General features: G+C 44.6%; 58 protein-coding genes and 10 tRNA genes (1 of these 68 running past the window's edge). 42 read left to right on the top strand and 26 right to left on the bottom strand.

What is annotated here, in order from left to right; translation table 11 throughout:
• From ACE1OE_RS22250 to ACE1OE_RS22225, 6 genes are all read left to right on the top strand, one after another.
• A protein-coding gene (locus ACE1OE_RS22250) for a methyl-accepting chemotaxis protein (protein ID WP_449212305.1) crosses the window boundary here: on the top strand, positions 1–1,618 show its 3' portion. 11 nt of this gene lie to the left of the window's left edge; the window shows 1,618 of its 1,629 coding nt (coding positions 12–1,629); its start codon lies beyond the left edge, outside the window; it ends in the stop codon at positions 1,616–1,618.
• A 224-nt stretch (positions 1,619–1,842) separates the two neighbouring features.
• Positions 1,843–1,918, top strand: a tRNA-Phe gene (locus tag ACE1OE_RS22245).
• Positions 1,919–1,970: 52 nt separating this feature from the next.
• Positions 1,971–2,046, top strand: a tRNA-Thr gene (locus ACE1OE_RS22240).
• Positions 2,047–2,070: 24 nt separating this feature from the next.
• Positions 2,071–2,146, top strand: a tRNA-Asn gene (locus ACE1OE_RS22235).
• Between the two features lie 33 nt (positions 2,147–2,179).
• Positions 2,180–2,255 (top strand) — tRNA-Thr (locus ACE1OE_RS22230).
• Positions 2,256–2,281: 26 nt separating this feature from the next.
• Positions 2,282–2,357 (top strand) — tRNA-Asn (locus tag ACE1OE_RS22225).
• Between the two features lie 67 nt (positions 2,358–2,424).
• Here ACE1OE_RS22225 and ACE1OE_RS22220 read toward each other — a convergent pair.
• On the bottom strand, positions 2,425–3,534 hold the full coding sequence (locus ACE1OE_RS22220; RefSeq protein WP_449212304.1) for a PilT/PilU family type 4a pilus ATPase: 1,110 nt from the start codon (positions 3,532–3,534) through the stop codon (positions 2,425–2,427).
• Positions 3,535–3,547: 13 nt separating this feature from the next.
• Complete coding sequence (locus ACE1OE_RS22215; protein ID WP_372062877.1) at positions 3,548–4,588, bottom strand: type IV pilus twitching motility protein PilT; 1,041 nt, start codon at positions 4,586–4,588, stop codon at positions 3,548–3,550.
• Between the two features lie 25 nt (positions 4,589–4,613).
• Here ACE1OE_RS22215 and ACE1OE_RS22210 point away from each other — a divergent pair, with 25 nt between their 5' ends.
• Genes ACE1OE_RS22210 through hemW form a run of 7 tightly spaced genes read left to right on the top strand, consistent with a single transcriptional unit; the run spans position 4,614 to position 9,311 of the window.
• Positions 4,614–5,321: a YggS family pyridoxal phosphate-dependent enzyme gene (locus ACE1OE_RS22210; RefSeq protein ID WP_449212303.1), complete on the top strand. Its 708-nt coding sequence runs from the start codon at positions 4,614–4,616 to the stop codon at positions 5,319–5,321.
• Positions 5,322–5,368: 47 nt separating this feature from the next.
• The gene (gene proC, locus ACE1OE_RS22205) at positions 5,369–6,187 is read left to right on the top strand and encodes a pyrroline-5-carboxylate reductase (RefSeq protein WP_449212302.1); all 819 of its coding nucleotides are present in this window, start codon (positions 5,369–5,371) and stop codon (positions 6,185–6,187) included.
• A 28-nt stretch (positions 6,188–6,215) separates the two neighbouring features.
• Positions 6,216–6,773, top strand: a complete 558-nt coding sequence (locus ACE1OE_RS22200) for a YggT family protein (protein ID WP_372062880.1) — start codon at positions 6,216–6,218, stop codon at positions 6,771–6,773.
• Positions 6,773–7,060: a DUF167 family protein YggU gene (gene yggU, locus ACE1OE_RS22195; protein WP_449212301.1), complete on the top strand. Its 288-nt coding sequence runs from the start codon at positions 6,773–6,775 to the stop codon at positions 7,058–7,060. Before ACE1OE_RS22200 ends, yggU begins: the two co-directional genes overlap by 1 nt.
• Before the next feature lie 24 nt (positions 7,061–7,084).
• Complete coding sequence (locus ACE1OE_RS22190) at positions 7,085–7,516, top strand: DUF4426 domain-containing protein (protein WP_372062882.1); 432 nt, start codon at positions 7,085–7,087, stop codon at positions 7,514–7,516.
• Between the two features lie 38 nt (positions 7,517–7,554).
• Positions 7,555–8,157, top strand: coding sequence for an XTP/dITP diphosphatase (locus tag ACE1OE_RS22185; RefSeq protein ID WP_372062883.1), 603 nt, complete (start codon positions 7,555–7,557; stop codon positions 8,155–8,157).
• 2 nt (positions 8,158–8,159) lie between these two features.
• Positions 8,160–9,311, top strand: coding sequence for a radical SAM family heme chaperone HemW (gene hemW / locus ACE1OE_RS22180; protein WP_372062884.1), 1,152 nt, complete (start codon positions 8,160–8,162; stop codon positions 9,309–9,311).
• Between the two features lie 102 nt (positions 9,312–9,413).
• On the opposite strand, the gene glsB is transcribed toward hemW, so the two are convergent.
• Together glsB and trmB are read right to left on the bottom strand one after the other, a co-directional pair.
• Complete coding sequence (glsB, locus tag ACE1OE_RS22175; RefSeq protein ID WP_102468170.1) at positions 9,414–10,334, bottom strand: glutaminase B; 921 nt, start codon at positions 10,332–10,334, stop codon at positions 9,414–9,416.
• A 70-nt stretch (positions 10,335–10,404) separates the two neighbouring features.
• Positions 10,405–11,124 (bottom strand): tRNA (guanosine(46)-N7)-methyltransferase TrmB, encoded by a 720-nt coding sequence (trmB, locus tag ACE1OE_RS22170; RefSeq protein ID WP_449212300.1) that lies wholly within the window; start codon positions 11,122–11,124, stop codon positions 10,405–10,407.
• 152 nt (positions 11,125–11,276) lie between these two features.
• Between trmB and mutY the strand changes: the two genes are divergently transcribed.
• The 7 genes from mutY (at position 11,277) to ACE1OE_RS22135 (ending at position 14,354) form a co-directional block, all read left to right on the top strand.
• Complete coding sequence (mutY, locus tag ACE1OE_RS22165; RefSeq protein WP_372062885.1) at positions 11,277–12,323, top strand: A/G-specific adenine glycosylase; 1,047 nt, start codon at positions 11,277–11,279, stop codon at positions 12,321–12,323.
• 13 nt (positions 12,324–12,336) lie between these two features.
• Positions 12,337–12,609, top strand: a complete 273-nt coding sequence (locus ACE1OE_RS22160; protein WP_102468173.1) for an oxidative damage protection protein — start codon at positions 12,337–12,339, stop codon at positions 12,607–12,609.
• A gap of 53 nt (positions 12,610–12,662) precedes the next feature.
• On the top strand, positions 12,663–13,796 hold the full coding sequence (mltC, locus tag ACE1OE_RS22155; protein WP_372062886.1) for a membrane-bound lytic murein transglycosylase MltC: 1,134 nt from the start codon (positions 12,663–12,665) through the stop codon (positions 13,794–13,796).
• Between the two features lie 103 nt (positions 13,797–13,899).
• Positions 13,900–13,975: transfer RNA gene (locus ACE1OE_RS22150), tRNA-Phe, on the top strand.
• 90 nt (positions 13,976–14,065) lie between these two features.
• A tRNA-Thr gene (locus ACE1OE_RS22145) sits at positions 14,066–14,141 on the top strand.
• 7 nt (positions 14,142–14,148) lie between these two features.
• Positions 14,149–14,224: transfer RNA gene (locus ACE1OE_RS22140), tRNA-Phe, on the top strand.
• A 54-nt stretch (positions 14,225–14,278) separates the two neighbouring features.
• Positions 14,279–14,354: transfer RNA gene (locus ACE1OE_RS22135), tRNA-Asn, on the top strand.
• A gap of 314 nt (positions 14,355–14,668) precedes the next feature.
• Here ACE1OE_RS22135 and ACE1OE_RS22130 read toward each other — a convergent pair.
• Positions 14,669–16,000, bottom strand: a complete 1,332-nt coding sequence (locus ACE1OE_RS22130) for a cation:proton antiporter (protein WP_449212299.1) — start codon at positions 15,998–16,000, stop codon at positions 14,669–14,671.
• A gap of 287 nt (positions 16,001–16,287) precedes the next feature.
• On the opposite strand from ACE1OE_RS22130, the gene metH reads away from it, so the two are divergent.
• On the top strand, positions 16,288–19,965 hold the full coding sequence (gene metH / locus ACE1OE_RS22125; protein WP_449212298.1) for a methionine synthase: 3,678 nt from the start codon (positions 16,288–16,290) through the stop codon (positions 19,963–19,965).
• Positions 19,966–20,084: 119 nt separating this feature from the next.
• On the opposite strand, the gene ACE1OE_RS22120 is transcribed toward metH, so the two are convergent.
• On the bottom strand, positions 20,085–21,353 hold the full coding sequence (locus ACE1OE_RS22120; RefSeq protein WP_449212297.1) for an HlyC/CorC family transporter: 1,269 nt from the start codon (positions 21,351–21,353) through the stop codon (positions 20,085–20,087).
• A gap of 103 nt (positions 21,354–21,456) precedes the next feature.
• A complete protein-coding gene (locus ACE1OE_RS22115; protein ID WP_102468210.1) occupies positions 21,457–22,251 on the bottom strand; it encodes a cytochrome C assembly family protein in 795 nt (264 codons plus the stop codon).
• A gap of 172 nt (positions 22,252–22,423) precedes the next feature.
• Between ACE1OE_RS22115 and ffh the strand changes: the two genes are divergently transcribed.
• The 5 genes from ffh to rplS all read left to right on the top strand — a co-directional run bounded on the left by ffh (position 22,424) and on the right by rplS (position 26,256).
• Positions 22,424–23,803, top strand: coding sequence for a signal recognition particle protein (ffh, locus tag ACE1OE_RS22110; protein WP_449212296.1), 1,380 nt, complete (start codon positions 22,424–22,426; stop codon positions 23,801–23,803).
• Positions 23,804–24,237: 434 nt separating this feature from the next.
• The gene (gene rpsP / locus ACE1OE_RS22105) at positions 24,238–24,486 is read left to right on the top strand and encodes a 30S ribosomal protein S16 (protein WP_102468178.1); all 249 of its coding nucleotides are present in this window, start codon (positions 24,238–24,240) and stop codon (positions 24,484–24,486) included.
• A 27-nt stretch (positions 24,487–24,513) separates the two neighbouring features.
• Positions 24,514–25,068, top strand: coding sequence for a ribosome maturation factor RimM (gene rimM / locus ACE1OE_RS22100; protein WP_102468179.1), 555 nt, complete (start codon positions 24,514–24,516; stop codon positions 25,066–25,068).
• 35 nt (positions 25,069–25,103) lie between these two features.
• Positions 25,104–25,853 (top strand): tRNA (guanosine(37)-N1)-methyltransferase TrmD, encoded by a 750-nt coding sequence (gene trmD, locus ACE1OE_RS22095; RefSeq protein WP_102468180.1) that lies wholly within the window; start codon positions 25,104–25,106, stop codon positions 25,851–25,853.
• 49 nt (positions 25,854–25,902) lie between these two features.
• Entirely contained in the window at positions 25,903–26,256 is a 354-nt protein-coding gene (gene rplS / locus ACE1OE_RS22090; protein ID WP_006074418.1) for a 50S ribosomal protein L19, read from the top strand.
• A gap of 142 nt (positions 26,257–26,398) precedes the next feature.
• Here rplS and mgtE read toward each other — a convergent pair whose 3' ends face one another.
• The 12 genes from mgtE to ACE1OE_RS22030 form a co-directional block, all read right to left on the bottom strand.
• Entirely contained in the window at positions 26,399–27,757 is a 1,359-nt protein-coding gene (gene mgtE, locus ACE1OE_RS22085; RefSeq protein ID WP_102468181.1) for a magnesium transporter, read from the bottom strand.
• 115 nt (positions 27,758–27,872) lie between these two features.
• Positions 27,873–28,148, bottom strand: a complete 276-nt coding sequence (locus ACE1OE_RS22080) for an HPr family phosphocarrier protein (RefSeq protein ID WP_102468182.1) — start codon at positions 28,146–28,148, stop codon at positions 27,873–27,875.
• Between the two features lie 7 nt (positions 28,149–28,155).
• On the bottom strand, positions 28,156–29,013 hold the full coding sequence (rapZ, locus tag ACE1OE_RS22075; RefSeq protein WP_449212295.1) for an RNase adapter RapZ: 858 nt from the start codon (positions 29,011–29,013) through the stop codon (positions 28,156–28,158).
• Between the two features lie 56 nt (positions 29,014–29,069).
• Complete coding sequence (gene ptsN / locus ACE1OE_RS22070) at positions 29,070–29,516, bottom strand: PTS IIA-like nitrogen regulatory protein PtsN (protein WP_102468184.1); 447 nt, start codon at positions 29,514–29,516, stop codon at positions 29,070–29,072.
• 1 nt (position 29,517) lies between these two features.
• Positions 29,518–29,805: a ribosome hibernation promoting factor gene (gene hpf, locus ACE1OE_RS22065; protein WP_102468185.1), complete on the bottom strand. Its 288-nt coding sequence runs from the start codon at positions 29,803–29,805 to the stop codon at positions 29,518–29,520.
• 25 nt (positions 29,806–29,830) lie between these two features.
• Positions 29,831–31,297, bottom strand: coding sequence for an RNA polymerase factor sigma-54 (locus tag ACE1OE_RS22060; protein ID WP_372062892.1), 1,467 nt, complete (start codon positions 31,295–31,297; stop codon positions 29,831–29,833).
• A 45-nt stretch (positions 31,298–31,342) separates the two neighbouring features.
• The gene (gene lptB, locus ACE1OE_RS22055) at positions 31,343–32,068 is read right to left on the bottom strand and encodes an LPS export ABC transporter ATP-binding protein (protein ID WP_102468187.1); all 726 of its coding nucleotides are present in this window, start codon (positions 32,066–32,068) and stop codon (positions 31,343–31,345) included.
• An 11-nt stretch (positions 32,069–32,079) separates the two neighbouring features.
• Positions 32,080–32,574: a lipopolysaccharide transport periplasmic protein LptA gene (gene lptA, locus ACE1OE_RS22050; protein WP_102468188.1), complete on the bottom strand. Its 495-nt coding sequence runs from the start codon at positions 32,572–32,574 to the stop codon at positions 32,080–32,082.
• Positions 32,555–33,118, bottom strand: coding sequence for an LPS export ABC transporter periplasmic protein LptC (gene lptC, locus ACE1OE_RS22045; protein ID WP_372062894.1), 564 nt, complete (start codon positions 33,116–33,118; stop codon positions 32,555–32,557). Before lptC ends, lptA begins: the two co-directional genes overlap by 20 nt.
• Entirely contained in the window at positions 33,115–33,672 is a 558-nt protein-coding gene (gene kdsC / locus ACE1OE_RS22040; RefSeq protein ID WP_102468190.1) for a 3-deoxy-manno-octulosonate-8-phosphatase KdsC, read from the bottom strand. The genes lptC and kdsC overlap by 4 nt, the downstream gene beginning before the upstream one ends.
• Positions 33,672–34,643 (bottom strand): KpsF/GutQ family sugar-phosphate isomerase, encoded by a 972-nt coding sequence (locus ACE1OE_RS22035; protein WP_449212306.1) that lies wholly within the window; start codon positions 34,641–34,643, stop codon positions 33,672–33,674. The genes kdsC and ACE1OE_RS22035 overlap by 1 nt, the downstream gene beginning before the upstream one ends.
• Before the next feature lie 7 nt (positions 34,644–34,650).
• Positions 34,651–35,619 (bottom strand): calcium/sodium antiporter, encoded by a 969-nt coding sequence (locus ACE1OE_RS22030; protein ID WP_102468192.1) that lies wholly within the window; start codon positions 35,617–35,619, stop codon positions 34,651–34,653.
• 299 nt (positions 35,620–35,918) lie between these two features.
• On the opposite strand from ACE1OE_RS22030, the gene mlaF reads away from it, so the two are divergent.
• The 8 genes from mlaF to ACE1OE_RS21990 all read left to right on the top strand — a co-directional run bounded on the left by mlaF (position 35,919) and on the right by ACE1OE_RS21990 (position 41,281).
• Positions 35,919–36,713: a phospholipid ABC transporter ATP-binding protein MlaF gene (mlaF, locus tag ACE1OE_RS22025; protein WP_102468193.1), complete on the top strand. Its 795-nt coding sequence runs from the start codon at positions 35,919–35,921 to the stop codon at positions 36,711–36,713.
• Between the two features lies 1 nt (position 36,714).
• Positions 36,715–37,494, top strand: coding sequence for a lipid asymmetry maintenance ABC transporter permease subunit MlaE (mlaE, locus tag ACE1OE_RS22020; protein WP_102468194.1), 780 nt, complete (start codon positions 36,715–36,717; stop codon positions 37,492–37,494).
• A gap of 17 nt (positions 37,495–37,511) precedes the next feature.
• Positions 37,512–38,000 (top strand): outer membrane lipid asymmetry maintenance protein MlaD, encoded by a 489-nt coding sequence (mlaD, locus tag ACE1OE_RS22015; protein WP_449212294.1) that lies wholly within the window; start codon positions 37,512–37,514, stop codon positions 37,998–38,000.
• A gap of 4 nt (positions 38,001–38,004) precedes the next feature.
• Positions 38,005–38,646 (top strand): phospholipid-binding protein MlaC, encoded by a 642-nt coding sequence (mlaC, locus tag ACE1OE_RS22010; protein ID WP_372062897.1) that lies wholly within the window; start codon positions 38,005–38,007, stop codon positions 38,644–38,646.
• A complete protein-coding gene (locus ACE1OE_RS22005; protein ID WP_449212293.1) occupies positions 38,643–38,942 on the top strand; it encodes an STAS domain-containing protein in 300 nt (99 codons plus the stop codon). Before mlaC ends, ACE1OE_RS22005 begins: the two co-directional genes overlap by 4 nt.
• Positions 38,943–38,951: 9 nt before the next feature.
• Entirely contained in the window at positions 38,952–39,206 is a 255-nt protein-coding gene (gene ibaG, locus ACE1OE_RS22000; RefSeq protein WP_102468198.1) for a BolA family iron metabolism protein IbaG, read from the top strand.
• A 9-nt stretch (positions 39,207–39,215) separates the two neighbouring features.
• Complete coding sequence (gene murA / locus ACE1OE_RS21995) at positions 39,216–40,481, top strand: UDP-N-acetylglucosamine 1-carboxyvinyltransferase (protein ID WP_102468199.1); 1,266 nt, start codon at positions 39,216–39,218, stop codon at positions 40,479–40,481.
• Positions 40,482–40,552: 71 nt separating this feature from the next.
• Positions 40,553–41,281 carry a 1-acylglycerol-3-phosphate O-acyltransferase gene (locus ACE1OE_RS21990; protein ID WP_372062899.1) on the top strand — a complete coding sequence of 243 codons (729 nt, stop codon included), beginning with the start codon at positions 40,553–40,555 and terminating at the stop codon, positions 41,279–41,281.
• An 83-nt stretch (positions 41,282–41,364) separates the two neighbouring features.
• Here ACE1OE_RS21990 and ACE1OE_RS21985 read toward each other — a convergent pair whose 3' ends face one another.
• The 6 genes from ACE1OE_RS21985 to arcA form a co-directional block, all read right to left on the bottom strand.
• On the bottom strand, positions 41,365–41,754 hold the full coding sequence (locus tag ACE1OE_RS21985) for a RidA family protein (RefSeq protein ID WP_372062900.1): 390 nt from the start codon (positions 41,752–41,754) through the stop codon (positions 41,365–41,367).
• 106 nt (positions 41,755–41,860) lie between these two features.
• A complete protein-coding gene (gene pyrI, locus ACE1OE_RS21980; protein WP_102468202.1) occupies positions 41,861–42,322 on the bottom strand; it encodes an aspartate carbamoyltransferase regulatory subunit in 462 nt (153 codons plus the stop codon).
• Between the two features lie 12 nt (positions 42,323–42,334).
• The gene (gene pyrB, locus ACE1OE_RS21975) at positions 42,335–43,264 is read right to left on the bottom strand and encodes an aspartate carbamoyltransferase (protein WP_102468203.1); all 930 of its coding nucleotides are present in this window, start codon (positions 43,262–43,264) and stop codon (positions 42,335–42,337) included.
• 71 nt (positions 43,265–43,335) lie between these two features.
• A complete protein-coding gene (locus ACE1OE_RS21970; protein ID WP_277869442.1) occupies positions 43,336–43,458 on the bottom strand; it encodes a hypothetical protein in 123 nt (40 codons plus the stop codon).
• Positions 43,459–43,556: 98 nt separating this feature from the next.
• Positions 43,557–44,561, bottom strand: a complete 1,005-nt coding sequence (gene argF / locus ACE1OE_RS21965) for an ornithine carbamoyltransferase (protein ID WP_102468204.1) — start codon at positions 44,559–44,561, stop codon at positions 43,557–43,559.
• A gap of 120 nt (positions 44,562–44,681) precedes the next feature.
• Positions 44,682–45,902 (bottom strand): arginine deiminase, encoded by a 1,221-nt coding sequence (gene arcA / locus ACE1OE_RS21960; RefSeq protein ID WP_372062901.1) that lies wholly within the window; start codon positions 45,900–45,902, stop codon positions 44,682–44,684.
• A gap of 561 nt (positions 45,903–46,463) precedes the next feature.
• Here arcA and rraB point away from each other — a divergent pair.
• Positions 46,464–46,877, top strand: coding sequence for a ribonuclease E inhibitor RraB (rraB, locus tag ACE1OE_RS21955; protein ID WP_449212292.1), 414 nt, complete (start codon positions 46,464–46,466; stop codon positions 46,875–46,877).
• Positions 46,878–47,006: 129 nt separating this feature from the next.
• Complete coding sequence (locus tag ACE1OE_RS21950) at positions 47,007–47,810, top strand: glycosyl hydrolase 2 galactose-binding domain-containing protein (protein WP_449212291.1); 804 nt, start codon at positions 47,007–47,009, stop codon at positions 47,808–47,810.
• A 113-nt stretch (positions 47,811–47,923) separates the two neighbouring features.
• Here the strand turns inward: ACE1OE_RS21950 and mutS are convergent, their stop codons facing one another.
• Positions 47,924–50,482: a DNA mismatch repair protein MutS gene (mutS, locus tag ACE1OE_RS21945; protein WP_449212290.1), complete on the bottom strand. Its 2,559-nt coding sequence runs from the start codon at positions 50,480–50,482 to the stop codon at positions 47,924–47,926.
• A gap of 151 nt (positions 50,483–50,633) precedes the next feature.
• On the opposite strand from mutS, the gene pncC reads away from it, so the two are divergent.
• The 6 genes from pncC to ACE1OE_RS21915 all read left to right on the top strand — a co-directional run bounded on the left by pncC (position 50,634) and on the right by ACE1OE_RS21915 (position 57,240).
• Positions 50,634–51,134, top strand: a complete 501-nt coding sequence (gene pncC / locus ACE1OE_RS21940) for a nicotinamide-nucleotide amidase (RefSeq protein WP_372059144.1) — start codon at positions 50,634–50,636, stop codon at positions 51,132–51,134.
• Positions 51,135–51,283: 149 nt separating this feature from the next.
• Complete coding sequence (recA, locus tag ACE1OE_RS21935; protein WP_102471350.1) at positions 51,284–52,324, top strand: recombinase RecA; 1,041 nt, start codon at positions 51,284–51,286, stop codon at positions 52,322–52,324.
• 312 nt (positions 52,325–52,636) lie between these two features.
• Positions 52,637–55,222: an alanine--tRNA ligase gene (gene alaS / locus ACE1OE_RS21930; RefSeq protein ID WP_372059145.1), complete on the top strand. Its 2,586-nt coding sequence runs from the start codon at positions 52,637–52,639 to the stop codon at positions 55,220–55,222.
• A 237-nt stretch (positions 55,223–55,459) separates the two neighbouring features.
• On the top strand, positions 55,460–56,647 hold the full coding sequence (locus ACE1OE_RS21925; protein WP_449212289.1) for an aspartate kinase: 1,188 nt from the start codon (positions 55,460–55,462) through the stop codon (positions 56,645–56,647).
• Between the two features lie 92 nt (positions 56,648–56,739).
• The gene (csrA, locus tag ACE1OE_RS21920) at positions 56,740–56,937 is read left to right on the top strand and encodes a carbon storage regulator CsrA (protein ID WP_009847619.1); all 198 of its coding nucleotides are present in this window, start codon (positions 56,740–56,742) and stop codon (positions 56,935–56,937) included.
• A gap of 210 nt (positions 56,938–57,147) precedes the next feature.
• Positions 57,148–57,240 (top strand) — tRNA-Ser (locus ACE1OE_RS21915).
• Positions 57,241–57,272: the final 32 nt, after the last annotated feature.

The raw sequence follows: 57,272 nt of genomic DNA, 5'->3' as shown, positions 1-57,272 counted from the left end.
AACGCAGACTTATTTATTGTCGGCAATTATCTTAAGTGCGATGATCGTAGTGACGGTAACAGGCTTGTGGGCGCTACGATTAGCGAGTGACAGTGATAATAAAGCTCGTGTAACCGAGTTATTTACTAGCGCTTATTCAACGGTTGTTCAGCTTGAAATTCTGGCTGATGAGGGGGTTATAAGCGTTGATGACGCCAAGATGATTGCGACAAGAGTACTGAGAAACAATATCTATAAAGATAATGAATATGTTTATGTAGCGGATGAACACATGAAATTTATTGCGGCTCCTCTTGACCCACAATTACATGGAACTAGTTTCCACGATTTTACTGACAGTAGTGGGAATAGTGTCGGCAATATCATCATGACTGCCTTAGGGGGGCGTCAGGGCCATCTGGTTGAATATGAATGGTCTCAGAAGCTTCCTGATGGCAGTGTTGAAAGTAAACTCTCTATTGCTGAGCGGACACCTAAGTGGCAATGGGTTGTCGGTACTGGAATTGGTTTCAATGAGGTCAATCAGCGCTTCTGGTCAACGGCACAGTGGCAATTAGGGTTATGTGCTTTCATATTGCTGGGGATATTTTCAATTCTTTGGGTCTCTTTGCGAAGAATTATGTCGATTCTCGGCGGAGAGCCATCAGACGTATTACGTTCTGTGCAAAGTGTGGCGTCTGGAAACATAGAAACGACGTTCTCCCAACAAGCAGTAAACGGCAGTATTTATCACTCGATTCAGCAAATGAATTTCTCTTTGGCTGCGCTGTTATCGAGTATTGAAAAAGTGACGTATTCGATACGAAACCAACTGACTGAAACTGATAAGCGTGCGTCTTCTATTGCAAACCTTACTCAGACTCAGCAGCAAAGCACTGAAATGATCGCAACAGCAATGACGGAGATGGCTTCATCAGCGAGTCATGTAGCTTTATCAGCCACTGATACAGCGTTGAGTACGGATGAAGCAGACAGGCAAAGCCAGCACGTAAACCAACTTATATCTTCAGCAGTATCTAATATTGAGGGATTGGCTTATCAACTCGAAGGGGCGAATACTGCGGTCTCAGATCTTGATCGTGACGTTCACAATATTGCACGCGTATTGGATGTAATCGGTGATATTGCAGAACAAACAAATCTGCTGGCTCTCAATGCGGCTATTGAGGCCGCTCGAGCAGGTGAGCAAGGGCGAGGGTTTGCTGTTGTGGCTGATGAGGTGAGAAACTTAGCTGGACGCACTCAGACCAGTACGAAAGAGATTCAAGACATGATTGCTAACTTACAATCGGGTTCAATAAATGCAATCCAAAGTATTCGAAGTTGTACTGAAGCCAGTAAAGCAACGGTAGTTGAGTCCCAAGCGGCATCGTTAGCACTTAAAGAGGTCGTTGTGAGTTTAGAGAAGATTACCGAAATGAGTCATCAAATTGCTACGGCAGCCGCTGAGCAGACGGAAGTGAGTGATGATATTTCTCATCGTATTAATTTTATTGAGCAAAGTGGAGGTGAACTCGGTGCCGTAGTCGAGCAGACTTGTCGTGCGACGCGCTCATTAGGGGAGCTTTCTGAAGAGCTTAATGAAAAAATGAAGCAATTTAATGTCAAACGTGCCTAATAATATTTCATCAATTACCAAAATAAGTGACTAATCGTCACTAAAAAACGGAAGTTTTATCGAACCTAACCATATAATGCTAAGGCCCTGTGCGCCCACAGGGCTTAATTTTAGACGCTAAATGAGCAAAAACAGAACGCTAAGTATAGAAAATCAACAAACGATATTTTTTTTGCAATTTAGTGTTGACGTAAAGACCGAAAAGCCGTTTAATACACCTCGTTGCCCGGATAGCTCAGTCGGTAGAGCAGAGGATTGAAAATCCTCGTGTCGGTGGTTCGATTCCGCCTCCGGGCACCACGATTTAAATGTTGGTGCTTTATTTAAAGCGGCAACAAGTAAAGAAAAGTGCGCCGACTTAGCTCAGTAGGTAGAGCAACTGACTTGTAATCAGTAGGTCACCAGTTCGACTCCGGTAGTCGGCACCATTCTTTACAAAGTAATATAGTAATTCCCCTTTAGTTCAGTTGGTAGAACGGCGGACTGTTAATCCGTATGTCGCAAGTTCAAGTCTTGCAAGGGGAGCCACTTTTAAAAAATAAGCATTGCTTGTTTTTATGTGCCGACTTAGCTCAGTAGGTAGAGCAACTGACTTGTAATCAGTAGGTCACCAGTTCGACTCCGGTAGTCGGCACCACTCTTTACTCGAGTATAACTAGTAATTCCCCTTTAGTTCAGTTGGTAGAACGGCGGACTGTTAATCCGTATGTCGCAAGTTCAAGTCTTGCAAGGGGAGCCACTTCTAAAAAGGCCTCATCGAAAGATGAGGCCTTTTTGCATTTCAAATAGACTGTTTTATGCTTGCTTTAACTCATGTCGATTTTTATGTCGGATAATGCGTTTGTCGATTCATAATTTTGATTGTTTAGTTTTAGCATTAAACGAAGGTTATTTGCGGAATCAGCATTGTGGATGGCATCTTCATAGTTGATCTTGTCATTCGAAACGAGTTCAAATAGTGCCTGGTCGAAGGTTTGCATCCCTATCTCCCTTGATTTGGACATGGCGGCTTTTATTTCACCGAGCTCCCCCTTCCGTATCAGTTCCGAGATTCTGGGGCTATTGAGTAAAACCTCAAAAACGCCATGCCTGCCTCGACCGTTTTTATCTCGAATTAATTGCTGGCCAAGGATACCTTTTAAATTTGAAGAAAGATCGAATAGGAGTTGCTCCCTTTGGTCTTTTGGTACTAGATGAATAATACGTTCAATGGCTTGGCTAGCATTATTCGCGTGCAGTGTTGCCATACAAAGGTGGCCTGTTTCAGCGAAGGACACTGCATACTCCATGGCTTCTCTGGTACGAATCTCACCAATGAGTATCATGTCTGGGGCTTGTCGAAGTGAATTCTTTAGTGCAGCGCCATAACTTTCGGTATCGAGACCAACTTCGCGTTGAGTGATAATACATTTTTGATGTTCATGAACGAATTCAATAGGGTCTTCAACGGTGAGGATATGACCCGTTCTGTGCTGGTTTCGGTATCCCGTCATAGCAGCCATTGTTGTTGACTTGCCTGAGCCTGTGGCACCAACAATGAGTACGAGCCCGCGTTTTGCGATAGAAAGCGTCTGCAACGCATCAGGAAGCGCCAAGTCTTCAAAGCTAGGTATCTTGGTTTCGATTCTTCTTATTACAGCACCAGGGAGCTCTCTTTGGAAGAATGCACTGACTCGAAAACGTCCACTTGGCAAAATAATGGCGAAGTTTGCTTCTTTGGTTCGAGAGTAATCATTGTATTTGTCATTACTCATCATTGAATTAATCAACAATGACACGTCTTGTTCACTCAAGGGGTCACTCGTTGCTTTTAATTCGCCATCGACTCGATAGAGAACAGGCGCTCCGACCGTGATATAGAGGTCGGATGCTTTAAATGCCCACATCTCATCGAGGATAATATTGATACTTTTCATGCTAATAGCTTTCCTATTGAAACATGGAGCCGTGCTGAGGTACTTTTTTATTCACTTCTTCCAACTGAACCACGCCTTGGGATAGTAATTGCTTGGAATGTTGTTCCATTGTTTGCATGCCATGTGCCGCACCTGTTTGTATCATGGAATACATTTGCGCGACTTTATCCTCTCTGATCAGGTTTCTAATCGCGGGTGTCATAATCATCATTTCATGACAAGCTACACGTCCCCCCTCTGTTCGCTTTAATAGTTGCTGGGCGATAACCGCCCGCAGTGACTCTGATAACATAGAGCGCACCATGTCTTTATCGCCAGCAGGAAAGACGTCAATGATTCGGTCTATACTTTTTGCTGCAGAGCTTGTGTGTAACGTACCAAAGACTAGATGCCCAGTTTCAGCCGCTGTGAGTGCAAGGCTAATCGTTTCTTGATCACGAAGTTCTCCAACTAAAATAATGTCAGGATCCTCACGAAGTGCTGAGCGAAGTGCATTCTGGAAACTATGCGTATCCCTATGAACTTCTCGTTGGCTAACTAAACATTTTTTATTGTTATGAACAAACTCTATGGGGTCTTCTATCGTCAAGATATGTTTGTTTTGATGTTGGTTTATATAATTAACGATTGCAGCAAGTGTTGTCGATTTGCCTGAGCCTGTCGGGCCGGTAATAAGAACGAGTCCTCGATCTAAATTGGCAATATCTGTAAATATATCTGGCGCTTCGAGTTGATCCAAAGAAGGCACCTTCATTGGTATGGAGCGAAATACGGCGGAACACCCGCGTGACTGTTTGAAAGCGTTGATTCGGAAGCGACCGAGATTAGGGAGCTCAAATGAGAAATCGATCTCGAGTCGAGATTCATACTCATTTCTTTGCTTGTCATTCATGATATCAAAGATTAACTTGTGTACTTCTGAGTGGCTGAGAGCAGGAATCCCCAGCTTTCTTACTTCGCCATCAATGCGTACCATAGGTGACACGCCAGCAGAAAGGTGTAGATCTGACGCGTTATGCTTTACACTGAAGTCTAGTAACTCGGTGATATCCATTCAATTTCCTTATGATTTGTAAGCTATGACAAGTATTCAACAAAATATAAAACGAATAACCTCTGAAATTACCCAAGTAGAGCAAGAATGCGGGAGACTGCAAGGAGACGTGCAATTGCTTGCGGTAAGCAAAACAAAACCTGTGAGTGCTATTCTCGATGCTGCATCTTTTGGACAAAAACAGTTCGGCGAAAACTATGTACAGGAAGGTGTATCTAAGGTGACCTTTTTTAAGGAGTCTCACCCAGAATTAGATCTTGAATGGCATTTTATTGGTCCGATTCAGTCCAATAAGACGCGTCTTGTCGCCGAACACTTTGATTGGGTCCACACCATTGATCGAGCTAAAACTGCACAGCGCTTAAACGATCAAAGGCCACAAGAGAAGTGTCCACTTCAAGTATTGATTCAGGTTAATATTAGTGAGGAAGACACGAAATCTGGCATTCAAAGTGAACAAGTGTTTGAGTTGGCTAAATTAATCGCATCGTTACCTAATCTGACTTTGCGAGGTGTCATGTCCATTCCTGCCAATGTTGCGGGCTATGATGCTCAACTTCGTGCTTTTACTGCTTTGCGAGACATCAATAAACAGCTCGCGATTCAATATCCAGGCATTGATACACTTTCAATGGGGATGAGTGGTGATATGAAAGCAGCGATAGAGGCTGGAAGTACCATGGTTCGTATCGGAACTGCCATTTTTGGTGCACGAGATTACGGAAATCAGTAACTAATTTTAGAGGTTGCGTATAGCGCCCTCGGTTTGGGAAGTGTTTAATGGAACAAAGAAAAATTGCTTTTATTGGCGCAGGGAATATGACTCGGTCAATTATTGCTGGACTTGTCGCCAGTGGCTACGAGCCTAATGATATTGTTGCGACAAACCCTAGCGAAGGGAAGCGTGTAGCGTTAACCAATGATTACGGTGTTAACACAACGGATAATAACATTGAAGCGGTAGTTTGGGCTGATGTTGTGGTTCTTGCGGTAAAACCTCAATTGATGACAACCGTTGCGAGTGGTTTAGCGGGCGTTGACCTGAGTGATAAGTTACTTGTATCGATTGCAGCGGGTATCTCAGTTCAGAGACTCGATGAGATGTTCAATACTGAGCTTAATCTTGTTCGTGTTATGCCGAACACCCCTTCGCTAATTGGTGAGGGAATGAGTGGCCTTTATGCTGAAGATAAAGTATTGGTTAAAGATAAGCAGTTTGCTACCGAGTTGATGGAAGCGGTTGGCAAGGTGTGTTGGGTATCGAGTGAGTCGGGCATTAATGATGTCATCGCGGCGGCAGGCAGCGCTCCAGCGTATTTCTTTTTATTTATGGAAGCAATGCAACAAGAAGCCGTGCGAAATGGAATGGATGAGGCCACAGCAAGGTTATTGGTTCAGCAAACGGCGTATGGTGCTGCAAAAATGGTATGTTGTAATCCAGAGGTTGACCTTGCTACATTAAGGCAGCAAGTGACGTCGAAGGGTGGAACTACTGCTGAAGCAATACGTACGTTTGAAGAGCAAGGTCTTCGCGATACGGTTTCTCAAGCCATGCAAGCCGCTATTTCTAGAGCGGAAGCAATGGAAAAACAGTTTTAATTTACCTATAAAATCGTAAAGGTTATTTATGAACGCAATGAGTTTTTTGGTGTCGACATTGTTCGATCTCTACATCATGGTTGTACTGCTGCGCATTTGGCTTCAGGCTTCGCGTGCGGATTTCTATAATCCATTCTCCCAGTTTATTATTAAAGCGACACAACCGGTGGTTGCACCTCTTCGCCGTGTGATTCCATCGATTGGTAGCCTAGATATGGCCACCTTACTATTTGCTTATGTACTGTGTGTTGGTAAATACGTGGCGTTAGTATTGATTGCAGCAGGCGCTAATTTTAGTTTTAGCCCTGACTTTTTCTTCTTAGGGTTACTGTCCTTATTGAAAGCCGCGGGAGGTTTACTTTTCTGGGTGCTATTGATCCGTGCAATTCTTAGCTGGGTCAGCCAAGGAAGAAGCCCGATTGAATTTGTATTCCACCAACTAACAGAGCCAATGCTTGCTCCAATCCGTCGTATTTTACCTGCTATGGGTGGTTTCGACTTGAGCGTATTAGTGCTGTTTATTGTTTTACAATTTGCCAATTTCTTGATGGGCGATTTTGTAGGACCACTTTGGTATAAACTGTAGTGACTGCAGTTGCTTGGGATGGTGAAGACCTGTTATTACATGTCTATATTCAACCCAAAGCCAGCCGTGATAAGCTCATCGGCCCACATGGTGATGAGTTCAAGATTGCGATTACTGCACCACCGATTGATGGCAAAGCCAACGCGCATCTTATTAAGTTCCTAGCAAAGCAGTGTAAGGTTGCTAAAGGGCTGGTGCAGATTGAAAAGGGTGAATTAGGGCGGCATAAGCAGATCAGAATTATCTCACCGACGCTAATGCCAAATGAATTTCAAGCCCTCTTATGAGGGCTTTTTTATAGGGAAATTGTGATGAAAAATACGATATGGTTACTGTTTTTAATGATGGTTACAGGCGTCAGCCACGCAGGACAATTCAAGACTATCAAAGATGCAGAAGTGCATTATGTGGTGTTTAACTCAACGTTTATGACACCTCAAATTGCCCGTAGTTATGGTTTAAAGCGTAATGAATCCATTGCGACGGTTAATATCAGTGTATTAGACCGTTCGAGTGTCGGAAAACCAGCCATGCCAGCGGGCATTAAGGGCAATGCAAAGAATTTAATTGGGCAAATAAAAACACTCGACTTTAAAGAAATAAAAGAGGGAGATGCTATATACTACCTCGCCCAATTTTCAATCACGAATGAAGAGCGTTATCAGTTCACTATCGATGTAGATGCAGGAATGAAAGGTCGCGGCCCGATCTCATTCACTCAACAGCTTTACACTGAAAAGTAGTGATGTACACAGCGGATGAGCAATATGAGAGCAACGATATGAGTAAAAAAATAGTATTGGCGACAGGCAATCAAGGCAAAGTAAAAGAAATGGCAGATCTGCTGTCTGACTTTGGTTTTGATGTGCATGCGCAAAGCGAATTTAATGTGTCAGAGGTCGCCGAAACTGGTACGACATTTATTGAAAACGCCATCATTAAAGCTCGACATGCCGCGAAAGAAACAGGCTTAGCTGCCATTGCGGATGATTCAGGGCTAGAAGTGGATTACCTTAATGGCGCTCCCGGTATTTATTCGGCTCGCTATTCAGGGGAAGGCGCAACAGACGCAACTAATATTGATAAGGTACTTGCCTTACTTGCTGATGTGCCGGAAGCTCAGCGCACGGCTCGATTCCACTGTGTGCTTGTCTTAATGCGTCATGCTGATGATCCCACCCCCATTGTTTGCCATGGTCAGTGGGAAGGACGAATTTTACCGGAACGAGCGGGAAGTCAAGGTTTTGGTTATGACCCTATCTTTTTTGTACCGGAAGATAACTGTGCATCAGCGGAGCTTGCCCCAGCGCGTAAGAAGCAGCTGTCACATCGTGGAAAAGCACTGAAAGAATTGTTCTCCATGATTCAGTCTAAAGGCCTATAAGTATGTTAATCCCACCACCACTTAGTCTTTATATTCATATTCCTTGGTGCGTACAAAAATGCCCGTATTGTGATTTCAACTCTCATGCTTTAAAGGGAGGAATACCGCAACACGAGTATATTACGGCGCTGATTGAAGACTTAGATGCTGATATAGCCAAATATCAGCTAGAAACGGATACACGTCCGTTGCACTCTATTTTTATTGGTGGTGGTACGCCAAGCTTGATCGAACCTCAATATATAGCCACGTTGTTACAGCAGATTCAGCATCGTGTGCGATTCAGTGATGATATCGAAATTACGATGGAGGCAAACCCAGGTACGATTGAAGCGGCGCGTTTTGCTGAATATCGTCTTGCTGGTGTTACCCGGATATCGGTGGGCGTTCAGAGTTTTCAGCAAGAAAAATTAACACGCCTAGGGCGTATTCATGGTGCGAAAGAAGCGATCACTGCGGCCAAGCTTGCCCATGAGATTGGGCTTAATAGCTTTAACCTTGATCTTATGCATGGGTTACCGGATCAAACCGTCGATGATGCACTGCAAGATTTACAACAAGCGATTGATCTAGCGCCGCCGCATTTGTCTTGGTATCAGCTGACCATCGAACCTAATACCTTGTTTTATTCCAAGCCTCCGGTCTTACCTGATGATGATGCACTATGGGATATCTTTGAAAAAGGGCACCAGATGTTGGCCGCTGAAGGGTATGAGCAGTATGAGATTTCTGGATACAGTAAGCGAGGCTTCCAATGCCAACATAACCTAAACTATTGGCGTTTTGGTGACTATCTAGGGATTGGGTGTGGTGCGCACGGCAAACTCAGTTTTTCAGATGGTAAGATTATTCGGACAACTAAAGTAAAACACCCTAAAGGTTATTTAAACTTGTTGAAGCCTTACCTCGATTTGGAATCGAGTGTCGAAGAAAGTGACAGGCCATTTGAGTTCTTTATGAATCGCTTTCGATTATTAGAGTCCTGTCCCAAGCATGAGTTTACGGAAAGGACGGGGCTTGATCTGAGTGCGATTCAAAAACCAATTAAAGAAGCACTTGAGCGTAAGTTTATTCTTGATGAAGGGGATAGCTGGCGACTGACGGAAAAAGGGAAGTTGTTTTTAAATGATTTACTGGAAATTTTTGAAATCTAGCGGTCGTATCGTCTAATGCATCAATCTAAGTCAGCGGTATCGCTGACTTAATTGTATTCGTATTGACTGGTGCATTTATACCGCAGCGCATGGAGTCATCAATTAGAAAATTGAGCGCCCAATCCGTGTTGATAGCATTTCTAACACTCGAGTGCCCACCAATGAGTTACCCGATGAATCCAACTCAGGTGACCAAACGGCTATGGTCATTTCCCCAGGTACGACAGCCACTATACCGCCACCAACCCCCGACTTACCGGGCATTCCTACCCTGTAAGCAAACTCACCAGCACCGTCATACAAACCACACGTTGCCAGTAATGCATTGAGTTGTTTTGTTTGCGTTGGAGTCACAATGTGCTTTTTAGTGTGTACGGATTGACCCTTGTTGGCTAGGTAGCTAAAGGTTTTCGCTAAATCGACGCAGCTCATTTTCAAGGCGCACGCATGAAAATAGTTGTTCAGAACAGGAATCACTTCGTTTTCAAAGTTACCAAATGAGCGCATTAGGTAGGCAATCGCAGCATTGCGGTCGCTGTGCATCATCTCAGACGCCGCTACGACCTTGTCGTAGACGATGTGATTATCTCCCGATAGCAACCTTACAAACTCCAGCATACGTTGCTTAGGCGCAGACAGGCGGCTTTGTAGCAAATCTGCTACAACAATTGCGCCAGCATTGATAAACGGATTGCGGGGAATACCATGTTCCATCTCAAGTTGAATCAGCGAGTTAAAAGCTTGTCCTGACGGTTCTTTCCCCACTCGCTGCCAAATTTCTTCAGGCTTATACAGCATCATCGCAAGCGTCAGGCTCAAGGCTTTCGAAATCGATTGTACTGAGAAGGCTTCTTCGGCATCGCCAGCCTTGATGATTTCGCCGTCATTCGTGCAGATGGCAATACCAATCTTGTCATTTGGTACTCGAGCGAGGGCTGGGATGTAATCGGCAACCTTGCCCTGGCCAATCAATGGTCGGACTTCGCTAACGATCTGAGACAATATTTGCAAGGTTGGTTTCATACGCACCTATGGGATAAACACTAGAGCCAAAAAAGCCAACATAATGTTGGCTTTCGAAATCGTTGAGAACTTACTTGGTACGGCGGTACTTGATGTCCCAAACTCCGTGACCTAAACGGTGCCCACGAGCCTCAAATTTGGTGAGGGGTCTGTCTTCTGGTCTCGGTATGAAATCACCATCTGTCGCTATATTGGCATAACCAGGTGCTTGATTCATGATTTCAATCATGTGTTCACCGTAGTTTTCCCAATCAGTTGCCATATGGAAGATACCCTCTTCGAGCTTCAACTTCTGACGCACCATTTCCGCAAAATCGAGTTGTACGATACGACGCTTATGATGACGTTTTTTATGCCAAGGGTCAGGGAAGAACAGCTGCAGCGTAGTCAAACTGCTGTCTGGAATCATGTTTGCAAATACTTCAACGGCATCGTGACACATCACGCGTAAGTTTGTGACTTCTGCATCTCTTGCAGACGAAAGGCACGCGCCCACACCCGGACTGTGTACTTCGATACCAAAAAAGTTTTTCTCTGGGGCATTTTTTGCCATCTCAACGAGTGAGGCACCCATACCAAATCCAATCTCTAATACTACGGGATTGTTATTGCCAAAAACTTGATTCCAATCGAGAAAAGTGTCTTGGTAATCAATACCCATCGTTGGCCAGCATGCTTCCATCGCGGCTTCTTGCCCTTTAGTTAGGCGTCCTTCGCGACGAACAAAACTACGTATCTTGCGTACTAGCTTGCCATCTTCGGTGTATTCATTTGTTGTCACTTCACTCATTGGTCTGCCTGTTCAATCAATAATCAGAGCGGGAATTATCCAAAGAATTTGCCAAGGTGCAAGCGTTATTATTCATGAAATTCCCAGTGTTTTACTTCTTTCGATAAGTGTGGTGCAATTTCGCCCAAATTATAAGTAAAAAGAGAAGAAATGTGACGCCTTTTGCAAGCTCAATTCTAACCTGGTATGAAAAGTACGGGCGTAAAACATTACCATGGCAACAAAACAAAACCGCTTATAAAGTTTGGTTGTCGGAGATTATGTTGCAACAAACCCAAGTAACGACGGTTATTCCATACTTTGAACGCTTCTTAGATCACTTCCCGACAGTGGGTGATCTTGCCCAGGCCTCACAAGATGAGGTTCTCCATCTTTGGACTGGCCTTGGGTATTACGCGAGAGCACGCAATTTACACAAAGCGGCTCAAATCGTGATGAGTGAACATGGTGGGGAGTTTCCTCAAACATTAGAGGCGATGAATGCCCTGCCTGGTGTTGGTCGGTCGACGGCTGCAGCGATATTGTCATCGGTATATAAAATGCCTCATGCAATTTTGGATGGTAACGTAAAGCGAACGTTGGCACGAAGTTTTGCGATAGAAGGTTGGCCTGGTCAAAAGAAAGTGGAAAACAAGCTTTGGGAGATTGCAGACACACATACGCCAACAACCGATACGGATAAATACAATCAAGCCATGATGGATATGGGGGCGCTCGTGTGCACACGTAGCCGCCCAAAATGTACGTTGTGCCCAATCTCAACATTATGCGTGGCGAATAAACAAGACAAGCAACTGGACTACCCCGGAAAAAAACCTAAAAAAATTAAACCCGAAAAAGAAACATGGTTTGTTATTCTGAAGCACAACGATGAAGTGTGGTTGGCTCAACGCCCACAAACAGGGATTTGGGGTGGGCTCTTTTGCTTCCCAGAAAGTCCTGTGGCGAATATTACAGAGACATTGGATCATTTAAAGATCAACGAAGAATGGATTCAGTCTTTAGAAACGGATATTGCATTTCGACATACATTTAGCCATTACCACCTAGATATTACCCCGATCATCGTGACGCTTAATCAGCTTCCAACAATGATAATGGAACAGTCTCAAGGTCTTTGGTATAACATGTCTAATCCAGAGAAGGTTGGCTTGGCTGCACCTGTAAAACAGCTAATTCTTGCCTTACAACGAATTTAATAAGGATAACAATATGAGCCGTATGGTTTTTTGTGCCCGACTACAAAAAGAAGCCGAAGGGTTAGACTTTCAACTTTACCCTGGCGAACTCGGAAAGCGTATCTTTGACAATGTGTCGAAAGAAGCGTGGGCGCAGTGGCAATCAAAGCAGACTATGTTGATCAATGAAAAAAAACTCAACATGATGGATCCGGAACATCGTAAGCTACTTGAAACAGAGATGGTCAACTTCCTGTTCGAAGGAAAAGACGTTGTTATTGATGGGTATACGCCCCCGTCAGAGTAAGAAACCAAGGACGCTCAAAAACACCACCTAATGTGGTGTTTTTATTACCTAATATGAAAAAATTGATTTACTTTTTTATTCCTATCTTGCTGGTGGGTTGCAGTCGTGAATTTATTGAAAAAATTTACGATGTGAATTACGAGCCAACCAACCGTTTTGCGAAAAATCTTGCCGAGCTTCCTGGACAGTATTTGAAAGATACCAAAGCGATGGATGCGCTGATTGGCAGCTTTAATGGCAATATTGAAAAGCGCTGGGGCAGCAGTGAAATCAAAGTGGCGGGTAAAAGCAACTACGTTAAATATATTGATAATTACTTGAGCCGAGCTGAGGTAGATTTTAGTAAAGGTATTATCACGATTGAGACTGTCTCTCCGACGGAGCCAGAAAAGCACCTTAAAAACGCAATAGTGACAACACTGCTCACCCCTGATGACCCTGCAAGTGTCGACTTATTTTCTTCTCGTAGCATCAAGCTAGAGGGGCAACCTTTTCTCTACAATCAAGTCGTAGATCAAGAACAAAAACCAATGCAGTGGTCGTGGCGTGCGAGTCGTTTTGCTGATTACCTTATTGCTAATAAGGTCAAAACAAAGAATGTCGATTACAAGAAGGCGTATTACGTTGAGATCCCAATGGTCAAAGATCATGCCGCTAAGCGGAGCTATCAATATGCCGATATTGTTCGGCGAGCCTCGCGTAAGTACGACATTCCAGAGGATTTAATCTATGCCATTATTAAAACAGAAAGTAGTTTTAACCCCTACGCAGTGAGCTGGGCCAATGCGTATGGCTTGATGCAGGTTGTTCCAAAGACCGCTGGGCGAGATGTATTTAACCTCGTTAAAAATAAATCAGGAGAACCGTCGCCAGAATATCTTTTTAACCCAGAACAGAACATTGATACAGGGACCGCGTACTTCTATATTCTAAAAAATCGTTATTTGAAAGCCGTTCGTCATCCTACTTCATTAGAGTACAGCATGATTTCGGCGTATAACGGAGGCACTGGTGGCGTATTAAACACATTCAGTAAAGATAGAAAAAGAGCCATGAATGATCTGAACTCACTACAACCTAACCAGGTTTATTGGGCATTAACAAAAAAACACCCAAATTCAGAATCACGACGTTACCTAGAAAAAGTAACGAAATATAAGAAAGATTTTAACGCGGGTAAAAAGTAATGATTACTTTTGCTGAAAAAAGCAGCGGTCGAGCGGTTTTTTAAAGTTTTTTTAAAAAACCTGTTGACGGGAGAACGGAAAATACGTTTAATAGCGCCCCGTTGCCCGGATAGCTCAGTCGGTAGAGCAGAGGATTGAAAATCCTCGTGTCGGTGGTTCGATTCCGCCTCCGGGCACCACAATTTGATTTGTTGGTGTCGATAGTTTTTTAGAAAGATATTTTTTAAAAAAGATTAGAAACACGAACAGAAGCATAGAGAATTTAGTGTGCCGACTTAGCTCAGTAGGTAGAGCAACTGACTTGTAATCAGTAGGTCACCAGTTCGACTCCGGTAGTCGGCACCATTCTTTTGCCTCGATAGCTCAGTCGGTAGAGCAGAGGATTGAAAATCCTCGTGTCGGTGGTTCGATTCCGCCTCGAGGCACCATTATTTGGTGCTTAACAAATAATGGTCTTAGGACCTGATGTTGACACAGATAATTCCCCTTTAGTTCAGTTGGTAGAACGGCGGACTGTTAATCCGTATGTCGCAAGTTCAAGTCTTGCAAGGGGAGCCACATTAGAAAAAGGCCTCATCGAAAGATGAGGCCTTTTTTGCATTTCAGCTTTGCACATATCATCTCCATTAGGCTATCACCCTTTGTTCCTCTCTCATTTGTATTCCTTTATCGTTTGCAGCGCATGCTGCGTGCTTAATTGGCTATTGCCTTTGTACAACTCACCGATTGTGCGGAACAGCCTTGTCATTCGCTACAGGTAGTTATTACTGAAAATACAAAGGCGCCATCCTCACTCAGTGTGGATGACGCCTTTAAGCATAAAAAGCGAATTATCAGCTTTTGGATTACTCTATTTTTTGACTGACAATACGTTACTTCGTTGAGTCTGAAGAGGTCGCGGCTTCAGTTTCAGCTAGGTCCTCATTACGCATTTCTCTTTCCGCTCGCTTAGCTTTCTCAATCATTGGGGTAATGCTTGAGCCTTGGATAAGGATTGAGAAAACCACAACGGAATAGGTCATCACGAGGATGATTTCTTTGACGTCGATAAGTTTGTCTTCAATAACCCACACACCAGCAGGGATAGACAGTGCCATAGCAAGCGCTAAGCCGCCTCGTAAGCCTCCCCAAGTTAATATCCTCACCGACCATGGATTATAACGACGAAAGCGCTTAAAGCCGACGTAGGAGAGCGCCACGCTGAGGTAGCGAGAGCCTAAGACGAGTGGTATGGAAAATGCCATCAATATCCAATCTTCTTGATGGAATTGGAACAACAGCATCGACATCCCGATTAATAGGAATAGTACACCGTTTAGAAACTCATCAACCAGCTCCCAGAAGTGGTCGAGGTGCTTTTCTGATTCTTTGGAAAAGCCAATATATCGTGTCCAGTTCCCGATCATGATGCCCGATACCACCATTGAAAGCGGTCCAGAAACGTGTAAAACGTCAGCAAAGGCATAGCCTGCCGTTGGAATACCGATCGTGAGGAGTAGCTCCATTGAGTGGTCATCAGTGGCGCTAATTAAGTAATGGAATATTAAACCCAACACAAAACCGTAGAGGATCCCTCCAATAGCCTCTTGAAGAAACAACATGGTGACGCTGGATACGCTGGGCGCTTCTGACCCAAAAGCAATGGTGTATAGCGTGACAAAAATAACAAGGCCAAAACCGTCATTAAAGAGTGATTCGCCTTCTACTTGAGTTGAAATTCGCTCTGGTGCGTCCAGCTTTTTTACAATGGCCAAAACAGCGATGGGATCGGTCGGTGAAATCAGTGCACCAAACAGTAAGCAATAGATTAAATCAAACTGTATACCGATAAGATTGCAAAAACCGTACAGTACGGCGCCGATAAAAAATGTCGAAAATAATGTGGCCCCAAGCGCCAGTACGGTAATTTCCCATTTTTGATCTTTAAGGTGAGGCAGTTTGATACCGAGTCCGCCTGCGAACAGCAAGAATCCTAAGATCCCCTTCAACAAAAAGTCCTCAAAGTCGATGCTACTGACCATATCTGACGCTGCCTCTGACAAATCAAACCAGCCGTTTTGACCGCCGATGAGAATGAGCAAAGAAAGGATCATGGATCCTGCGGTTATCGCAATGGTGGTTTGCATCTTGCCTATTTTACTATTGATGAACGCAATCAACATGGCAGCGGCAGACAAAAAACAAAGAGTCTGATAAACGGACATTGAGGTTCCTTAATTGTAATAAATTGTGAATGGGATTCTGTTCTTGTCGTGAGTGAAGATCAATCACTAATTATAAAAACATGTTCTTTAGTTATAGAACGACTTTCTATTGTCCGTCTTTTGTTTTTGTTCAGCTGCGTATAAATGAAGTAACGAAATAGTTGCTACCGCGATCGGACTTGGTTAGTTTGGTGGTAAATAAAGCAGTCAAAAAGTAGTTTTAGACGTCTAGATTTCTAAAACTACTATGATAGGATGGCAGCATCAGCAAGGAACGAGGCAGTATTGTGGTAAGCAGCATTAGACAACTGATTGAGAATCAATTGAAAAAACGAATCCTACTTATTGATGGTGGGATGGGGACGATGATTCAAGGCTATAAATTGGAAGAGGCCGATTATCGAGGTGAGCGCTTTGCTGATTGGGCATCAGATCTGAAGGGCAACAATGATCTGTTAGTTTTATCCCAGCCCTCTCTTATCAAAGAGATCCATAGCGCTTACCTAGAAGCCGGTGCGGATATCCTCGAGACCAATACGTTTAATGCCACCACAATTGCGATGGCCGACTACGACATGGAATCGTTGAGCGATGAAATCAATTTTGAAGCGGCGAAGCTTGCGCGTGAAGTCGCCGATGAATGGACAGCAAAAACGCCAGATAAACCTCGGTTTGTAGCAGGTGTACTGGGGCCAACCAACCGTACTTGTTCCTTATCTCCCGATGTGAATGATCCCGGTTACCGTAATGTTTCTTTTGATGAGCTTGTGATTGCTTACTCTGAGTCAACAAGAGCATTGATTAAGGGTGGATCCGATCTTATTTTGATCGAGACCATTTTTGATACTCTCAATGCGAAAGCATGTTCGTTTGCCGTTGAATCTGTTTTTGAAGAGATGGGCGTGGACTTGCCCGTTATGATCTCGGGCACCATTACCGATGCCTCTGGCCGTACCTTATCAGGCCAAACAACCGAAGCTTTTTATAACGCAATGCGTCACGTGAAGCCGATTGCGTTTGGTCTTAACTGTGCGTTAGGGCCAGATGAATTAAGGCAATACGTTGGAGAGCTGTCGCGTATATCAGAGACCTACGTTTCAGCCCACCCGAATGCAGGCTTGCCGAATGCATTTGGCGAATACGACTTGTCGCCAGAAGATATGGCTGAACATATTGGTGAATGGGCACAAAGTGGTTTCCTAAACCTTGTTGGCGGTTGTTGTGGTACGACACCAGAGCACATTCGTCAAATGGCACAGGCTGTTGAAGGTGTGTCCCCTCGTCCATTGCCTGAACTTCCTGTGGCCTGTCGACTTTCAGGGCTTGAGCCTCTTACTATTGATAAAGAGAGCTTGTTTATCAACGTCGGTGAGCGCACCAACGTGACAGGCTCAGCGCGCTTTAAACGTCTCATTAAAGAAGAGCTTTATGATGAAGCACTAGAAGTGGCTCGTCAGCAGGTTGAGAATGGTGCGCAAATCATCGACATCAACATGGACGAAGGCATGCTCGATGCTGAAGCTTGTATGGTGCGATTCCTGAATCTTTGTGCTTCTGAGCCTGAAATATCAAAAGTGCCCATTATGGTCGATTCCTCCAAATGGGAGGTGATCGAAGCAGGCTTGAAGTGCATTCAAGGTAAAGGCATCGTCAACTCGATCTCGTTAAAAGAAGGCAAAGAAAAGTTTGTCGCACAAGCCAAATTAATCCGCCGCTATGGTGCTGCGGTTATCGTTATGGCGTTTGATGAGGTTGGGCAAGCTGACACGCGTGAACGAAAAATTGAAATCTGTACGCAGGCTTACCGCGTGCTGGTGGATGAAGTAGGCTTCCCACCAGAAGATATTATTTTTGACCCGAATATCTTTGCCGTCGCCACCGGTATTGATGAGCATAATAACTACGCGGTAGACTTTATTGAAGCCGTCGCTGATATAAAACGTGACTTACCATATGCCATGATCTCTGGTGGTGTTTCTAACGTGTCATTCTCGTTCCGTGGTAATAACTACGTACGTGAAGCCATTCATGCTGTGTTCTTGTATCACTGTTTTAAAAACGGTATGGACATGGGCATTGTTAATGCTGGGCAACTGGAGATTTATGACAACGTACCAGATAAGCTGCGTGAAGCGGTTGAAGATGTAGTCTTAAACCGCCGAGATGATGGTACAGAGCGTCTGTTAGACATTGCGACAGAGTATGCCAACAAAGGTGTGGGTAAAGAAGAAGACGCCAGCGCATTAGAATGGCGAACATGGCCGGTTGAAAAACGCTTGGAGCACGCGCTCGTTAAGGGTATTACTGAATTTATTGTTGCTGATACCGAAGAAGCTCGATTGAACGCTGAAAAACCACTCCACGTCATTGAAGGTCCTTTGATGGATGGCATGAACGTGGTGGGCGATCTATTTGGTGAAGGTAAGATGTTCTTGCCGCAGGTAGTGAAATCTGCGCGAGTCATGAAACAAGCGGTGGCCCATTTAGAGCCGTTTATCGATGCATTGAAAGAGGTAGGCTCCAACAACGGTAAGATCTTGCTTGCCACTGTTAAGGGTGATGTACACGATATCGGTAAAAACATTGTAGGCGTTGTGCTGCAATGTAATAACTACGAGATTATAGACCTTGGCGTCATGGTGTCCTGTGAACAAATCCTCAAGGTCGCGAAAGAAGAGAATGTGGATATTATCGGTCTGTCAGGCCTGATCACCCCTTCACTGGATGAAATGGTGCATGTTGCCAAAGAAATGGAGCGACAAGGCTTTGATTTGCCATTGCTGATTGGTGGAGCGACGACATCAAAGGCTCATACTGCCGTAAAAATTGAGCAGAACTACAGCCAACCGGTTGTTTATGTAAACAACGCCTCAAGAGCCGTGGGCGTTTGTACGTCACTGTTGTCTGATGAGCTCAAGTCTGATTTTGTAAACAAGCTTGATATTGATTATGAGCGTGTGCGAGATCAGCACGGCCGTAAAAAACCACGTACTCAGCCAGTGACTCTTGAACAAGCAAGAGAAAACAAAGTAGCGATTGACTGGGATGCCTATACACCGCCGGCACCGCTGAAGCCTGGTATTCATATCTTCGATGACTTCGATGTCGCAACGTTGCGTGAATATATCGACTGGACGCCATTCTTTATGACTTGGACATTGATGGGTAAGTACCCGAAAATATTTGAGCACGAAGAAGTCGGCGAGGAGGCGAAACGGTTATTTAAAGATGCCAATGACCTGCTCGATCGCGTTGAAAAAGAAGGGTTACTCAAAGCGAAAGGGATCTGTGGTTTGTTTCCTGCGGCTAGTGTGGACGATGATATTGAAGTGTATACCGATGAGTCTCGTACTGAGGTGAAGCAGTTGCTATGTAACCTTAGACAGCAAACCAAAAAGCCTAAGGGTTACAACTACTGCATTTCGGACTATATTGCCCCGAAAAGCAGCGGCAAACAGGACTGGATCGGGGCATTTGCGGTTACGGGTGGAATTGGTGAACGCGAACTCGCGGATGAATACAAAGCGAACGGTGATGATTACAACGCCATTATGATTCAAGCGGTGGCCGATCGATTAGCGGAAGCCTTTGCTGAATATCTACATGTTCGTGTTCGAAAAGATATTTGGGGTTATTCGCCAGATGAGGCCTTAGACAATGAAGACCTTATTCGTGAAAAGTATCAAGGTATTCGACCAGCACCGGGCTACCCTGCTTGTCCTGAACATACAGAGAAAGGACCGCTTTGGGATTTACTGAATGTCGAAGAAGCGATAAATATGTCTCTAACCACGAGTTATGCTATGTGGCCTGGGGCATCAGTATCAGGATGGTATTTCTCTCACCCTGACTCCCGTTATTTTGCGGTTGCTCAAATTCAAGAAGATCAGCTACTCAGTTATGCTGACCGAAAAGGTTGGGATCGACTCGAAGCCGAGAAGTGGTTAGGGCCAAATATTAACTAGTTGAAGCTTATCATTTTGGTAAGTTAAGAAATGACAACAATAAAAAACGGCACCGATGATAGGTGCCGTTTTTTATTGCTGCTTTTTGCAGGCGTTATCCGTAGTGAAGGGGGCTTTCCTTAGGGAACTTTTTTCGGAAAGACTTTGACCATCTTGATACGATTTTCTTCAAGTTCCACAATCTCCATCAGATGCTCTGCGACTTCGACGCTGAGGTGACTCTCTGGGATATCTTCAAGATACTCCAGCATCAGGCCGTTGAGAGTACGAGGACCATCAGTAGGAAGTGTCCATTTTAACCCCTTGTTGATATCTCTAATGTTGGCACTGCCTTCAATTAAAAAGCTTCCATCACCTTGTGGTGAGATTTCTTCTGCCAGTGTTGGTGCGATGGAGGTTGTAAACTCACCAACAATCTCTTCTAGAATATCCTCTAACGTTACCAAGCCATTGATGTCACCATACTCATCAACGATAAGACCGATCCGTTGCTTATTACGTTGAAACTTGAGCATTTGCACATTGAGTGGGGTTCCCTCGGGAATGAAGTAGACTTCATCAGCACTGCGCAGCAGTGTTTCTTTGGTAAACTCGTTCTTTTCTAACATCAAACGGTAGGATTCGCGCAGCCTGATCATGCCTACGACCTCATCGATTTGATCGCGATAAAGTACAATTCGGCCATGGGGTGAGTGGGTTAACTGGCGCACGATTGACTTCCAATCATCATTAATGTTGATGCCAGTAATTTCATTGCGTGGAATCATAATGTCGTTAACGGTGACATGCTCAAGATCCAAGATCGATATCAACATATCTTGGTGACGTCGAGGAATCAGTGACCCAGCTTCGTTCACCACTGTACGTAATTCTTCAGAGCTTAAGTGGTCTTCATCGTTGTGGCTAGCATTGACACCGAGCAACCGAATAAAGCCATTGGTAATGAAATTGACCAAGATGACGAGTGGTGAAAGAACCTTCATCAAAATCGTCAACAAGATACTGCTCATGAATGACACTCGCTCAGGGTACAAAGAAGCGAGTGTTTTCGGTGTCACCTCGGCGAATACCAAAATAACCAGGGTTAACGCACCCGTTGCAATGGCAACACCGACATCGCCATACAAACGCAGGCCGATGACCGTAGCAATAGCGGAGGCGAGAATATTAACGAGGTTGTTACCGATAAGAATCAAGCCAATGAGGCGATCGGGACGGTTGAGAAGTTTCTCGACGCGTTTCGCGCCTTTATGCCCAGTTTTAGAAAGATGTTTGAGTCGATAGCGATTCAAAGACATCATCCCTGTCTCTGAACCCGAGAAGTAGCCGGAAATTACAATGAGACCCGCGAGAATGGCAAATAAAATACCGGTCGAGATGTCGTCCAAAACGTATCAGTTCCTTTAATAAATAATTGGTCAATTAATGGTCGAACTAGCGCTCGATGTCAATGCTCGTTTAAGATAACAGTGAGCCGAGTGCTAGATTGGGCTAGTTTAGAATGATTTCTTTAACGAAACGGCTACCAAAGTACGCGAGTGTTAGCAACATGGCACCAGCAATCGCGAACCACGTCACTTTTTTTCCTCGCCATCCTTTTTGGTAATGCCCCCACAAAAGAACGGTATAGATACACCAAGCCATGAGAGATAGTATGGCTTTGTGCGCTTTTCCTTGGGCGAACATGTCTTGAACAAAGATAAACCCTGTAAGTAATGTCACAGTGAGTAGCCCTGTTCCAATCAAAATGATCTTGAAAAGTTGCCTTTCCACCATCATTAATGGGGGAAGGTTAGGGTTGATGCCCAATGCCTTTTTATTTTTTAGCTTATGATCGAGCCACGCAAGCTGGATAGCATACAGTGCCCCAATGGAGAGGGTTGAGTATGAAAATAACGCTAAAGAAATATGGATTAATAGCTTAGGGTTATGCTCTAAATGAGTAATGAAAGCGGTGGGTACGAAGGCTGCAATACTTAAATTGATAGCCGCAAAACTATAGACAACGGGTAACAAAAACCAGATGCGAGTCTTCATCATGGCAACGCTCATAAACAGCGAAATAATAAAGCCAATCAGTGACGCGACATTGAGGATACTTAAGTTTTGCCCTGAACCACTGAAGATGAGATCACTGAGTAGCCACGCATGACAAAGCAAGGCGAGTGAGGCACTGGTAAGAACAGTTTTCGTCCGGATCCCGACCTGATGAACAAGGCCTGGGATGATGGTAGCGATGGCGAGCACATAAAAAATGGCCGCGGAAGTTGCGATTAAACTGTCCATTTTGCCTAAATATCTATGGTTTAGAGCTTGAATTATACCTTGCATCGACTCAATGAGCTACGTCATATGTAAAAAGTATTGATTAGTATTTGATCTTGTTAAGTATGACTCTGATCGCTGGCTAAGGTATACTCACCATAATTGATCGCAATTTTTAAGCGAAGAGAAAAAAATGTTTGAGAATTTAACGGATCGTCTATCCAAAACGCTGAAGAACATCAGCGGTAAAGGTCGTTTGACCGAAGAGAATATTAAGGACACGCTACGCGAAGTCCGCATGGCACTTCTGGAAGCCGATGTTGCTTTACCAGTTATTCGCGAATTTGTGAAAGGTGTTAAAGAGCGTGCTGTTGGTGTTGAAGTTTCTAAATCACTGACGCCAGGTCAAGAATTCATCAAGATAGTTCAAGCAGAGCTTGAATCTGTTATGGGTGAATCTAACGAAGCGTTAGATCTCGCTGCACAGCCACCTGCCGTTATCTTGATGGCAGGCTTACAAGGTGCCGGTAAAACGACCAGTGTCGGTAAGCTTTCTAAAATGCTCCACGAGCGCGAAAAGAAGAAAGTTTTAGTCGTCTCTGCCGATGTCTACCGTCCAGCTGCGATTAAACAGCTAGAAACACTCGCGAGCGATGTTGGTGTGGACTTCTTCCCATCTTCCGCTGACCAAAAGCCTATTGATATTGCTAACAATGCAATTGAGCACGCGAAGAAGAAATTTTACGACGTATTGATTGTCGATACCGCGGGTCGTTTAGCCGTCGACCACGAGATGATGGAAGAGATTCGTGATCTTCACTCTGCCATCAATCCTGTAGAGACTTTATTCGTTGTTGATGCCATGACGGGTCAAGATGCGGCGAACACCGCGAAGGCATTTGGTGACATGCTGCCGTTAACCGGTGTCGTTCTGACTAAAGTCGACGGTGATGCGCGTGGTGGTGCTGCATTATCTGTGCGTCACATTACGGGAAAACCGATAAAATTCTTGGGTGTTGGTGAGAAAACCGACGCGTTAGAACCGTTTCACCCTGACCGTGTTGCGTCTCGTATTTTGGGCATGGGCGATGTGCTGTCTCTTATTGAAGATTTACAGCGCAATGTTGATACCGATAAAGCCGAAAAAATGGCGAAGAAATTCAAGGAAAAGAAAGGGTTTGACCTTGAAGATTTCCGTGAACAGCTTGGTCAGATGCAAAACATGGGTGGCATGATGGGAATGATGGACAAGCTGCCAGGCATGTCTAATGTTCCCGATAATGTGAAAGACAAAGTTGATGACAAGATGTTTAAGCAAATGGAAGCTATCATCAACTCTATGACCATGAAAGAGCGTCAGCGTCCAGAGCTTATCAAAGGCTCACGTAAAAAACGTATAGCAGCGGGTTCTGGTACTCAAGTCCAAGATGTGAATCGTTTACTGAAGCAGTTTACCCAAATGCAAAAAATGATGAAGAAAATGCAAAAAGGTGGCATGCGCGGCATGATGCGTAACATGCAAGGCATGATGGGTGGCGGCGGTGGCGGCGGTTTTAATCCGTTCGGCCGTTAATTGGCATTTGGCTACCGCGTTTATGAAATGTTTGCTTGTTCGAGCAAGAAAATAACATAAGCATACCGAGTACAAATATAGGGTTACACGCCGTTTGGTGTTGTAACCCGTTTTTTATGCAAGGCAACGCGTTATTGCTTGAGTGTCGTTGAGCAAATCTGATGGCAGTAACGGCGTCTAATATTGTTCTTTTGTTTGTTTTTTAATCAGTACTGCTATGAGGTTTCACTACGTAGTGATGTTAGTTTTCAAACTGTTAACTCAATCACACCTCTCGCCGTCACTTTATGCTGGTGAAAAAATAGCTAAATATCTTGCATTGAATCCGAATAAGAGTAAAATTCCGGGGCTTTATTTGGCACGAGACCTCAGGTTTTTCATAAGAGAAACACTTCTGAGGTCATTTTTATTATTGAGAAAGCAAAGAGGACGATATGGTAACCATTCGTTTGGCACGTCACGGCGCGAAGAAGCGTCCATTCTATCAAATCGTAGTTGCGGATAGCCGCAATGCTGCAACTGGTCGTTTCATTGAGAAAGTAGGTTTCTTTAACCCAACTGCTCAAGGTCAAGAAGAAGGCCTACGTCTAGATCTAGAGCGCGTTAACCACTGGGTTAGCGAAGGCGCTACAGTTTCTGACCGCGTAGCTAAGCTAGTTAAAGACGCTCAAAAAGCGGCTTAATTATTAGCTCAGTAAGCAGTAAGCAGTATGTCGATGAAAGGTAAAGACACGATGAGTAACCAAAGCGAAAGAATTGTTGTAGGTAAATTCGGTTCTACTTATGGCATTCGTGGATGGCTTAAAGTTTTTTCCTATACAGACGATCCTGAAAACCTTTTTGATTACAGCCCTTGGTATATTAACCAAAAGGGCAAATGGGTTGAGGTTAAGGTTGAAAGTTGGAAGCGTCATAACAAAGCTATGGTGTGTAAACTAGAAGGTTTAGAGGTTCGAGAAGAAGCTCACCTACTGACTAACTTTGAAATTGCAATCGACCCAGCGGTGCTGCCTGAGCTGTCAGAAGATGAATTCTACTGGCGTGAATTGTTTGGAATGAAAATGTTTACCACAAAAGGTTACGACTTAGGTGAAGTAATCGATATGTTGGAAACTGGTTCAAACGATGTTTTGGTAGTGAAAGCAAATCTTAAAGATGCTTTCGGGCAAAAGGAACGGTTGGTACCGTACCTTGAAGAGCAAGTGATCAAAAATGTTGATCGCGAAGCTCGACGGATCGAAGTTGACTGGGATCCTGGATTCTAATCCAGTAGCTGGTAACCAATAGAGCGAGAGAACAGATGTGGGTTGGCATAATTAGCCTGTTTCCAGACATGTTCCGCAGCGTTACTGACTACGGAGTAACAGGTCAAGCGGTTAAAAAAGGTCTGCTGTCTATTGAGACATGGAATCCTCGTGATTTCACTCAAGACAAACATCGCACTGTCGATGACAGACCTTACGGTGGTGGTCCTGGTATGTTAATGATGGTTCAGCCTTTGCGCGATGCCATTCAAACAGCCAAAGCTGCGTCACCGGGTAAGACGAAAGTGATCTATCTCTCTCCCCAAGGTCGAAAACTCGATCAGCAAGGGGTAGAGGAATTAGCGAAGAACGACAACCTTGTGTTGATATGTGGTCGCTATGAAGGGGTAGATGAGCGCATCATCCAAACTGAAGTTGACGAAGAATGGTCAATTGGAGATTTTGTGATGACGGGTGGGGAAATCCCAGCCATGACGCTAATTGATTCAGTGTCTCGGTTTATACCTGGGGTACTTGGAGATTTCGCGTCAGCAGAAGAAGATTCTTTTGCAAATGGCTTGCTGGATTGTCCGCATTATACGCGCCCTGAAGTGTTGGATGGACTAGAAATACCGAGTGTATTGAAGTCTGGAAATCACAAAGACATTCGTCGCTGGCGACTACAACAGTCGTTGGGCCGTACTTGGCTAAGAAGACCGGAGCTCCTGGAAAACCTAGCTCTGACTGACGAACAGGAACAATTACTGGCCGAATTTATTAAAGCGTATCGCTTAGATAAAAAGTAAGCAGTAACCTATTTATTTTAGTATCAGTTTATTCTAGGAATTTAAGAACATGAGTAACATCATCAAGGCTCTTGAAGAAGAGCAAATGAAATCAGGCCTACCTAAATTTGCACCAGGTGACACTGTTGTAGTTCAGGTAAAAGTAAAAGAAGGTGACCGTGAGCGTCTACAGGCATACGAAGGCGTTGTAATCGCTATTCGTAACCGTGGTCTTCACTCTGCATTCACAGTTCGTAAAATCTCGAACGGTGAAGGTGTTGAGCGTACGTTCCAAACTCACTCTCCAATGGTTGATAGCATCGAAGTTAAACGCCGTGGTGCAGTACGTCGTGCCAAGTTGTACTACCTACGTGAGCGTTCTGGTAAGTCAGCTCGTATCAAAGAGAAACTTGCTAAGAAGTAATGCTATTAAACTAGCGTTCTCAAATAGAAGCGGAGCCCCTAGGGCTCCGCTTTTTTTTATCTAAATATCGTTGATATAATGTGTGTTGTGTAACGCCTGCAGATGCATAAGGCTAGCAAAATAGGTGCGTTTTGCTGGTACCTTAAGTTAGCAGGATCGTTGCCAAGCCGAGAAAGACAGATAGACCGATGACATCAGTGATGGTGGTTAATGCCATTCCGCCAGCGAGTGCGGGGTCGATATTCATTTTCTTTAAGAATATCGGGATGGTTACACCAGCGATCCCGGCGACCAGCAAGTTGGTTAGCATGGCGGCGGAAATTATACCCCCTAACATCCAGTTGCCCTTCCAGGCGACGACGATGCCTCCGATGATCAGTGCCCAAAGAATACCATTCAAAAAGCCGATAGCGGCTTCTTTTAAGAGCAGCTCTCGCTTGTTACTGTCACCAATATGACCAAGTGCCAACCCACGGATGACCAAGGCCACCGTTTGATTTCCGGCGACGCCACCCATCGATGGGACAATCGTCATCAGCACGGCGATAGCGGCCATTTGCTCTAAGGTGGCTTCAAACATATTAGATACAGAAGCCGCAGCAAGTGCTGCTAGGACGTTGGCACCAAGCCATACGCTTCGACGCCTTGCTGATTTGACGACAGGTGCGAATGTATCTTCATCATCATCCATCCCTGCCATGCTCATCATTGAGTGCTCAGCGTCTTCTCGGATGATATCGACCACATCATCGATAGTAATACGACCAACAAGGTGGTGGTCACTATCTACTACTGGTGCTGAGACCCAGTCTCGACGTTCAAACAAGGAGGCAACGTCAGAATCACTGGTTTCCACATGGATAGCCTCGTCTGCGTCATCCATGACATCGATAACCTTTACGTCAGGTTGAGTGGTCAAGATGGTGCTGAGAGATAAGTGTCCTATTAGCATGCTCTCTTCATCGATGACATAGAGGGCATCAGTGGCTTCAGGAAGCTCACCACGCATGCGTAGATAACGAAGAACAACGTCTACATCGACATCACCACGGATCGTGATGACGTCGGTATTCATAATACCGCCGGCGCTGTCTTCTGGATAAGATAGGGCGGTTTCAACCCGCTGCCTATCGGCACTATCCATCTGAGAAAGAACTTCTCGTGAGACGTCATCAGGTAAGCTTCGCAAGACATAGGCAACATCGTCCGTGTCCATGCCTTCAGTGGCTTCTGCCAGCTTCTCTGGAGCCATCTTCGAGACGAGATTATCTTTGACGTCTTCATTTAATTCATCAAGAATTTCGCCATAATCTTCAGGATCGGTGAGTTGCCAAAGGACGTCGCGACTTTTACGAGGTGAGGCCTCGAGAAGGTGGGCAATGTCTTCAGGTTCCATATCCTGAAGCTGTCTGCGTACGTAAACAAAGCGACCATTTTCTAGGGCCTCGCTTACTTCTTGGAGAGTTTGGTGAGCTTGGTCGAATTCTATTTGCTCTGCCATGGCTGCCCCTTGAACTTAACTGCTTTAATTTATTGAATATTAGTTTAATTCTACACGTTAATTAATAACAACGTATGAATGACTGTGTGATATTTTTACTCGTTAAGAATTTGGTTTATTCGTCTTCATCAAAACGGTGTTCAACCAGTTCACACACGGCTTGGAGTGCATCATTGGATTGAGGGCCATCCGCTTTAATCGTGATAAATTCACCCTGCGCGGATTCCAGCATCAGTAACCCCATGACGCTATCAGCCGTCGCTTCTTTATTTTCGTGATTACAAATGGTGACGGTGGCGTTAAAACTTTGCGCAAGCTCTACCAGTTTAACGGCCGCCCGTGCATGGAGCCCTAAGCGGTTTTGAATCAAGACAGTTCGAGATGTAGACATGAGACTCCTATTGATGCTGCTCTAGTGACGCGTGTCTAATTTGGACTTGCTGGCCGCAGTGAGCAAAGTACTCACCGATTTGCTGTGCGATATAGACTGAGCGGTGTTTGCCGCCAGTGCAGCCTATAGCGACCGTCAGATAGCTGCGATTGTTTTTTTCTAACATTGGTAGCCAACGCTCGATAAAGTGCTGTATTTGCAGTTTTAGCTCAATCACTTCTGGGTGGGACTCTAGAAATGACTTAATGGGTGCATCGAGCCCTGTTAAAGGTCTCAATTCAGGTTGCCAATGGGGGTTAGGTAAGAACCTAACATCAAACACGTAATCCGCATCGTTTGGCATACCGTATTTGAATCCAAAAGATTGGAATACCATCACCAATTCTTTTTTCTCTTTTCCTTCGAGCTCAATGCGAATCGTTTCACTAAGGTCATGAATCGAGCGATGACTGGAGTCGATAAGGTAATCAGCTTGCTCTTTAATGGGCTTTAACAGCTTATGCTCAAGATCAATGGCTTGCTCGAGTGATAGCTTCTCTTTTTGTTGCGATAGAGGATGGATTCGCCTTGTCTCACTATAGCGAGTCAGTAGAACTGGCTTAGTTGCGTCAAGAAAGAGGACCTTAACATCATGACTCTTTGCGAGCTCATCGAGCTTGAGGCTGAGCTGTTTGAGATTGTCAGGAAGGTTGCGAATATCGATGCTGACCGCCACATTTTGTTGGGAGTCTTTCGTGCTCTCAACAAAATGTTCGAGCAGATCGATGGGGAGGTTATCAACGCAGTAATAACCAGAATCTTCTAAAACTCGGAGCGCAACACTTTTACCGGCTCCAGAATGCCCACTTACAACGACCAATCTCATAATCTTGACTCAGTATGTTTAATTCGATTCAGTATATTTATTTCGATGCCGCACCGTTAGTGACTGACAATGATGTCGTAGAGCTCTTGATCACTTTGTGCTTTGCGCAATTGCTTAAGGACGGTTTTGTCGTTCAGGCGTTCGGCCATGCAAGACAAGGTTTTGAGGTGCTCTTTACATTGAGCATCTGGAACTAAAAGCGCAAACATGAGGTCAACAGGTCGATTATCGATAGAGTCGAACTCAACCGGTTCGTTACACTGCAAAAGGACCGCTATTGCCTTGTCACTATCTTGCATGCGCGCATGAGGGATGGCGATACCGTTACCGATACCCGTGCTGCCTACTTTCTCTCGGTTCAACATGCACTCAAACAACTCTGTAGAGTTCTGACCTGTCTTTTGTGCCGCGATTTCACTGATGATCTCGAGTGCGCGCTTTTTGCTGGTACAAGGGACTGCACTCTTGGTGCAGTCCAATGTTAATACTTCACTTATTTGCATTTTAGTGATTACTTATTTTTTCTTTGTGCTTATTCAATTGTCGGACGAGCTTATCGACGAGTGAGTCGATGGCCGCATACATACTCTCATCTTCTGCCGCCGCATGAATTTCACCGTGATTGATGTGGAGCGTAGCTTCAGCGATCTGGTTTAATTTTTCAACTCGTAATATCACTTGAATGGTATTTATATGATCAAAAAAGCGTTCTAGTTTATGAAATTTGTCATTAACGTAGTCTTGCATTGACTCAGTAAGATCAACATGGTGGCCTTGGATTTGAATTTGCATAGACTTTCCTTTTTGGTTATTGGCCTTAAAGTAGGCGTTTACGCTGACTAGAAGGGGCGATACCCAGCGACTCTCGATACTTAGCGATAGTGCGTCTAGCAACTTGAATACCCTGGTCAGCTAACTGAGCGGCGATTTTGCTATCGCTCAAAGGCTTGGCTGTATTTTCGACAGCGACAAGTTTTTTGATCAGTGCTCGAATGGCGGTTGACGAGCATTCACCGCCATTATCTGTAGAAACATGGCTTGAAAAGAAGTACTTCAATTCAAAAATACCACGAGGTGTATGCATATATTTCTGAGTGGTCACTCTTGAAATCGTTGATTCATGCATATCGACGGCTAATGCCACATCATTGAGTACCATAGGTTTCATCGCTTCTTCACCATATTCAAAGAAGTCATGTTGATGTTCAACAATGCATTTCGCAACCTTAAGAAGTGTCTCATTACGGCTTTCTAAGCTTTTAATCAACCATTTAGCTTCTTGAAGGTTAGAGCGAATATATTGGCTATCTGGGCTGTTTCCTGTCCCTAATTGTGCATACTGTTGATTGACTTTCAATCGAGGTACGCTGTCGGGGTTTATTTGAACCACCCACTTGCCTCTGTCTTTAAAAACAGACACATCTGGAACGACATACTCAGTCTCATCTGGGGTGATTTTGCTGCCAGGACGAGGGTCGAGCTGTTGAATAAGTGACAGTACTTCTCTCAGTTCTGTTTCTTTCAGTCTAGTCTCTTTAATGACGAGCTTGTAATCGCGATTGCCTAATTGATCGATGTGATGAGACAGGACTAATTTTGCTTCGGCTAACCAAGGCGTATCTTCCGGAAACGTCGCCAGTTGAAGTAAAAGGCAATCTTGTAAGTTAACCGAGGCGACACCGAGTGGGTCAAACTGTTGAATGCGTTTGCGTACCGCCTCGACTTCATCCAGTTCAAGATCGTCTATATCTACGCTTTCAAGTAGTTCTTCGCACGATTGAGTGAGGTAACCTTGGCTATCGATTGCATCAATCACGGCGAGTGCAATGGCTCGGTCTGTCTCTGAGAATGGGGTTAGGTCTAGCTGCCAAATAAGATAATCTTGCAGTGATTGTGTGGTTTCACCTTGATATATAGGAAGGTCATCGTCGACGCTGATACCCGTATTGCCGGTGTTTGCGCTGTAAACGTCATCCCATGTCGTGTCGATTTCGAGGTCGTTGGTAATCTCAGAAGACTCGATCAGTTCTGAGCTGTCTTTAGGTTCCGGCTCACTGCTGAGCTCTGGACTGGATTCCTCTTTACTCTCTAGGTTGTTTTTTTCTTCATTAGCAGGCGGCTCGTCGGTTGCTTCTTCAACATCAAGTAGTGGGTTGGAGTCCAAAGCCTCTTGAATTTCTTGTTGAAGGTCGAGCGTCGACAACTGCAATAAGCGAATTGCTTGTTGCAGTTGTGGTGTCATTGCTAACTGTTGACCTAGCTTAAGTTGTAATGAGGGTTTCATGCAGTCTTGTTGGCCTATTAATAAATATGATACCTGACTATTAAATCATAGTCGGAATTGTTCACCGAGATAAACCTGTTTTACATGTTCATTATTGAGAACATCTTCCGGTGTGCCTTCAGCAATCAAGTGACCTTGGCTGACGATGTAGGCTTTTTCACAGACATCCAGCGTCTCACGGACATTATGGTCGGTAATTAATACGCCAAGGCCTCTATCTCTTAGGTGTTCGATGATTTTTTTGATATCGATAACAGAGATGGGGTCAACCCCTGCAAAAGGCTCATCAAGTAGAATAAATTGCGGGTTCGCAGCTAAGGCTCGTGCAATTTCTACACGACGGCGCTCTCCACCAGAGAGTGCCATGCCCGCGCTTTTTCGGATATGTTGAATATTGAACTCATCGAGAAGATCCTCAAGGCGATCCTGTTGTTCTTCTTGGGTGAGCTCATTACGTGTTTCTAATACGGCTAGAATATTATGTTCCACGCTTAGCTTTCTAAAAATAGAGGCTTCTTGTGGCAGGTAACCGATCCCCATTTTTGCTCGACTGTGCATCGGTAAAATACTGATGTCTTCGTCATCAATGGTAATCGAACCTTCATCTCGAGCAACAAGGCCTACTATCATATAAAAAGATGTCGTTTTTCCCGCGCCATTAGGGCCCAGCAATCCAACAATCTGACCTGACTCTACAGACAAGCTCACATCGGTGACGACTTTTCTATTGTTATAACTTTTTGCTAAATGCGTTGCTTTTAATAGCGCCATATTCCGAAGTACTACTCTTGAGCTGGTTGAGGTTGAAGAACGGTCGACACACGTTCGTTAGGGCTACCATCTGCGATCAATTTTTGTGACGAAATTCTATAGCGAATTTTTGTTCCTTTGATAATGCTACCGTCTTGCGACAACATCGCTTGATTGGTCATCGTTAATTGGTCGTCTTTCAAGGCATAGTGAAGCTCTTTAGCTTCACCGTACAATGTCTTACCATCATCGGTGAGCTGAGAAAATGTCGCAAGATCGCCGAACCCTTCAATAACCTGCAATGCGCCGGTCTTAGGTTCTCGCGTGACAATGATCGTGTCAGCATTAATATTGATGCTACCTTGTTTTAGTTTTACATCGCCAGCAAAGGTAACCTTGTTACTTTTCATATCAAGCTGTTGAGTATCGGAGTCGATATACACAGGTTGTTCCGTATCCGTCGAAAGTGCATAAGCGGCGACTGGTAAAAACAGGCAAAGCCCAAGACTAAGGTGTGAGAGTTTCATATTTACTATTCACTTTGTTGTAAAGCTCTGCGAGGTTATCTGCGAAGTTTCCTTTCATCGCATCACCACGCGTTTCAAACTGTGGGCCTAACATTAGAACGTTAGTATCAGCCCAAAAATCCCGATTGTCTAACTGAATGCTCATCTGGTCTGTTGATAAGGTATCGAAACCTGACTCATCAAGCAAATTTCTAGCAATTACATCGTCATACAGGGTTAATACGTCTTTTTTATCGAGAATGGCGGTCGCCGCTGAAATCTCCCACTCTTGGGTGGTTCCCTCGACATAAATCTTCAATACAGGTCGGTCGAATACGGTTTCGCCTTTTTTTGAAAAGTGCTCTAAATATGCTGAGTTAATACTGTAGCTTCGTACGCCGTTATCAGCGTAAGAAATATTGTGTAGATTCTTGCCGTTAAATGCAGGAAGCTCAACATTAGGGGTAACCTGAATGACATTACTATCCTCTTTGCTATAAAGATAGTAACCACACCCAAGGGATATCATTAACAATACGGCATATAGAGTACGAGGTAGACTCATATACTCAAACCTTTATGAAGCTCGAGTTGCCCTTTTGATTCAAGGATAATATCACACACCTCTCTGACTGCCCCTCGTCCTCCTTGGATCGATGTGACATAGTCAGCTTTATTGGCAAGAAGGGGGTGGCCGTCAGCCACGCACACACTCAGTCCAATCTGTTCCATAACAGGCCAATCAATTAAGTCATCACCAATATAGGCGGTCTGTTCTGCTGAAATATTGAGTTTTTCACAGATGTCTTTGTAAGCCACTATTTTATCATCTTGGCCTTGGTAGATTAACGATATCCCCAGCGCAGTCATTCGATTCTCGACAATCTTAGACGTGCGGCCTGTGATAATGGCGACTTCTATGCCGGCGCTCATGAGTGCTTTGACGCCGTATCCGTCTCTAGTGTGAAATGTCTTAAGCTCTTCGCCATCATTACCCATATAGACAAGCCCGTCAGAGAAAACACCATCAACGTCGCAAATGAGGAGTTTTATCTCAGATGCTCGCGCGAAGGCGGTTTTATCCATTGCACCATAGAGCGTTTCAATCGTTTGTGGCATTACATCACTCCCGCTTTGAGTAGGTCATGCATATTTAATGCACCAACAACCCGGTTCTCTTCTAGCAAAATTAGGCCGTTAATATTTTTAGATTGCATCAGATGTAATCCTTCTGCTGCAAGCATATTGGGGGTCGCGGTTGTTGGAGAGACCGTCATGACATCCCCAATACTCGTAGTATGGATATCAATACGCTTGTCTAAGATTCGGCGTAAATCACCATCGGTAAAAATACCAAGCAAGTGTTGTGATTCATTGACGACAGCAGTCATCCCCAAGCCTTTATCCGTGATTTTTAGCAACGCGTCGCGAACCAACGTATTCGGTGTGACGAGTGGTAACGCATCACCAGAATGCATTATGTCACTTAATTTTAGCAACAGCTTGCGACCCAAAGCACCTCCCGGATGAGACAATGCAAAATCCTCTTCACTAAACCCTCTCGCTTCCAGCAAGGCAATGGCTAACGCATCCCCCATCACGAGTGTAGCAGTTGAGCTAGAGGTTGGTGCTAGCCCTAATGGGCAGGCTTCTTTTGGAACCGTAATCTGTAAGTGGTGATCTGAAAGCTTAGCCATCGTAGACGCCGGCTTCCCTGTCATGCTAACGGTCGTAATACCAAGACGCTTGAATACCGGAAATAGGCTGATGATCTCATGAGATTCACCAGAGTTTGATATTGCAATAACGAGATCCTTGGCTTCAATCATGCCTAAGTCGCCGTGAGCTGCCTCGCCGGGATGCACAAAAAATGCCGATGTTCCCGTACTAGCAAGCGTGGCAGCAATTTTTTTACCTATATGTCCAGATTTGCCCATACCCATCACGATAACTTTACCTTGATGGTTGAGGATGCTGTGACAAACGGCCGAGAAGTGCTCGTCGATATAGCGCTCTAGGTGCTGTAAAGCAAGAACCTCGGTGTCTAGCACGCGTTTCGCTGCACTAATAAAATCAAATGAAGACATAATGTGACTCCTACGCAGCCATGTTGGTGAAGAGATAGACTTGGTAAATTAGGAAGCAGGCAAACAAGATGAAGCCTTCTATTCGGTTAATGCTTTTCGATTTTCCGAGCGCCATCACGACAAGAAGTAAAGACACCCCAAGCATGACCCAAAAGTCACGACCCATCGCGTGTTCGCTTAATATTGATGGGTTTAAAACACCTGGAATACCCATAACAGCCAAGATGTTAAATACGTTTGAGCCAATGATATTACCGACGGCCATATCATCTTCGCCCTTCATTACTCCAGCCAGAGAGGCCGCTAATTCAGGTAAGCTGGTACCGATCGCAATAATCGTCAGTCCAATCACAAGATCACTCATACCAAAATATTGAGCAATGGTGACGGCACTATCGACGAGGCGATCGGCCGCAATAGGTAGAATAATTAAGCCAATAACCACCCACATAATGGCTTTGATGTTACTTACGCCTTCAGGGATCTCCGATTCCTGGTCGTCTAGCATGACATCACCGCCACTGGCTTTTTCTGTCTTACTGATTCGGATCATCGCGAGAATAAAAGCGCCAAATAGTGCAAACAGCACAATACCTTCATAAAAGCCTAGGTGGCTATCCCACAGTAATACACCTGCAATTAATGTGACCGCAATCATCAGAGGGAGTTCACGACGCAGAATACCTGAAGAAATAGATAGTGGTTTTATCATCGCGGTAATACCGAGAATTAAAGCGATGTTGGCAATATTAGAGCCGAGCACATTCCCGACGGCAGTATCTGTTTTTCCGTCAAGTGCTGCGGTGGCTGATACCATCATCTCGGGCGCAGAAGAGCCCATAGCCAGAATCGTCATACCAATGACTAGCGGTGAGATACCGTAGTTTCGCGCAAGCGCAGCGGAACCATAAACGAGTTTGTCTGCGCTCCACACTAGGAAAACAAGACCAATAATAAGAAACACCACTGCTTCAAGCATGCTTTAATTCCAGTTACTTTTTCTAAGATATTTGGCGGGTAATTTTGACGGTTTAGCACCTAAAATGGAAGCTAATCAACAAATAAAATAACAATCAGTTTCAGAACCATATACGCTAATAATAGTGTGAAATTAGTTTGTCGCCTGAATGTTACGGTCATTAATGGCTCAAAATGTGATGAACTAATGACTGTGCAGACGATAGAAAGTAAATGCTATCTATTTTAAGGTTTTAATTATGGGCTGCTATCATTAGAATATAAGGCTTGAGGGACTTAGGCTTTTTAATAAGGAAATGTATGTCAAACAATGACTTGGTTTCCGTGAAGGGGTTGTCATTTTCTAGAGGCAAACACGTCATCTTTGATGATATTGAATTGCATGTACCGAAAGGGAAAGTGACAGCAATCATGGGGCCATCCGGAATTGGAAAAACAACCTTACTACGGCTTATCGGCGGGCAGCTATACCCTGACCAAGGTGAAATTTGGTTTGAAAGCGACAATATTCCGACGCTGTCGCGCAAGCGCTTATATCAAGTCCGAAAAAAAATGAGCATGTTGTTCCAATCCGGGGCGTTGTTTACGGACCTTACGGTTTTCGACAATGTTGCCTTTCCCCTTCGGGAGCACACGCAACTATCTGAAGCATTAATACGAACATTAGTTCTATTAAAACTCGAAGCCGTCGGCTTGAGAGGCGCTGCGCAGCTAATGCCAAGTGAGCTCTCTGGCGGAATGGCAAGGCGAGCAGCACTGGCACGTGCGATTGCCCTTGACCCCGATTTGATCATGTATGACGAACCATTTGTTGGGCAAGACCCTATTACTATGGGAGTGTTAGTTGAGTTGATTCGTTCATTAAACAACGCCCTTAACTTGACATCGATTGTCGTATCGCATGATGTCCCAGAGGTGATGTCGATTGCTGACTGGGTGTATTTACTCGCCGATGGGAAAATTGTTGCTAAAGGAACACCTGAAGCGCTTAGAAATAACCCAGACCCGAGGGTTCAGCAGTTTTTAGTGGGTGACGCTGATGGACCGGTACCGTTTCGATATCCAGCGGAGCCACTTGAACAGGACCTCTTTTAATATGTTGCAGTTTGTACAAAGAATCGGTCATCGCACACTGATGTCTTGTCAATCGTGGGGAAAGGCAACGTTTATGTTGCTTGGTGTGTTGTTATCTAGACCACAGCCAGTGAAGAACTTTCCTTTATTGATCAAGCAACTCTACAGTGTGGGTGTTCAATCACTTGCTATTATTACCGTATCCGGCTTGTTTATTGGCATGGTGTTAAGCCTACAAGGTTATGTGGTGCTGGTGGATTACGGTGCGGAAGGAAGCCTAGGTCAAATGGTCTCTTTGTCTTTGTTGCGAGAGCTTGGGCCCGTTGTTACCGCTTTATTGTTTGCAGGACGCGCGGGATCGGCGTTAACGGCAGAAATCGGTTTGATGAAAGCAACAGAGCAGTTATCAAGTATGGAAATGATGGCCGTTGATCCGATAAAAAGAGTGGTTGCCCCTCGTTTTTGGGCCGGTGTTATTTCAATGCCGTTACTTGCCATGATCTTCATGTCGATTGGTATTTGGGGAGCACAGCTCGTCGGCGTGGAATGGAAGGGCATTGATCATGGTAGTTTTTGGTCTGCGATGCAGTCATCGGTCGAACTGGGGCGAGATATCGGTAATAGCGCCTTGAAATGTATCGTATTTGCCATCACGGTGACCTGGATTGCTTTGTTTAATGGTTATGATGCCATTCCTACTTCCGAGGGGATTAGTCAAGCAACGACAAGAACGGTGGTTCATTCATCATTGGCCGTTTTAGGGTTGGACTTTGTTATGACTGCATTAATGTTTGGAAGTTGAGAATAAAGGATTTTTGAATGCAACAAACTCGAAAGTTAGAATTGTGGGTGGGCGGCTTTGTTCTGACAGGACTTTGCGCAATTTTGTTTATCATTTTTCAAGTGGCTGACGTTAAAGGTGTTGGCTCAAGTGATACTTACACCTTGCAAGCTCGGTTTGATAATATCGGTAGTTTAAAGGTTCGATCCCCTGTCAAGGTCGGTGGGGTCGTTATCGGGCGTGTCAGTGATATCCACCTTGATAAAGAGAGCTACTTACCTGTTGTAAACCTTGCTATCAATTCTGAATATCAATTCCCTGAGACGTCAAGTGCACAAATTCTCACGTCAGGACTCATAGGTGAGCAATACATCGGCCTAGTTCCTGGTTTTATTTTCGATGACGAGACGTATCTAGTTGATGGTGATCGCATTGAGGATACTAAGTCAGCGTTAGTACTCGAAGATATGATAGGGCAAGTGCTTTATAGCATCGGTGGAAAGTCTGATGATGCGAAACAGGAGTAATAAGATGAGCAGAATATGCATGATGTTGGCTTTAATTTTCAGTGTGTTTAGTGTTTCCGCTCAAGATATAGATAAGAGCAAGCCCTACGACATGATGAAACAAGTCGCCGACCGCACTTTTTCCAGATTGGCAGAAGAGCAATCATTAATCCAAGATGATCCTAATTACTTGAAAGTTGTTGTCGAAGAAGAGTTGATGCCATACGTTAATGATCGTTATGCGGCATTGAAACTGTTGGGGCCTAACTTAAAAGGGGCGAAACGAGAAGACGTCTTAGAATTTGCGAAAGCTTTTCGTGAGTACTTGGTGACCTCTTATGCACAAGTCCTGACCCAGTATACTGGGCAAGAGATACAATTTGGTCCAACGCCAGTGATTGATGAAAAAACAACGATTACAGGCATTCGAGTCACCATAATGGATTCACCAAGACCGAACATTAATCTTGAATTTAAATTGAGAAAAGATAAAAAAACAGGTGATTGGAAAGCGTTTGATATGATTGCTGAAGGCATCAGTTTACTGTCGAGTAAGCAATCAGAATGGAACACAAAAATACGCCGTGAGGGGATACTTTCGGTGGCGGAAGAATTAGAAGCATTGTCTCAGGTGTCAATTCAATTTGAAGGGAAGTCCGGACAGTGAATGCGAGCGTAGAGTTTAGCGAACCTGACACTATTCTACTCGTTGGCACCCTGACTCGGGACACGGTCCCGAAGCTCTGGAAGCGATTGCAAGTATTTAATTATCCAGAATCTAACGTTAATGTACCTCTTAACGAGGTAGAACGTATAGATTCTGCTGGTATGGTGATGCTAATTCACTTAATAGAGCATGCAAAAAATCGAAAGTGTCATATAATGCTCAGCTTCGTGCCCGACGAGCTGAAAATGTTGTTTCAGCTAAGTAATGTTGAATCGGTAATTGAGAAACACATTTAGGAGTATCTTGTGGATAGCACAAAAGTACAGGAACTATTGCAAAGTGAACTAAACCTAGAAGAGCTGCATGTTAAAGGTGAAGGTAGCCACTACGAAGTGATTGCAGTAGATGCTCAATTCGCAGGCATGAGCCGAGTAAAAAAACAGCAGATGATTTATAAGCCTCTGATGGAATATATTCAGCGTAACGACATCCACGCCGTCTCGATCAAGGCTTTCACTCCAGAAGAGTGGGCTCGAGATAAAAAGTTGATGTCACTTTAAGGTTAAGTAATGGATAAGTTTCAAATTATTGGATCGACAACCCCGCTACAAGGCGAGGTTTCAATCTCAGGTGCTAAAAATGCAGCACTGCCTATTTTATTTGCTTCTATTTTGGCTGAAGGGCCGGTAGAAGTCTCCAATGTGCCTCGTCTACGTGATATCGATACTACGATGAAACTGCTGACGCGCCTCGGAGCAAAAGTCCATCGTAACGGCTCCGTGCACGTTGATGGCAGCGAAATTAATGAACTTTGTGCGCCCTATGATCTCGTGAAAACGATGCGTGCTTCAATTTGGGCTTTAGGTCCATTGGTGGCTAGATTCGGTAAAGGGCAAGTATCCCTACCGGGTGGCTGTGCGATTGGAGCGAGACCCGTCGATTTGCATATTCATGGCCTTGAACAACTAGGCGCAACGATCACGCTTGAAGATGGTTATGTGAAAGCAGAAGTTGATGGCCGGTTGAAAGGCGCGCATGTCGTGATGGACAAGGTGAGTGTGGGTGCCACTATCACAGTGATGTGCGCTGCGACACTGGCGGAAGGTAAAACCGTACTGGATAACGCCGCACGTGAACCTGAGATTGTCGATACTGCCAACTTCTTGAATGCATTAGGAGCTAAAGTCTCTGGTGCAGGTACTGATACTATCACTATCGAAGGCGTTGAGCGTTTGTCTGGTGGTAAGCACGCTGTGGTTGCAGACCGCATTGAAACAGGAACATTTTTAGTTGCCGCAGCGGTATCAGGGGGCAAGGTCGTTTGCCGTAACACCAGCGCACATCTTCTAGAGGCAGTTATTGCGAAACTAGAAGAAGCCGGTGCGAAGGTGGAAAGTGGTGAGGACTGGATCTCCCTTGATATGACCGGTCGTGACCTCAAGGCTGTGTCGATTCGTACTGCGCCACACCCTGGTTTCCCAACTGATATGCAAGCGCAATTCACGCTATTAAATATCATGGCGAAAGGCGGTGGTGTTATTACCGAAACCATCTTTGAGAACCGCTTCATGCACGTGCCTGAACTGATACGAATGGGCGCAAAAGCAGACATTGAAGGTAACACCGTTATCTGTGGCGATGTAGAATTGTTGAGCGGCGCTCAAGTGATGGCCACAGATTTGCGAGCCTCAGCGAGCTTAGTTATCGCGGGTTGTATTGCCAAAGGCGAAACCATTGTTGATCGTATTTACCACATTGATCGTGGTTACGACAGGATTGAAGATAAGCTATCTTTACTGGGCGCAAATATTACTCGCGTTCAAGCATCTGAATAGCACTTTAAGTGATATTGATGAGCCGAAATCGTTAGGTTTCGGTTTTTTTTTGAGATTTTTCGGAGCACAAAATGATTGCTTTTTTCCGCTGTATTGCAGTGGCTATTTTCGCTATCGTCATGTTCATTTTTGGTTGTGGGTATTGTTTATTAAGCCCAAGAAACCCAAAGCATGTATTTAGATTTGGACGTTATTTTGGCGCAATGTCTAAGGTGTTTGGCATCAAACTTGAACTTAGGCTACCTGAAGATGCGTATCACCGTGGCCAGCATGTCTATATTGCTAACCATCAAAATAACTGGGACCTGTTTACCGTTTCTTCGGCCGTCACTCCAAATGTAGTGACCGTAGGCAAAAAAAGCTTGGCGTGGATGCCATTCTTTGGGCAGCTCTACTATCTTACCGGAAACATTTTGATTGACCGTGCTAATCGCAGTAAGGCGAAAGGAACGATAGATCAAGTTGTCGATAGCATGAAAAAAAGCAACTTATCTGTCTGGATGTTTCCTGAAGGTACGCGTTCTAGAGGGCGAGGCATGTTGCCATTTAAGACCGGAGCATTTCATGCTGCGATTGGCGCTAATGTACCGATTATCCCGATTGTTTGTAGTAGCACGGCGCACTTAAAGTTCAACAAATGGGATAACGGGCATATCATTGTTGAGATGCTGCCTCCCGTTTCTGTTGAAGGGTGTGCAAAAGAGGACATTCGAGAACTTGCTAACCGTTGCCGCGAGCAAATGGTGCAGAAATTGGAACAACTTGACGCAGAAGTGATTGAGCTCAATAAGGGCAAGTAATCATCGCGGAAGGTCACCGAGAGTGAAAAAAAGGGTTGTGTGAACAACCCTTTTTGGTATCGGATGAAACGTTTAGGTCGCCGTTACTTACGAACCGCAATAGCTTCGATCTCAATCTTCACGTCTTTTGGTAGTCGTGCGACTTCAACACATGAGCGAGCTGGGTAGTTAGCGACTTGGTGCTCATCAAAGAACTTACCATAGACTTCATTCACTGTGCCAAAGTCGTTCAAATCTTTAACAAAAACCGTCATCTTAACAATATCAGAGACAGTAAGACCTGATGACTCAACGACAGCCTTAACGTTATCTAGTGATTGACGTGCCTGCTCTGAAATATCGTCTGATACTTCCCCTGTTACTGGGTTTACTGGGATTTGACCAGAGGTTAGCACCATATTACCGAGGTCGACGCCTTGAACATAAGGGCCAATGGCAGCAGGAGCTGATTCTGTATGAAGTACTTTAGTCATTCTTAGTGTTCCATTGTGATAAAAGAATAAGAGGAACTAGACTGCCTCTAGCCCCAATAAAAATCAAGCCTACTTTTAGTCGGCTTGATTAATAACATAACGATGATTAGCGCTCAGTAAGAATTTCTCTCGCAAATACCTTTTCACAGTATTTGCACTTCAGGCGAATATCACTATGCTTCTCGAACACCTTAAAACTACTTTCTACCGGCTCATTATGCGTGATGCAATTGCTATTTGGGCACTCAAATATACCGTTAATATGCTCAGGCAGTGCTAAGGCCAGTTTTTTACTAACCTCATAATTCTCGATTTGATTCACGGTCGCGTTAGGCGCGTACAGAGCCAGTTTGTTTGCTTGCTCTTCGCTGACAAAGACGTTTTCTATTTTGAGTAAGTCCTTACACCCAAGAGCCGACGATGGAAGGTTTAAACCAATCGTGACGCGCTGCTGAGATTGGTCCATAGCAAACAGTTTTAATACCTTGATACCGATGTTCGCTGGGATGTGGTCGATCACTGTGCCATTTTTAATGGCTTCGACTTGTAGTTGTGTTTCTCTTGTCATGCTATACCTGCCTTACAACGTTTCATTTAACACGAGAGCCAATAGTGCTTCACGCGCGTACACCCCATTTTCAGCTTGCTGGAAATAGTAGGCATAAGGCGTTTTATCGACATCAACGGTAATCTCATCAACACGAGGAAGTGGGTGCAACACCTTTAGGTTGTCACGTGCTTCTTTCAGCGTTTCAGCCGATAAGATGTAAGCCGATTTTATATGTGCATATTCTGATTCATCAAAGCGTTCTTTCTGTACGCGTGTCATGTAAAGGATATCGAGTTCCGGTACGACCTCTTCCATATCTTGATGCATACTAAAGGTGATGCCTGATTCTTCCAGTTCTTCACAGATGTAATCTGGCATTGCGAGCGCTTCTGGTGCGATGAAGTAAAAGCGAACGTTATTAAACTTTGCTAATGCTTGAGTGAGAGAGTGCACGGTACGACCATATTTTAGGTCACCAACAAAAGCCACATTGATGTTGTCTAAGCGACCCTGGGTTTCATAAATGCTGTACAGGTCAAGCAAGGTTTGCGTAGGGTGCTGGTTTGCGCCGTCACCCGCATTGATAACCGGTGTGCCGTTTGAAAACTCAGAAGCGAGGCGTGCGGCGCCTTCTTGTGGATGACGCATGACAAAGGCATCCACATACGAAGCGATAACTTGCACAGAATCTGCCAACGTTTCGCCTTTTTTCGCAAGGGACGTGTTACCGCCACTATCAAAGCCAATAACACTACCACCAATACGCTGGATTGCGGTTTCGAAGGATAGGCGAGTTCGGGTTGAAGGCTCAAAGAAACAGCTCGCAATGACTTTGTTTTTTATTAGCTCAGGTCGAGGGGTTGATTTAAGTTGCCCTGCGGTTTCTACGATGAGTTCGAGCTCATCACGAGACAGCTCAGGAATTGAGATAATGTGCTTTTGGTAGAGCGTATTCGCCATGTTTATCTTCCCTATAGTTAAAAACTAAACCAGAGTTAGCAGCCATAAAAAAGCCCCCCATAATGGGAGGCTTAGTCATCAAAAGAAGATAATACCGGTGCGTGATAAGCGAAGTACTTATCGCGAGTTAGCAATGCATCAAAGCTAATCAACGTATGAAAGCCTAGCAATGTAATGAAACTCGGTTGCGCCATGTCCTATCCCCCTGACAAATTGCGGAGAATTATACCCTTAACAATTGTGAGCGCAAGCGATTACATCAAAGGTTTATGCGTTAATTCGCCACTTTTTATTAACTGCCAAGTGTTGCGACCATGACGGCTTTTATGGTGTGCATGCGATTTTCTGCTTCATCGAATACGATGGAATACTCGGACTCAAAGACATCGTTGCTGACTTCTAACCCATTAAGGTTAAACTTGTCAGCTATCTCTTTGCCGATAGTGGTTTGGTCATCATGAAAAGCGGGTAGGCAATGCATGAATTTTACATCGGGGTTCCCCGTCGCTTCAATCATCGCCATATTTACTTGGTATGGTTTCATGAGAGTAATACGCTCCTCCCAAGCTGAGGCCGGTTCACCCATGGAGACCCAAACGTCGGTATAAAGAAAGTCACAACCGTCTACACCTTGAGTGACGTCTTCTGTTAGGGTGATGGTCGCTCCTGTATTAAGAGCAATCTGTTGGCATTCCTCAACAAGTTCTGGTTCTGGCCAGAATGCCTTGGGGGCGACTAGGCGAATGTCCATCCCCATTTTAGCGGCCCCAACCATTAGAGAATTACCCATGTTGTTTCGTGCATCGCCTAGGTAAGCAAATGACATTTGATGCAGCTGTTTTCCTTTGCCGTGTTCAAACATGGTGAGGAAGTCGGCTAAAATTTGCGTAGGGTGGAATTCATCGGTTAGGCCATTCCAAACCGGTACGCCAGCGTGGGCACCTAACTCTTCAACGATCTCTTGCCCAAATCCTCGATATTCTATGCCGTCGTACATGCGACCTAGGACACGTGCGGTATCTTTCATTGATTCTTTATGACCAATTTGCGAGCCCGAAGGGCCTAGGTATGAGACCTGAGCGCCTTGATCAAAAGCGGCAACTTCAAATGCACATCGGGTACGGGTAGAGGCTTTTTCAAAGATCAGTGCAATATTTTTCCCGACGAGTTTCTTTTGTTCTGTCCCTGCATATTTTGCTGATTTTAAAGACAAAGAAAGATCGAGAAGAAATTGGATTTCTTTGGGCGTAAAATCTAAAAGCTTAAGGAAGTTCCTATTACGTAAGTTATAAGCCATGTTCCGTACCTAGTGAATAATAAGTAGTTTATTTATACATATAAATGCTTTTAAAGTGAATATTTATTTTTGTCGTGATGTAAAAAAACGCCTATATTAGACGTTTTTTTCGGTTTTTATTTAGATACCGTCTCGCTCTATTGGGCAGCTCATACAACGAGCCCCCCCACGCCCGCGTCCTAGTTCATTCCCAGGGATAGTCAAAACTTCGATGCCTGCTTTATCATATTTTTCATTGGTATAGACATTTCTTTCATAGCCAATGACCACTCCTGGTTTAACGGTGAGAACGTTATTTGCATCGTTCCACTGTTCACGCTCTGCTTCATAATTATCACCACCAGTGGTGATAATATTCAATTTATCTACGTCGAGTGCACTTTCCAGAGCTGTTAAATAGTTAGGCAGTTTTTCAACTTGTATCTGGCCTTTTGGCTCAGCCGTTAATCGCCAAGTATCCAGTTTATCAGTGATAATTTCAGGGTAGACAGAGAATGTATCAACATCCATATGAGTCATTACGGTATCAAGGTGCATACAAGAGCGATGCTTAGGCAGATCAATCGCGATAACTTGTGAGGCTTGCCCTGTTTTGAAAAGGCTTGCCGCTAAGTTCTCCACGCCTTGTGGCGTTGTGCGTTCGGAGATACCAATGAGAACCGCGCCTTTGCCAATAACAAGGACATCACCACCTTCTATATTGGCATTGTCGTAATGCAAGTCTTCATCGCCAAAGTATTTGATGAAATCTTGGCCTGCAAAGGTAGGGTGCCAGCGATATATGGCACGTAAGTGATTGGTTTCACGCTGTCGAGCTGGCTTCATCATTGGGTTCAATGAGACGCCGCCGTACACCCAGCAAGACGTGTCGCGCGTAAATAGGTGGTTGGGTAATGGCTCAATGACAAAGTCGAGTGGGCGGCTCATCTTTTGTAAGATGGATGAGGTTTTGATTGGTAACTCTGAATAGGCAAGCCCACCCAGTAGAATGGTGGCAAGGTGCTCATTATCCATGTCTGCAAGGTAGCGTTTCAGCTCATTAGCAAAGATAGGCCCATAACGAAAATCTGAGATTTGAGTCTCTAGTAACCATGATTTGGCGTCGGTGACCGCCAAGGTTTCAACTAAAAGATCATGGAGGAGCAAAACCTCAACTTCTTGGCTACGTAGCGTGTCAGCAAAGGCGTCATGTTCTACCCCTGCCGCTTCTACAGCAAGCACGTCATCAAAAAGAAGTTCGTGACAATTTGATGGTGTGAGGTGGGTAAGCGCTCTTTCTGGGCGGTTCAGCAAAACTCTGCGTAATTGACCCACTTCTGATCCGACGTGCAACGTACTCATTGTGATTCCTTTCAAATTTGAATGCGCTATTTATGACAAGCTTGTTATCAAGATGCAAGCTCAAAAACTGGCGTTTGTTGCTGTAAATGAACCATATTGCAGTGACTAATCGTGATAAATTGCCACGTAAGCAGACAAATTTTCTGGATTTTTGCAGGGTATATAAAAAGTAGAATGCTTGAATATTCATGATTACAGGGATAGAAAGGGCGCTAATCATCGATAATCTATGCATAAATAAACAAATTTGGGCCAATTTGTGGCTATTGAATGAGTAAAACGTAGTAGGAGAGTAGAGTTTCTGGTTGAGGTGATATGCAAAATACATTCATAAATTGTCGACATGACACTAAGTGTCATCATTGGGCTCGGCTTTTTTCTTCAAAAGGGAGAGCGATGTAACGATGAAATGTTAAATTTGTGTATGTGTGATCTGGATCTTAATGGATAAATTGGCGAAGAATGAAAATATGTTGCGAAAGATCCTGCTTCGATCTTTCGATTTACACTGACATACCGTATTATTCGTCCCGTTAACCTAATTTTAGCTGGAGCACTTTTATGTCTCAACAAGATGAGTATGTCACCGTTGCAGAATTGATCGAAATTCAAAAGGAAGACACTCGCGATATCATTCAAGCTCTTATAGAAGATGGTAGTGATCCAGACTCTCTTTATGAGATTGAACACCATTTCTTCGCTGAAGACTTTGACCGCCTAGAAAAAGCGGTTGTTGAAGCTTTTAAGTTGGGTTTTGAAGTTCTCGAAGCAGAAGAAACTGAAGATGAAGATGGCAACAAACTGCTATGTTGCGATGCTACGATGGAATCAAAGTTGAACGCAGAGCAAATTGATGCACAAGTAGAGAAGCTTGTGAATCTCGCAGAAAAATACGACATCATCTATGATGGGTGGGGTACGTATTATGAAGGCGAAGATGCTCTGTACACGGAAGAAGATGACGCAGAAGAATAAGCGTCGTTTTTTGAAAAAGGTCAGTAATACTGGCCTTTTTTGTGTCCGTTGATAACTATTAACAACTGTATCTTTATATAAACAATTTGACTATACTGCGAAAAATATGATGTAGGTCTCATTGTTATAATGCAAAAAAACATGTCTGGTTTCTGGCAGTTATCCCCACTGACGGATCTCTCTATTCCGCAAGGGGACCTGCAATTTCCTGGTGCGATTAGCCAAATTCTTCCTAATGCGTTGTCTGAACAAGCGATCGCAGAGCAAGAGTGGCACTTGATGCACGACTTTGACCTTAATGAGCAAGAGTTATCGCATCCTGCGGTGGACCTAGTATTCGCTGGCGTCGACCATTTTGCTGAGATCAGAGTGAACGGCGTTGCGGTGATGGATTGCGATGGCAGTGAATTAGTGTATCGAAAAGACGTAAGAGCGCACCTTCAAGAAGGTCGAAATAGGATTGAGGTCTTGTTTCTCGAGTATGATGAAGATGACCTGCTCATTGAATCCAACCCTCCCTTGAAACAATGCCCACTTGGCGAGTATGCGGCTGGAAATGATCCTCGAATGGGGATATGGGCAATGCCTTACTTACAGTTTATTTCTCATGTTCGTTTAGAGTACGTGGCAACAGAACAAATTTGGCATCATGGCGGAGGGTGTGAGTTTAAGGTTGACCTGTATTACAAAACCTATCGCCCAGGCTTGTTATCGGCTTTGGTCAAGTTCAATGGAATGACGTATTCATTACCGATCGACGTAAGAAAACAACAAGCATCTGCACTGTTTCAAATCGAAGCCCCTCGTTATACTGATCTTGCGTCCCCCAATAGTGCTGATGCGTATCAGCTAACCGTAGAACTGGATGGACAGGAACAAGTATTGGATGTGGTATTAAATAGAGAGCTGTGTGCGACGCATTGCCCGCTTTAACTGCCGTCATCACATTTTTAATCGTTAACCCCGCACTGACTGCCCTTTATCGATAACAATAAAAAACGACCCCTGAGGTCGTTTTTTATTGGGCGTCTGAACCAGGCTACTCGTTACAGTAACTGCTTTAATCGATACAGAGCTTCCAGCGCTTGTCTTGGGGTGAGCTCATCAGGGTCGATACTAGCCAAGGCCTCTTCAACTTCACTCGGTTCGGGGATCAGGCTGAGTTGATTCGCAATATCAACCTGCGAGGATGAAGGCGTTGGCTTCTGGGCCAGCTGCTCAAGTTGATTCAGTTTTTGACGGGCGTTCTTAATCACGGTTTTAGGGACACCAGCCAGCCCAGCAACGGCGAGACCATACGATTTGCTTGCGGCACCTTCTTGAACGGCGTGCATGAAAGCGATGGAATCGCCATGCTCGACGGCGTCCAAATGAACGTTGGCCAAGTGTGGCATTTGATTCGGCAGCTCGGTTAACTCAAAATAATGCGTAGCAAACAATGTCATGGCACCGATTTTAGATGCTAACCATTCTGCACTTGCCCATGCGAGAGATAAGCCATCGTAGGTACTGGTTCCGCGTCCTATTTCATCCATCAACACCAAACTATTTGGTGTGGCGTTGTGAAGAATATTGGCGGTTTCGGTCATCTCAACCATGAATGTTGAGCGTCCAGATGCCAAATCGTCAGATGCCCCTATTCGAGTGAAAATACGATCAATAGAACCAATGTCAGCGCTTTCAGCTGGGACATAAGAACCAATATGGGCAAGTAGGGCAATCAGTGCGGTTTGGCGCATATAAGTGGATTTACCACCCATATTCGGACCCGTGATGATCAGCATTTGCCGTTCAGCGCTGAGTGAGATCGGATTAGCAATAAACGGGTCGCTCATGACTTGTTCAACAACCGGATGGCGACCGCCCTGGATATGAAGCCCGACCTGATCGCTAATGGTTGGTCGGCAATAATCTAGGCTTTCGGCTCGTTCTGCTAAATTTTGCAGTACATCGAGTTGGGAAAGTGCAGAGGCAAGGTTTTGAAATTGCTCTAACTGAGGAAGTAGTAAATCGAACAGGGATTCCCAAAGCCTTTTTTCTATCGCAAGTGCTTTTGATTTAGAGCTCAATACCTTATCTTCGTGCTCTTTTAGTTCAGGAATGATGTAGCGTTCGGCATTTTTTAAGGTTTGGCGACGTACGTAGTGGGGCGGCACTAAATGGCTTTGACCACGACTGACCTGGATGAAAAATCCATGTACATTGTTGTAGCCTACTTTTAACGTATCGATACCGTGACGTTCACGCTCGTCCAGTTCTAGCTTATCCAAATACGCAGTGGCACCGTTGGCCAGATCGCGCCATTCATCTAATTCAGCATGATAACCATCAGCAATGACGCCACCATCTCGAATAACGACCGGTGGGTTATCTTTTATTGCCCGCTCCAATAATTCACAGGCCTCATTCATCGGGGCAGAAAATTGCGCGAGTTGCTGTAAGTACGGGTGTGATACTGATTCTAAGCAAGTGGCAAGCTCAGGCAGTTGTTGTAACGCACTGCGAAGGCGGGCCATGTCTCTAGGTCTTGCGGAGCGTAATGCTAGGCGAGCAAGGATCCGTTCAATATCACCAATATGTTTAAGGACAGGTGCCAGCTCGCCAAATAGCGTCTCTTCTTTAATTTCAGCAATCGCATCAAGACGATAATTGAGCGTTTTCTGACAGCGCATTGGCTGATGGATCCAACGCTTAAGCATACGGCTGCCCATTGCAGTTGCAGTGTGATCAAGCACCTCAGAAAGGGTATTGTCGTAACCACCAGACAGGTTTTGCGTTAGCTCTAGATTTCGTCGCGTCGCGGCATCTAAAATCACGGATTGTTCTTGGCTGATAAGTGTCAGAGCGCGGATATGAGGCAATGCAGTTCGCTGAGTGTCTTTGACGTACTGAATCAAGCAGCCTGCAGCTGAAAGCCCTAAAAGACAGTGTTCTACACCAAAACCAACGAGATCTTTGGTTCCAAATTGCTGATTGAGTTGCTGGCGAGCGGTGTCAATTTCAAACTCCCAAACTGGGCGGCGGCGATTGCCATTCCGGTTGGCCATGATGTCGACGGGCGAAAAGTCTTCTGGAAAGAGCAGTTCTTTTGGGGCCGTTCGTTGTAACTCCGCAAGCATGGCTTCTTCGGTTTCTGGTTCACAAAGTTGGAATCGACCTGAGGTGATATCCAGCGTCGCGTAACCAAATTTACCGTTATGGTGATAGATCGCTGCAATTAGGTTATCAAGACGCTCGGATAGCAACGCCTCGTCAGTCACGGTTCCCGGTGTCACGATACGAACAACCCGACGCTCGACTGGGCCCTTGCTGGTGGCAGGATCTCCCACCTGTTCGCAAATAGCAACCGACTCACCTAATTGGACTAATTTGGCTAGGTAACCTTCTACGGCGTGAAAAGGGACACCAGCCATTGGGATCGGCTCACCAGCCGAAGCACCACGTTTGGTGAGAGAAATTCCGAGCAACTGCGAGGCATTTTTAGCATCGTCATAAAATAGCTCGTAGAAATCTCCCATGCGGTAAAAAAGCAATATCTCTGGGTTCTCAGCTTTGAGTTTCAGGTATTGCTGCATCATTGGCGTGTGTTTTTGTTCCGATTTCACTGTGACATCTTTGCTGCTGGTTTCGAGTGTTGCTAGGATACGTGAAACCATCGTGAGCGGAAAGAGACGATTGCGAGTTAGAGGTACATTGAAAGTAAGTATACTATCGTAAAAGATGGATTGGCTTTAAGCGCGTAGAAGGATTAAGTTTATGCACAACATTCAAGAACTCAGCTTAACGCTCGGTATGTTGTTACAAGACAAACAACAAGTATTGGTCACGGCAGAATCTTGTACTGGCGGTGGGATTGCTACGGCTATTACCGATATTGCTGGCAGCTCAACGTGGTTTGATCGAGCGTTTGTAACCTACAGTAATGAAGCCAAATTTGAAATGTTAAAGGTGCAGCCTGAAACGTTGTATCGAGAGGGGGCTGTCAGTGAATCTGTCGTTATTGAAATGGCCGATGGTGCATTGCAATACTCTAATGGTACGTTGAGCGTCGCTGTCAGCGGTATCGCTGGCCCAGGTGGTGGAAGTGATGATAAGCCCGTTGGGACGGTATGCTTTGCCTGGGCATCGTCACATGGGTGGCGTTTGACACAGACATGTTGTTTTAATGGAGACCGAGCACAAGTCAGGCAGCAAGCGGTATTACACGCGCTGCTCATCTTGTATCATTCCGTGCTCGAAGGCTCAGCATTGAAATAAACCGAATAAAAATATCATACAGGTATAGACACTGTATGAATCAACAGTATAATAAAACCATATCGCGGTCACTTTTAATACGAGCCGCTCACTTATTTTAAGAATTGCGCATAGCGTGTTATCCCAGCCGGATAATTGTGGAGAAAGTAATGGACGAGAATAAAAAAAAGGCATTAGCAGCAGCACTAGGTCAGATTGAAAAGCAATTTGGTAAAGGCTCTATCATGCGTCTTGGTGATAACCGTACGATGGATGTTGAAACTATCTCAACGGGCTCGCTTTCTCTGGATATCGCTCTTGGAGCTGGCGGTTTGCCGATGGGACGTATCGTTGAGGTTTACGGCCCTGAATCTTCTGGTAAGACAACGCTAACGCTTGAACTCATTGCGGCTGCGCAACGTGTTGGAAAAACGTGTGCATTTATCGATGCCGAGCACGCTCTTGACCCTATCTATGCTAAAAAGCTGGGTGTTGATATTGATGCACTATTGGTTTCTCAACCAGATACGGGTGAGCAAGCGCTTGAAATTTGTGATGCTTTAGCACGCTCCGGTGCGATTGACGTTATGGTTATTGACTCCGTGGCAGCGTTGACGCCAAAAGCTGAGATCGAAGGTGAAATGGGCGACAGCCACATGGGCCTTCAAGCGCGTATGCTTTCTCAAGCCATGCGTAAGCTAACCGGTAACCTTAAACAGTCAAATTGTATGTGTATCTTCATTAACCAAATTCGTATGAAAATTGGTGTGATGTTTGGTAACCCAGAGACGACGACAGGTGGTAATGCACTGAAATTCTACGCGTCGGTACGTTTAGATATTCGTCGTACAGGTTCTATCAAAGAAGGCGATGAAATCGTAGGTAATGAAACACGTATCAAGGTTGTTAAGAACAAGATTGCTGCACCATTTAAACAAGCTGAGACTCAAATCTTATACGGCAAAGGATTTAACCGTGAAGGTGAGCTGATTGATTTGGGCGTGAAGAACAAACTCGTAGAAAAAGCGGGTGCATGGTATAGCTACAATGGTGACAAGATTGGTCAAGGTAAAGCAAACGCGGGTAAATACCTACGTGAGCATCCAGAAGCGGCATTGGCTATTGACACGAAGCTACGTGAAATGTTGTTAACACCAGCAGTACCAGAAGAACCAACAGCGGGCGAAGAGCCAGTTGAAGAAGAGTTTTAACCTCAACTTTTATTAACAAAGCCTCGCATTGCGGGGCTTTGTTGTTTTGTCGCCTTTGGTTTTTATCGATTACCCTACCGATTCCCTCATTCATTTTAGCGCGCTTTCAAGTCTGCCTTTCGAATTGACCACAATCGTTCTTGTTTAAACACTGTTAAAGCTTGTGTCAGCATACATCACGTTTGTGAGCAAGTTTGTCCGAAGAAATCGCTTTGTTTCTGGGCTTTTTTATGAGAAGACTAGGCGAATCCTTATTCATGGGGTTACAATATGTCCCCAAAATCTAACTCGAATTATTTCAGGAAAAGCTGCATGTACATGAGCACAGATGAGGTTCGCAACGCGTTCCTTAAGTTCTTTGAGAGCAAAGGGCACCAAATCGTAGAAAGTTCATCATTGGTTCCTCACAATGATCCAACGTTGCTTTTCACTAACGCCGGAATGAACCAGTTTAAAGACTGCTTCTTAGGCTCTGAGAAACGCAGCTACACACGCGCAACCACATCACAACGCTGTGTACGTGCTGGTGGTAAACACAACGATCTTGAGAACGTTGGCTTTACTGCTCGTCACCATACTTTCTTCGAAATGCTGGGTAACTTCAGTTTTGGTGATTACTTCAAAGACGATGCGATTGGTTTTGCCTGGGAATTCCTGACTGAAACACTAAAATTGCCAAAAGAGCGCTTACTCGTCACGATTTACGAGACTGATGACGAAGCGTTTGAAATTTGGAATAAGAAAATTGGTATACCTGCCGATCGTATTGTTCGTATTGGTGACAAAAAAGGTGGTAAAGCGTTCGAGTCAGATAACTTCTGGCAGATGGGCGATACAGGACCATGTGGCCCTTGTACTGAAATTTTCTATGATCACGGTGAGCACATTTGGGGCGGACGCCCGGGGACACCTGAAGAAGACGGTGACCGTTTTATTGAGATCTGGAATAACGTATTTATGCAGTTTAACCGTCATGCTGACGGGACGATGGAGCCGCTACCGAAGCCATCCGTCGATACTGGCATGGGTATTGAGCGTATCTCTGCGATTATGCAAGGCGTTCATTCAAACTATGAAATTGATGTTTTCCAAACATTGATTAAAGATGCGGCTGAGACGATTGGCTACGAAGACCTATCTAACCAGTCTTTGCGTGTTATTGCTGATCACATTCGTTCATGTTCATTCCTAATTGTTGATGGTGTTATGCCATCAAATGAAGGCCGTGGCTATGTATTGCGTCGCATTATCCGTCGTGCGGTTCGTCATGGTAACAAGCTAGGCGCGCAGGGTGCATTTTTCTACAAGTTGGTCGGTACATTGGCAACGGTCATGGGTACCGCTGGCGAAGAGCTCAAAAAGCAACAAGCACTTGTTGAAAAAGTATTGCGCATTGAAGAAGAGAACTTTAGCCGCACACTCGAGCGTGGCATGGTTATTCTAAACGACGCATTAGATGCATTAGGCGAAGAAAAAACCCTCGATGGCGAAACGGTATTCAAGCTATATGATACCTACGGCTTCCCAGCTGACTTAACCAATGATGTTGCTCGTGAGAGAGAATTTGCGATTGATGAGGAAGGTTTTGAGAAGGCAATGGAAGCACAGCGCCAGCGTGCCCGTGAAGCGGGACAGTTTGGTACTGACTACAACGCAACAATCAAAGTTGATACTCATACTGATTTCTGTGGTTACACGGCAACTCAAGGTTCAAGCTCGATTGCTTCAATGTTTGTTGAAGGCAACGAGGTAGAAACATTGTCGGCTGGTGATAGCGCGATTGTTGTTCTTGAAGAAACCCCATTTTATGCCGAATCAGGTGGTCAATGTGGTGACGCTGGTATTTTAAAAACATCGGCTGGGGTGTTTAAAGTTAACGATACCCAGAAGCTTGGTAATGCGATTGCACACCACGGTGAGTTGGTTGAAGGTGTACTCGCTAAAGGCGATGACGTAGAAGCTATCGTTGATGCGTCGCGTCGCGAAGCGATTACGTTGAACCACTCGGCAACTCACTTACTACATGCAGCACTGCGCCAAGTACTAGGTGAGCATGTTGCTCAGAAAGGGTCTTTAGTTAAAGCAGATAGCTTACGCTTCGACTTTTCTCATCTTGAAGCAATGACAAAAGATGAAATTAAGACGGTCGAACGTCTGGTTAATGCACAAGTCCGTACGAACCACAGCATTGACACTGAAGTCATGGATATTGAATCAGCGAAAAAGAAAGGTGCCATGGCACTGTTCGGTGAGAAATATGATGATGAGGTTCGCGTATTAACTATGGGTGAGTTCTCGACAGAGCTGTGTGGTGGTATCCACGCTCGCAATACTGGCGATATCGGTTTATTCAAGATCACCTCAGAAGGCGGGATTGCCGCTGGCATCCGTCGTATTGAAGCGGTTACCGGTGAGACGGCTCTCGATGCGCTGGAAGCTCAACAGCATGCGTTTGAAGATAAGTTGGCTGAGTCTGTACAGAAATCTAAGACTCTAGAAAAAGAGATTCAACAGCTGAAAGACAAGATGGCTGCCGCAGAAAGCGCAAACATCATGGGTAAAGTTGAAGATATCGCTGGGACCAAGGTACTTGTTGCTGCAATTGAAGGCGCAGACAATAAGAACCTACGCGTAATGGTAGATAATGCAAAAAACCAAGTAGGTAGCGGTATTATCTTAATTGCCAACGTAGCGGATGGAAAAGTTGGCCTCATTGCTGGCGTAACCAAAGATCTTATCGGTAAAGTTAAAGCGGGTGACCTTGTTAAAATGGTTGCCGAGCAGATTGGTGGTAAGGGTGGTGGTCGTCCTGATATGGCACAAGCTGGCGGTACGGATGTTGAGGCGCTGCCTGACGCACTCCAGTCTATTCGTGGTTGGTTAGAAGAACGTTTGTAGCGATCTAATAACATGACAACAATGCCCAATTAACGGTGGTTAATTGGGCATTGTTACGTCTAGGTATGAATAAAAAAGACATGTGGGTATTGCGGATTAATGCCGTCATATTTCACGTGTGATTGATTTTTGGTGTTGCCTTGAGATTGATAAGGCATCTCGGATTAAATCACGATCTCTCTACGGTCGTATTTTGATAAAGGGCACTTGATTGTTGTCTTGGGAAGGTGGAAACCGGTGAAAAAACCGTTAATCGTACAAAAATTTGGTGGAACGTCTGTTGGGTCGATTGAACGAATCCAACATGTCGCTGAACAAATTATTCGAGAAAAGAAAGCGGGCAGTCAATTAGTTGTCGTTGTGTCAGCAATGTCAGGCGAAACCAATCGATTGCTTAACCTAGCAAAGCAGATAGACAGTGTCCCTAACGCTCGTGAACTGGATGTTTTATTGTCTACGGGGGAGCAAGTATCAATGGCGCTTCTTTCAATGACATTAAGTAAGCTGGGCTATCGTGCGATTTCTTTGACGGGTTCTCAGGCTCAGATTCAGACCAATAACCAGCATAACAATGCAACGATTAGCGATATTAATCCCCAAGTAATAAAGCAATATCTAAATGACGACCAGATTGTCATTATTGCTGGCTTTCAGGGGGTCAATGAGAGATACGATGTCACCACGCTAGGGAGAGGCGGCTCGGACACGACGGCAGTGACATTAGCTGGCGTCCTTGGGGCGAATGAGTGCCAAATCTATACCGATGTTGATGGCATTTATACGGGCGACCCAAGAGTGGTTAACAATGCTCAACGTCTAGAGAATATTAACTTCCCTGCAATGGCCGAAATGTCGAGAAAGGGAGCTAAAGTATTGCATTTGCCTTGTGTCGAGTATGCGTGGCAGCATCAAGTTCCTTTGAGAGTACTTTCAAGCTTTCAGTCTGGAAAAGGCACACTTGTCCAAGGTGATGAGCCGACTGCGGGCATTTTAGGTATTGCTGTACAAAAACAATTACTCTCTTTAACGGTTCCGTACAAGAATAAACAACATATCGTTCAACAATCGATGTTATGTGGCGTTGGGATTGAATACTGGGTCGAGAAAGCGGAGCATTGCGCACTGATTATCAAGGAAGAGGCTTTTGATAAGATAACGTCGTTATTAGATGGTTTGGTTATCGAAAAACAAGAAGTTGGCTTAGTGACCGTTGTTGGTCAGGTAATGTCATCATTTTCCTCACAATCTCAACAACTTCTCAACTTAGCTGAAATATCTGTCCTACACTTTTGTGAAGATAAACACTCATTTACCCTAGTTATAGAGTCTGGGACTATCGACAAAGCGACTAACGTACTGCATGATAACTACATTATCCCCAATGAAACGGTTTCAAGAGAAGAGAAACTGGTCTGTTTGGGGTAATTATTTGTCATAAGATAGTTTACGAAAATATAACTTTTGTTGGATAATGAGTTTCGTAGCAAGATAATTAGAGATTACTCAAGGAGCAAAGAATGCTGATTTTGACTCGCCGCGTTGGCGAAACATTAATGATTGGTGACGAAGTCACTGTTACTGTATTGGGTGTAAAGGGTAACCAGGTTCGCATTGGTGTTAATGCTCCTAAAGAAGTTTCAGTGCACCGTGAAGAAATTTACATGCGCATTCAGGCAGAGAAAGGAAATGGTAATGTTGCACCAGGCAACTACTAATTTCTTTTAAAGAAGGCTAGCATTTTGCTGGCCTTTTTATTAACGATAGTTTGTGATCATGTTCTTGTCTTCGTTCGAAATTTAAACAGCAAAAATGTGCTTATGTGGCAGTTTGATTAAATTGCCAACGGTTAACCTGTTTTTTCAAGTTTTTGCCAAGAAAGTGTTTGACTTATTTTTGGTAAATCGTAATATGTGCCTCCGCAAGACGGTGAGGTGGCCGAGAGGCTGAAGGCGCTCCCCTGCTAAGGGAGTATACGGTTTATAGCCGTATCGAGGGTTCGAATCCCTCCCTCACCGCCATTCTTGCACTACTTAATTGATTGGATTTATTC

Source organism: Vibrio sp. E150_011 (assembly GCF_053544015.1).
Note: the sequence above shows the minus strand (reverse complement) of the source record. Positions and strands in the feature narration are given on the sequence as shown.

Coding starts and splice junctions, on each gene's coding strand:
- ACE1OE_RS22220 (WP_449212304.1), bottom strand. CDS start 3,534: ATGAAAAGTATCAATATTATCCTCGATGAGATGTGGGCATTTAAAGCA.
- ACE1OE_RS22215 (WP_372062877.1), bottom strand. CDS start 4,588: ATGGATATCACCGAGTTACTAGACTTCAGTGTAAAGCATAACGCGTCA.
- ACE1OE_RS22210 (WP_449212303.1), top strand. CDS start 4,614: ATGACAAGTATTCAACAAAATATAAAACGAATAACCTCTGAAATTACC.
- proC (WP_449212302.1), top strand. CDS start 5,369: ATGGAACAAAGAAAAATTGCTTTTATTGGCGCAGGGAATATGACTCGG.
- ACE1OE_RS22200 (WP_372062880.1), top strand. CDS start 6,216: ATGAACGCAATGAGTTTTTTGGTGTCGACATTGTTCGATCTCTACATC.
- ACE1OE_RS22190 (WP_372062882.1), top strand. CDS start 7,085: ATGAAAAATACGATATGGTTACTGTTTTTAATGATGGTTACAGGCGTC.
- ACE1OE_RS22185 (WP_372062883.1), top strand. CDS start 7,555: ATGAGTAAAAAAATAGTATTGGCGACAGGCAATCAAGGCAAAGTAAAA.
- hemW (WP_372062884.1), top strand. CDS start 8,160: ATGTTAATCCCACCACCACTTAGTCTTTATATTCATATTCCTTGGTGC.
- glsB (WP_102468170.1), bottom strand. CDS start 10,334: ATGAAACCAACCTTGCAAATATTGTCTCAGATCGTTAGCGAAGTCCGA.
- trmB (WP_449212300.1), bottom strand. CDS start 11,124: ATGAGTGAAGTGACAACAAATGAATACACCGAAGATGGCAAGCTAGTA.
- ACE1OE_RS22160 (WP_102468173.1), top strand. CDS start 12,337: ATGAGCCGTATGGTTTTTTGTGCCCGACTACAAAAAGAAGCCGAAGGG.
- mltC (WP_372062886.1), top strand. CDS start 12,663: ATGAAAAAATTGATTTACTTTTTTATTCCTATCTTGCTGGTGGGTTGC.
- ACE1OE_RS22130 (WP_449212299.1), bottom strand. CDS start 16,000: ATGTCCGTTTATCAGACTCTTTGTTTTTTGTCTGCCGCTGCCATGTTG.
- ACE1OE_RS22115 (WP_102468210.1), bottom strand. CDS start 22,251: ATGGACAGTTTAATCGCAACTTCCGCGGCCATTTTTTATGTGCTCGCC.
- ffh (WP_449212296.1), top strand. CDS start 22,424: ATGTTTGAGAATTTAACGGATCGTCTATCCAAAACGCTGAAGAACATC.
- rpsP (WP_102468178.1), top strand. CDS start 24,238: ATGGTAACCATTCGTTTGGCACGTCACGGCGCGAAGAAGCGTCCATTC.
- rimM (WP_102468179.1), top strand. CDS start 24,514: ATGTCGATGAAAGGTAAAGACACGATGAGTAACCAAAGCGAAAGAATT.
- trmD (WP_102468180.1), top strand. CDS start 25,104: ATGTGGGTTGGCATAATTAGCCTGTTTCCAGACATGTTCCGCAGCGTT.
- rplS (WP_006074418.1), top strand. CDS start 25,903: ATGAGTAACATCATCAAGGCTCTTGAAGAAGAGCAAATGAAATCAGGC.
- mgtE (WP_102468181.1), bottom strand. CDS start 27,757: ATGGCAGAGCAAATAGAATTCGACCAAGCTCACCAAACTCTCCAAGAA.
- ACE1OE_RS22080 (WP_102468182.1), bottom strand. CDS start 28,148: ATGTCTACATCTCGAACTGTCTTGATTCAAAACCGCTTAGGGCTCCAT.
- rapZ (WP_449212295.1), bottom strand. CDS start 29,013: ATGAGATTGGTCGTTGTAAGTGGGCATTCTGGAGCCGGTAAAAGTGTT.
- ptsN (WP_102468184.1), bottom strand. CDS start 29,516: ATGCAAATAAGTGAAGTATTAACATTGGACTGCACCAAGAGTGCAGTC.
- hpf (WP_102468185.1), bottom strand. CDS start 29,805: ATGCAAATTCAAATCCAAGGCCACCATGTTGATCTTACTGAGTCAATG.
- ACE1OE_RS22060 (WP_372062892.1), bottom strand. CDS start 31,297: ATGAAACCCTCATTACAACTTAAGCTAGGTCAACAGTTAGCAATGACA.
- lptB (WP_102468187.1), bottom strand. CDS start 32,068: ATGGCGCTATTAAAAGCAACGCATTTAGCAAAAAGTTATAACAATAGA.
- lptA (WP_102468188.1), bottom strand. CDS start 32,574: ATGAAACTCTCACACCTTAGTCTTGGGCTTTGCCTGTTTTTACCAGTC.
- lptC (WP_372062894.1), bottom strand. CDS start 33,118: ATGAGTCTACCTCGTACTCTATATGCCGTATTGTTAATGATATCCCTT.
- kdsC (WP_102468190.1), bottom strand. CDS start 33,672: ATGCCACAAACGATTGAAACGCTCTATGGTGCAATGGATAAAACCGCC.
- ACE1OE_RS22030 (WP_102468192.1), bottom strand. CDS start 35,619: ATGCTTGAAGCAGTGGTGTTTCTTATTATTGGTCTTGTTTTCCTAGTG.
- mlaF (WP_102468193.1), top strand. CDS start 35,919: ATGTCAAACAATGACTTGGTTTCCGTGAAGGGGTTGTCATTTTCTAGA.
- mlaE (WP_102468194.1), top strand. CDS start 36,715: ATGTTGCAGTTTGTACAAAGAATCGGTCATCGCACACTGATGTCTTGT.
- mlaD (WP_449212294.1), top strand. CDS start 37,512: ATGCAACAAACTCGAAAGTTAGAATTGTGGGTGGGCGGCTTTGTTCTG.
- mlaC (WP_372062897.1), top strand. CDS start 38,005: ATGAGCAGAATATGCATGATGTTGGCTTTAATTTTCAGTGTGTTTAGT.
- murA (WP_102468199.1), top strand. CDS start 39,216: ATGGATAAGTTTCAAATTATTGGATCGACAACCCCGCTACAAGGCGAG.
- ACE1OE_RS21990 (WP_372062899.1), top strand. CDS start 40,553: ATGATTGCTTTTTTCCGCTGTATTGCAGTGGCTATTTTCGCTATCGTC.
- ACE1OE_RS21985 (WP_372062900.1), bottom strand. CDS start 41,754: ATGACTAAAGTACTTCATACAGAATCAGCTCCTGCTGCCATTGGCCCT.
- pyrI (WP_102468202.1), bottom strand. CDS start 42,322: ATGACAAGAGAAACACAACTACAAGTCGAAGCCATTAAAAATGGCACA.
- pyrB (WP_102468203.1), bottom strand. CDS start 43,264: ATGGCGAATACGCTCTACCAAAAGCACATTATCTCAATTCCTGAGCTG.
- ACE1OE_RS21970 (WP_277869442.1), bottom strand. CDS start 43,458: ATGGCGCAACCGAGTTTCATTACATTGCTAGGCTTTCATACGTTGATT.
- argF (WP_102468204.1), bottom strand. CDS start 44,561: ATGGCTTATAACTTACGTAATAGGAACTTCCTTAAGCTTTTAGATTTT.
- arcA (WP_372062901.1), bottom strand. CDS start 45,902: ATGAGTACGTTGCACGTCGGATCAGAAGTGGGTCAATTACGCAGAGTT.
- rraB (WP_449212292.1), top strand. CDS start 46,464: ATGTCTCAACAAGATGAGTATGTCACCGTTGCAGAATTGATCGAAATT.
- ACE1OE_RS21950 (WP_449212291.1), top strand. CDS start 47,007: ATGCAAAAAAACATGTCTGGTTTCTGGCAGTTATCCCCACTGACGGAT.
- pncC (WP_372059144.1), top strand. CDS start 50,634: ATGCACAACATTCAAGAACTCAGCTTAACGCTCGGTATGTTGTTACAA.
- recA (WP_102471350.1), top strand. CDS start 51,284: ATGGACGAGAATAAAAAAAAGGCATTAGCAGCAGCACTAGGTCAGATT.
- alaS (WP_372059145.1), top strand. CDS start 52,637: ATGTACATGAGCACAGATGAGGTTCGCAACGCGTTCCTTAAGTTCTTT.
- csrA (WP_009847619.1), top strand. CDS start 56,740: ATGCTGATTTTGACTCGCCGCGTTGGCGAAACATTAATGATTGGTGAC.